We start from the raw sequence: 57,157 nt of genomic DNA, 5'->3' as shown, positions 1-57,157 counted from the left end.
GCGCAGCAGCAGATAACAGCCCAACAGTGTCGACAGCAGACTCAACCAATCTCCGGCCATGTCGGCGACCGAGCCAGGCTGCTCACTGGCAAGAACAGCCGCAACCAATGCCGCCAGCGTGCTGGCGATCGAGAGCAGGCACAGCCAGCCGAGCAGCCGCAACTGCCCCGGGCTCCAGCCCGGCAGCTGCTGGGGCGCCTGGGCGTCGACCAGCGCCACCTGCGGCGCCGCATAGGGATTGTCCTGGTCCATGGCAATTTCCTTATGTAATGGGAACAGTCTTCCTCGCCAGAGAGATCGTTGAGAACTGTACCGACGATTGTCGGGGCCGCTGTACGGCGACGCCCGCGCGGGCTGCGCATAGGCTGCCAGCATCCACGGAGAATCGCCATGACCGCCGAAATGCTGCTCGCCTTCGTCCTCTTCGCCTTCGTCACCTCGGTGACGCCGGGCCCGAACAACATGATGCTGCTGGCCTCGGGGGTGAACTTCGGCGTGCGCCGCAGCCTGCCGCACATGCTCGGCATCAGCCTGGGCTTCATGCTGCTGGTGATGGCCGTGGGCCTCGGCCTCGGTCAGCTGTTCGAGCGATTCCCGCCGCTCTATACGGCACTGCGCTACGCCGGCGCCGCCTACCTGCTGTACCTGGCCTGGAAGATCGCCGGTAGCGGTGCCCCGGATGCGAGCGGCAAGACCGGCGGCAAGCCCTTCACCTTCCTGCAGGCGGCGGCCTTCCAGTGGGTCAATCCCAAGGCCTGGATCATGGCCATCGGCGCCATCACCACCTACACGCCGCAGGAAGGCTTCCTGATCAACGTGCTGCTGATCGCCGCCCTGTTCGCCCTGGTCAACTGCCCCAGCGTCGGCCTGTGGACGGTGGCCGGCAGCCTGCTACGGCGCTGGCTGGACCAGCCGCGCGTGCTGCGCGCCTTCAATATCGGCATGGCCCTGCTGCTGGTGGCCTCGCTCTACCCCATACTGATCGACGTCAAGGGAAGCCTGTGATGACCCTGGAAGCCATGGACACCTCCACGCGCCTGCGCCCGCTGGCCGACACCGCGCCTTCCGCCGTGGTGGCCGGCTTCGTCGCCACCCTCACCGGCTATACCAGCTCGCTGGTGCTGATGTTCCAGGCCGGCCAGGCCGCGGGCCTCAGCGCCGCGCAGATTTCCTCCTGGCTGTGGGCGCTGTCCATCGGCATGGCCATCTGCACCATCGGCCTGTCGCTGCGCTACCGCGCGCCGGTGGTGGTGGCCTGGTCGACGCCCGGCGCCGCCCTGCTGATCACCAGCCTGCCGGGGGTGAGCTATCCGGAGGCGATCGGCGCCTTCGTGGTCTGCGCCCTGCTGCTCAGCCTGCTCGGCCTGTCCGGCGCCTTCGAACGGGTCATGCGCCATCTGCCGGCCTCGCTGGCGGCGGCGCTGCTGGCCGGCATCCTGTTCCGCATCGGCAGCGAGATATTCGTCGCCGCGCAGAGCAGCACAGTGCTGGTGCTGGCGATGTTCTTCAGCTTCCTGCTGTGCAAGCGCCTACTGCCACGCTACGCGGTGCTGCTGGCGCTGCTGATCGGCAGCCTGGTCGCGGCCGCCCAGGGCATGCTCGACTTCAGTCGCTTCGAGCTGCAGGTGGCGGTGCCGGTCTGGACCACGCCGAGCTTCTCGCTGAGCGCCGCCATCAGCATCGGTATCCCGCTGTTCGTGGTGGCCATGGCCTCGCAGAACATCCCCGGCATCGCCGTGCTGCGTGCCGACGGCTACGACGTGCCGCCCTCGCCACTGATCGCCACCACCGGTCTCGCCTCGCTGCTGCTGGCCCCCTTCGGCTCCCACGGCATCAACATGGCCGCCATCAGCGCCGCCATCTGCACCGGCGCCGAGGCCCACGAGGACAAGCGCAAACGCTACACCGCGGCGCTGTGGAACGGTCTGTTCAACCTGCTCGCCGGCATCTTCGCCGCTACCCTGGCCGCGCTGTTCATCGCCCTGCCCAGCGCCCTGGTGCTGTCCATCGCCGCCCTGGCCCTGCTCGGCTCGATCGGCAACGGCCTGGCCCAGGCCATGCAGGCGCCGGCCGAACGCGATGCCGCGCTGATCACCTTCATGATCACCGCCTCGGGCATGACCCTGCTGGGCATCGGCTCGGCCTTCTGGGGCCTGGTCGGCGGCGCCCTGACCCTGCTGATCCTGAACGGGAAGAAGTAGCAGTTGCCCCTCAGCTGGCCGGGCGCAGCACATCCAGCAACGGCTGCAGCGAGTAGCCCAGGCGCGGCGCCAGGGCCTCGGCGCGGGCCCTGGCGCCATCGAGGTCGAGCTGCTGGTCGAGATCGGCCGGCACCAGCAGGATGACGTTGCCCTCCTTCACCGGAATCTCCCAATAGTGGCGATGGAACAGGCCACGCAGCAGCGCCGCGCCCAGCGGCTTGCCGTCGTCGTTGCCCCACTGGTTGATCACCAGCCAGCCGCCGGGGCTGAGGCGCCTCTGGCAGTTCTCCAGGAACTTCCAGGCCAGGTGGCCGGGCGCAGGCCCCGTGTCGGTGTACAGGTCGACGAACAGCAGGTCGCAGCTCTCGGCGCTGTCCAGCAGCTCCAGGGCGTCGCCGATGCGCACATAGAGGCGCGGGTCGTCGGCCAGGCCGAGGTACTGCATGGCCAGGCGCGGCACTTCCGGGCGCAGCTCGATGGCCTCGATATCCTCCAGCGCCAGGAACTTCAGGCAGGCCTGGGTCAGGGTGCCGCCGCCCAGACCGAGGAACAGGGCGTTCTCCGGCGCCTCGTGGCACAGCGCGCCGAGCAGCATGGCGCGGGTGTAGTCGTACTCCAGCCAGGCCGGATCGCGGGTGTAGGTGCAACTCTGCTCGATGGCCTCGCCGAATTCGAGGAAGCGGTAGTCGCCGACTTCCAGCACGCGGATCACGCCCCAGGCGTCGCGCACTTCCTCCAGCAGTATCTCTTCGCGCAGCTCGCTCATCGGCCGAGCCCACGAGTCGACAACAGAGTGGAGCGCTCAGCGCTCCGGCCAGAGTGGAGTGATGCGGTTCTGCTCATGGACTCGAGAGGAAGAAGGGCTGATCGAACTGCATATGCTTGCGGAACATTGGCGCAAAGGCAATCGAGACACCCTCCTGCTGCGGCGATTCAGGCGCTCTATCGCGCTTATCGGCTGACCGCCCGCTGGTCGCGGGGTTAACATGCCGGCAACCGAATTAGCGCAGAGAACGCCCGATGTCCGCCTGGAGCCCCGAAAGCTGGAGAAGCAAACCCATCCAGCAACAGCCCGAGTACCCCGACGCCGCCCACCTGGCCCGAGTGGAGCAGACCCTGGCCGGTTACCCACCGCTGGTGTTCGCCGGCGAGGCCCGCGAGTTGCGCCGCCAGTTCGCCGAAGTGACCCAGGGCCGTGCCTTCCTGCTGCAGGGCGGCGACTGCGCCGAGAGCTTTGCCGAGTTCAGCGCGGCGAAGATCCGCGACACCTTCAAGGTGCTGCTGCAGATGGCCATCGTCATGACGTTCGCCTCCGGCAGCCCGGTGGTGAAAGTCGGGCGCATGGCCGGGCAGTTCGCCAAGCCGCGCTCGGCCGGCAGCGAAACCATCGACGGCGTGACCCTGCCAGCCTATCGCGGCGATATCGTCAACGGCATCGGCTTCGACGCCGCCAGCCGCGTGCCGGACCCCGAGCGCCTGCTGCAGGCCTACCACCAGGCCACCGCCAGCCTCAACCTGCTGCGCGCCTTCGCCCAGGGCGGCTTCGCCGACCTGCACCAGGTGCACCAGTGGAACCTGGACTTTATCGCCAACTCGGCGCTTTCCGAGAAGTACCACCAGCTGGCCAACCGGATTGATGAAACCTTGGCCTTTATGCGCGCGGTCGGCATGGACAAGGCCCCGCAGCTGCGCGAGGCGAGCTTCTTCACCGCCCACGAGGCGTTGCTGCTCAACTACGAGCAGGCCTTCGTGCGCCAGGACAGCCTCACCGGACGCTGGTACGACTGCTCCGCGCATATGCTGTGGATCGGCGACCGTACCCGTCAGCTGGACGGCGCCCATGTCGAGTTCATGCGCGGCATCGAGAACCCCATCGGGGTCAAGGTCGGCCCGAGCATGGACGCGGACGAGCTGATCCGCCTGATCGACATCCTCAACCCGGACAACGATCCGGGCCGCCTCAACCTGATCGTGCGCATGGGCGCGGACAAGGTCGAGGCGCACTTCCCGCGCCTGCTGCGCAAGGTCAAGGAGGAAGGTCGCCAGGTGCTGTGGAGCTCCGACCCCATGCACGGCAACACCATCAAGGCCTCCAGCGGCTACAAGACCCGCGACTTCGCGCAGATCCTCTCCGAGGTGAAGCAGTTCTTCCAGGTGCACCGCGCCGAGGGCACCATCGCCGGCGGCATCCATATCGAGATGACCGGGCAGAACGTCACCGAGTGCATCGGCGGCTCGCGACCGATCACCGAGGACGGCCTGTCCGACCGCTACCACACCCATTGCGACCCGCGGATGAACGCCGACCAGTCGCTGGAGCTGGCCTTCCTCATCGCCGAGACGCTGAAACAGGCGCGCGGCTGAAAGCATTTGCACAGGCAGAACGGGCCCTCTTCACGAGCAGAGAGTTGAGCGGCCCTCGCCCCTACGGGAGAAACCCCGCCACCGCATCCGCCGCCCGCCGCAGATGCTGCTCATGGGTCAGGCCCGAGGCCTTGAGTGGCTTCAAGTCGTGGTCCGCCGCCACCAGCCATTCGAGGCTCACGCTCGGCGCCAGCGCATAGCCTGCCACCGTCTCGCGATTGCCCAAGGCATCGCGCTCGCCCTGGACGATCAGGCTGCGCGTGCGCAACTCGGCCAGATGCGCCACCCGCGGCTTCTCCGGTTTGCCCGCCGCATAGAAGGGGTAGCCCAGGCACACCAGCGCATCGGCGCCCAGCTCGTCGGCCAGCAGGCTGGCCATGCGCCCGCCCATGGACTTGCCGCCGATGGCCAGCGGCCCATCCATGGCTCCGCGCACCTCGCGATAGACCTCGCGCCAGCATTCCAGCAGCTGCCCCTGCGGATTGGGCGGGCGCTTGCCGCCGCCCGTGCGGCGCGCCGCCATATAGGGAAACTCGAAGCGCAACACGTTCACCCCGCGCGCCGCCAGCAGCTCGGCCATGCGCTGCATGAAGTCGCTGTCCATCGGCGCGCCGGCGCCGTGGGCGAGAATCAGGCTGGCCTGCGACATCCCGTCCGCCCCGTTCCACAGCCATCCCCGCGCCCGGCATTGATCCTCGTCAATAACCCTCAGCCTGCCATTACCCATGCTTGCCCTGTTTTCCTTACCCTGGATGGAAGCCCAACAAATGAATACGACCGACACCGTGGCCGACTACTATGCAGCAGCGCTGCGCCCAATGAACCCCTCCGCAAGCTCTGCGACCCGATGTCGCACCCTCCGACCAACAGCATGGTCATTCGCTTGACTTGGACTAAGCTGGCCAGCAGTCGTACCCGGTAACAATTCCAACGCGATCCCGTCTTCTCGCGGCGATCCAGCGACCGAACCCCGACCGCCGAGTCAGCCCGAGGCAGTGGCCAAGAACCCGCTAAAACCTTGATCGCACAGGCATCCGGCGTTGCAATGGGTACCTCGTTTCTCCATACTTGCCGCCGATTTTTTACCCCTAAAAAACTCCATTAACCGTGGAACCCCTAGCATGAGCACAGCAATCAGTCAGACTGCTTATAACTATAAGGTGGTCCGCCAGTTCGCCGTTATGACGGTGATCTGGGGGGTCATCGGGATGGGTCTAGGCGTGTTCATTGCCGCACAGCTGGTGTGGCCGGAACTCAACCTGAACCTGCCGTGGACCAGCTTCGGCCGTCTGCGCCCGCTGCACACCAACGCGGTGATCTTCGCCTTCGGCGGCTGCGCCCTGTTCGCCACGTCCTACTACGTGGTCCAGCGCACCTGCCAGGCCCGCCTGATCTCCGACAGTCTGGCCGCCTTCACCTTCTGGGGTTGGCAAGCCGTGATCGTGCTGGCCATCATCACCCTGCCGCTGGGCTACACCTCCTCCAAGGAGTACGCCGAGCTGGAATGGCCGATCGACATCCTCCTGGGCCTGGTCTGGATCACTTATCTGGTGGTGTTCTTCGGCACCATCGTCAAGCGCAAGACCAAGCACATCTATGTCGGCAACTGGTTCTTCGGCGCCTTCATCGTCGTGACCGCCATGCTGCACATCGTCAACAGCATGGAAATCCCGGTCACCCTGTTCAAGTCCTACTCGGTCTACGCCGGTGCCACCGACGCGATGATCCAGTGGTGGTACGGCCACAACGCCGTGGGCTTCTTCCTGACCACCGGCTTCCTCGGGATGATGTATTACTTCGTGCCCAAGCAGGCCGAGCGCCCGATCTACTCCTACCGCCTGTCCATCGTGCACTTCTGGGCGCTGATCACCCTGTACATCTGGGCCGGCCCGCACCACCTGCACTACACCGCCCTGCCGGACTGGACCCAGTCCCTCGGCATGGCCATGTCGGTGATCCTCCTGGCGCCGAGCTGGGGCGGCATGATCAACGGCATGATGAGCCTCTCCGGCGCCTGGCATAAGCTGCGCACCGACCCGATCCTGCGCTTCCTGGTGGTATCCCTGGCCTTCTACGGCATGTCCACCTTCGAAGGCCCGATGATGGCCATCAAGACCGTCAACGCCCTGTCCCACTACACCGACTGGACCATCGGCCACGTGCACGCCGGCGCCCTCGGCTGGGTGGCGATGATCTCCATCGGCGCGCTCTACCACCTGATCCCGAAGGTCTTCGGCCGCGAGCAGATGCACAGCGTCGGCCTGATCAACGCCCACTTCTGGCTGGCCACCATCGGCACCGTGCTGTACATCGCCTCCATGTGGGTCAACGGCATCACCCAGGGCCTGATGTGGCGCGCGGTCAACGAGGACGGCACCCTCACCTACTCCTTCGTCGAGGCCCTGCAAGCCAGCCACCATGGCTACATGGTGCGTGCCCTCGGCGGTGCCTTCTTCGTCACCGGCATGCTGCTGATGGCTTACAACACCTGGCGTACCGTGCGCGCTGCCGATAAGAGCAAGTACGACGCCGCCGCCCAGATTCCTGCAGAGGTCGCGCACTGATGGCCGGTAGCAAACACGAGATTTTCGAGAAGAACATCGGCCTGTTGGCCATCGGCATGGTCCTGGCGGTGAGCATCGGCGGTCTGACCCAGATCGTTCCGCTGTTCTTCCAGGACGTCACCAACACCCCGGTGGAAGGCATGAAGCCGCGCACCGCGCTGGAGCTGGAAGGCCGCGACATCTACATCCGCGAAGGCTGCGTCGGCTGCCACTCGCAGATGATCCGCCCGTTCCGCGCCGAGACCGAGCGCTACGGCCACTACTCGGTGGCCGGCGAGAGCGTCTGGGACCACCCCTTCCTGTGGGGCTCCAAGCGCACCGGTCCGGACCTGGCCCGCGTCGGCGGCCGCTACTCGGACGACTGGCACCGCGCCCACCTGTACAACCCGCGCAACGTGGTACCGGAATCGAAGATGCCGGCCTACCCCTGGCTGGTTGAGAACACGCTCGACGGCAAGCACACCGCCGCCAAGATGGAAGCTCAGCGCACCCTCGGCGTGCCCTACACCGACGAGGACATCGCCGGCGCACGCGAGGCCGTCAAGGGCAAGACCGAGATGGACGCGCTGGTCGCGTACCTGCAGGGTCTTGGCACCGCCATCAAGAACAAACGGTAACGCACGATGGATATCGGGACGATTCGTGGCATCGGCACAGTAGTGGTGTTCATCGCCTTCATCGGCGTGGTGCTCTGGGCCTACAGCAGCAAGCGCAAGTCGAGCTTCGACGAGGCGGCCAACCTGCCCTTCGCCGACGACGCCCCGGCCAACAAGCGTGACGAGCAAGCTTCTGGGAGCAATAAAGAATGACTCTGTTCTGGAGTATCTACATCAGCGTACTGAGCCTCGGCACCATCGTGGCTCTGACTGCGCTGCTCTTCGGCATTCGCAAGGGCCAGCGCCCCGACACCACCGACGACACCGTCGGCCATGCCTTCGACGGCATCGAGGAGTTCGACAACCCGCTGCCGAAATGGTGGTTCATGCTGTTCATGGCCACCATCATCTTCGCCCTTGGCTACCTGGCCCTGTACCCGGGCCTGGGCAACTGGAAGGGCCTGCTGCCGGGCTACAACGAGGCCGGCGACGGCAAGCCCTTCGCCAACGGCGAGGCTGGCTGGACCGGCGTGCACCAGTGGGAAAAGGAGATGGTGCGCGCCGACAAGGAATACGCGCCGATCTACGCCCAGTACGCCAAGCTGCCGATCGAGGAAGTGGCCAAGGACGAGAAGGCCCTGAAGATGGGCGGCCGCCTGTTCGCCTCCAACTGCTCGGTGTGCCACGGCTCCGACGCCAAGGGCGCCTACGGCTTCCCCAACCTGACCGACAACGAGTGGCGCTGGGGCGGCAAGCCGGAAGACATCAAGCAGACCATCATCGGCGGTCGCCACGGCATGATGCCGGCCCAGGGCCCGACCATCGGCGAGGACGGCGTGCGCAACGTCGCCGCCTACGTGCTCACCGAGCTGGGCGGCCGCAAGCTGCCGGAAGGCGTGGAGGCCGATATCGCCGCCGGCCAGAAGATCTTCGCCGGCACCTGCTTCGCCTGCCACGGCGCGGACGGCAAAGGCACCCCGAGCATGGGCGCGCCGAACCTGACCAACCCCAGCGCCTTCATCTACGGCAGCAGCTACGCCCAGCTGCAGCAGACCATCCGTTACGGCCGCAGCGGCAACATGCCGGCGCAGCTGCCGTACGTGGGTAGCGAAGATAAGGTGCACCTGCTGGCCGCTTACGTGTACAGCCTGTTGCACGGCGACAAAGCCGAGCAGTAATGCGTCACCCGCCCGGACGCGACCGCCGGTCGCATCCGGGCCATGCCCGATCAGGCGTACCATAGTGCCGTGAAATTCTGACTCCTTCGGCAAGTATCGACAGGAGCACTCACCCCAGCCGTGGTACGACCCTGATGAGCGAACAGATTCCCGTCCGAAACATCACCCCTCCCCCGGCCAAGAGTGGCGAAACCTTCGACCTCTACGCCAGCCGCGAAAAGATCTACACCCGCGCCTTCACCGGCCTGTTCCGCAACCTGCGCCTGGGCGGCGGAGCCTTTCTCTTCCTGCTCTACTTCGGCACCGTCTGGCTGAGCTGGAACGACCGCCAGGCCGTGTGGTGGAACCTGCCGGAGCGCAAGTTCTACATCTTCGGCGCCACCTTCTGGCCGCAGGATTTCATCCTGCTCTCGGCGCTGCTGATCATCGCCGCCTTCGGCCTGTTCTTCATCACCGTGTTCGCCGGCCGCGTCTGGTGCGGCTACACCTGCCCGCAGAGCGTGTGGACCTGGATCTTCATGTGGTGCGAGAAGGTCACCGAGGGCGACCGCAACCAGCGCATGAAGCTGGACAAGGCGCCGCTGAACGCCGACAAGCTCCTGCGCAAGACGGCCAAGCACGGCTTGTGGGTGCTGATCGGCCTGGTCACCGGCCTGACCTTCGTCGGCTACTTCGCGCCGATCCGCGAACTGATCCCCGACCTGCTGACCGGCGCTGCCAGCGGCTGGTCCTACTTCTGGGTCGCCTTCTTCACCCTGGCCACCTATGGCAACGCCGGCTGGCTGCGCGAGCAGGTGTGCATCTACATGTGCCCCTACGCGCGCTTCCAGAGCGTGATGTTCGACAAGGACACCCTGATCGTGTCCTACGACCCGCGTCGCGGCGAACACCGCGGCCCGCGCAAGAAGAGCGCCGACTACAAGGCCGAGGGCCTGGGCGACTGCATCGATTGCACCCTGTGCGTGCAGGTCTGCCCCACCGGCATCGACATCCGCGACGGCCTGCAGATCGAATGCATCGGCTGCGCCGCCTGCATCGACGCCTGCGACAGCATCATGGACAAGATGGGCTACCCCCGTGGCCTGATCAGCTACACAACCGAACACAATCTTTCCGGGCAGAAGACCCACCTGCTGCGCCCGCGCCTGATAGGCTACGCCGTCGCCCTGGTGGCGATGCTCGGCCTGTTCGCCTGGGCCATCGCCAGCCGTTCGCTGGTGGAGATCGACGTGCTCAAGGACCGCGTGCTGTTCCGCGAGAACGAACTGGGCCACGTCGAGAACGTCTACACCGTGAAGCTGATGAACAAGGCCCAGCGCGACCTGACCTACCTGATCTCGGTCGAGGGCCTCGACGGCCTGGCCTACGGTGGCAAGAAGGAAGTCCGTGCCGCGGCCGGCGAGGTGCTGTCGCTGCCGGTGGAGCTGTCCATCGCCCCGGAGAAGCTGCCCTCCAGCGCCAATGAAATCCTCTTCAGGGTCCAGGCCCTGGAAGATCCGTCCATCCAGAGCGACGCCGACAGCCGTTTCATCGGCCCCAGCGTGCGCTGAACACAGGTTTCTCCATGTCGTCGCAACACCCCCCGGTCAACCCCTGGTACAAAGAGTTCTGGCCCTGGTTCATCATCGGCATCCTCGGCCTGTCCGTGGTGCTCGGCACCAGCATGCTGGTGATCGCCACCAAGAACCCGCCGGGCCTGCTGTCGGACAATTACTACGACGTCGGCAAGGGCATCAACACCTCGCTGGAACGCGAGGAACTGGCCGAACGCCTGCAGCTCAAGGCCGCCTTCGCCCTGGACAACGAACGCGGCACCGTGACCCTGCAGCTGCAGGGCCATAGCAACCCGCCGCAGCTGGTGCTCAACCTGATCTCGCCGACCCAGCCGGAGCGCGACCGCCGGGTGATACTGCAGCTGCAGGGCGACGGCAGCTACGCCGGCAACCTGCTGGACGCCGTCGAGGGCCGCCGCTTCGTCGAGCTGATCGGCCAGGAGGGCGGCAAGGACTGGCGCCTGTTCGAGGAGGAGCAGCTGGTCGGCGGTCAGCGCTTCCAGCTCGGCGAATAAGCGCTTCATGAGCAGCCCCCTGCCCTGTTATCACTGCGGCCTGCCGGTACCCGCCGGCAGCCGCTTCGAGGCCCGCGTGCTGGAGCAGACGCGGGCCTTCTGCTGCCCGGGCTGCCAGGCCGTGGCCGAGGCCATAGTCGCCGGCGGCCTGGACGGCTACTACCGCCATCGCAGCGACAACGCGGTCAACCCGCAGGCCCTGCCCAAGGCGTTGCCGGATGAGCTTGAGCTGTACGACCGCGATGAGGTGCAGCAGGGCTTCGTCCAACACGAGGGCGAGCTGAGCGAGACCCGCCTGTTGATCGAGGGCATCAGCTGCGCCGCCTGCGGCTGGCTGATCGAGAAGCACCTGCGCAACCTGCCGGGCGTGGCCGAGGCCAACCTCAATCTGTCCAACCAGCGCCTGCAGCTGCGCTGGGCCGACCGCCAGATCCCGCTCAGCCGGCTACTCGCCGAGCTGCGCCGCATCGGCTACGCCGGCCACCCCTGGCAGGAAGACCAGGCCAGCGCCCACCTGGCCGAGGAAAACCGCCGCTCCATGCGCCAGATCGGCGTCGCCGGCCTGCTGTGGCTGCAGGTGATGATGGCGACCATGGCCACCTGGCCGGAGGTCAACGTCGACCTCTCGCCCGAGCTGGACATGATCCTGCGCTGGACCAGCCTGTTCCTCACCACGCCCATCGTCTTCTACTGCTGCGGCCAGTTCTTCCGTGGCGCCCTGCGCGACCTGCGCAGCCGCCACCTGACCATGGACGTGTCGGTGTCGCTGGCCATCGGCGGCGCCTATGTGGCCGGCATCTGGTCCACCGTCACCGGCGTCGGCGAGCTGTACTTCGACGCGGTCGGCATGTTCGCCCTGTTCCTGCTCGCCGGGCGCTACCTGGAGCGCCGCGCCCGCGAGCGCACGGCGGCGGCCACCGCGCAGCTGGTCAGCCTGCTGCCGCCGTCGTGCCTGCGCCTGGATGCCGGCGGCCACAGCCAGCGCGTGCTGCTGCGCGAACTGGCCGTCGGCGACCGCGTGCTGGTGCCGCCCGGCGCCCAGCTGCCGGCGGACGGCCGCATCGTCGCCGGCCAGTCCAGCGTCGACGAGTCGCTGCTGACTGGCGAATACCTGCCCCTGCCGCGCGGCGAGGGCGACGCCGTCACCGCCGGCACCCTCAATGTCGAGGGCCCGCTGACCGTGGAGGTCGAGGCGCTGGGCGAGAACACCCGCCTGTCCGCCATCGTCCGCCTGCTGGAGCGCGCCCAGGCCGACAAGCCGCGCATGGCCGAGCTGGCCGACCGGGTGGCGCAGTGGTTCCTGCTGATCGTCCTGGCCTTTGCCGCCGTGGTCGGCCTCATCTGGTGGCAGCTCGACAGCGAGCGGGCGTTCTGGATAGTCCTGGCCCTGCTGGTCGCCACCTGCCCCTGCGCCCTGTCGCTGGCCACGCCAACCGCGCTGACCACCGCCACCGGCAGCCTGCACAAGCTCGGCCTACTGCTGACCCGTGGCCATGTGCTGGAGGGCCTCAAGCAGATCGACACGGTGATCTTCGACAAGACCGGCACCCTGAGCGAAGGCCGCCTGACCCTGGAGCGCATCGAGACCCTGCGCGAGCTGGACGGCGATGCCTGCCTGGCCCTGGCCGCCGCGCTGGAGCATGGCTCCGAACACCCCATCGCGCGCGCCTTCGGCCATAGCGAGCGCGGCGCCGAGCAGCTGGCCAGCGCTCCGGGCCAGGGCCTGGAGGGCGTGGTCGAGGGCCGCCGCCTGCGCATTGGCCAGCCGGGCTATGTCGCCGCCCTGGCCGGACGCGCGGCACCGACGATTCCCGGCGAACGCGGCCAGTGGCTGCTGCTCGGCGACCAGCGTGGCCCGCTGGCCTGGTTCGTGCTCGACGACCGCCTGCGCGAGGATGCCGCCGAACTGCTCGCCGCCTGCCGCGCCCAGGGCTGGGACATCCTCCTGCTGTCCGGCGACAGCTCGCCCATGGTCGGCGAGGTGGCCCGCCAGCTCGGCATCGAGGATGCCCGTGGCGGCCTGACGCCGGACGCCAAGCTGGCCGTGCTGAAGACGCTGCACGAACAAGGCAAGCGTGTGCTGATGCTGGGCGATGGGGTCAACGACGTGCCGGTGCTGGCCGGCGCCGACATCAGCGTGGCCATGGGCGGCGCCACCGACCTGGCCAAGACCAGCGCCGACGCCGTGCTGCTGTCCAACCGCCTGGGCAGCCTGGTGCAGGCCTTCGCCCTGGCCCGCCGCACACGGCGGATCATCGTCGAGAACCTGAGCTGGGCGAGCCTGTACAATGGCCTGGTGCTGCCGTTCGCCGCGCTCGGCTGGGTCACCCCGCTGTGGGCCGCGCTCGGCATGTCGGTCAGCTCGCTGCTGGTGGTGCTCAACGCCCTGCGCCTGGCCCGGATGCCGCGGCCAGCCTCAAGCCGCAAGCTGCAAGCCGCAAGCGCCACCGCTTAGCGCTTACGGCTTGCGGCTTGCCGCTCAATCGGAGATTGCCATGTCCGCCATCTATATCCTCATTCCCATCGCCGTGCTCCTGGTCGGCGTCGCCATCTGGGTGTTCTTCTGGGCGGTGGACAGCGGCCAGTACGACGACCTCGATGGCCCGGCGCACAGCATCCTGTTCGACGACGAGGACCCGCGGCACAAGGCCGGCATCGCCGAGGCCGACGAGCAGAAGGACCAGCCGCGTGACTGAACTGGCGCCGCAGCTGGTCTCGGCCCTGATCCTCGGCCTGCTCGGCGGCGGCCACTGCCTGGGCATGTGCGGCGGCCTGATGGGCGCGCTGACCCTGGCCATCCCGCCCGAGCAGCGCGCACGGCGCTTTCGCTTGCTGCTGGCCTACAACCTCGGGCGCATCCTCAGCTACGCCGCCGCCGGCCTGCTGATCGGCCTGGCCGGCTGGGCCGTGGCCAGCAGCCCGGCGGCCATGCTGCTGCGGGTGATCGCCGGCCTGCTGCTGATCGCCATGGGCCTGTACCTGGCCGGCTGGTGGAGCGGCCTGACCCGCATCGAGGCGCTCGGCCGCCACCTCTGGCGCCACCTGCAGCCCTTCGCCAGCCGCCTGATGCCGGTCAGCAGCCTGCCGCGCGCCCTGCTGCTCGGCGCCATCTGGGGCTGGCTGCCCTGCGGCCTGGTCTACAGCACATTGCTGTGGGCCTCCAGCCAGGGATCTCCGACCGACAGCGCGCTGCTGATGCTGGCCTTCGGCCTCGGCACCTGGCCGGTGCTGCTGGCTACCGGCATGGCCGCCGAGCGCATCACCGCCCTGCTGCGCCAGCGCGGCGTGCGCATCGCCGGCGGCCTGCTGGTGATGCTGTTCGGCCTCTGGACCCTGCCGGGGCCGCATCAGCACTGGCTGATGGGCCACTGAAGGCAGCGGCAAGCTGCGAGCCACAAGCGGCAAGCGCCTCTCCCTGTGGCTTGCCGCTTGCAGCCTGTGATTGATTCAGGTCAAGGCCTCTCGCCGCCCGCCTCCCTAGACTGGCCCCACTCGCCACTCCAGGGATACCACCATGCTCGACGCCATCCACTGGGACGCCGACCTGATCCGCCGCCACGACCGGCCGGGGCCGCGCTATACCTCCTACCCCACCGCCGTGCAGTTCCACGGCGAGGTCGGTGCCTTCGACCTGTTGCATGCCCTGCGCGACAGCCGCAAGGCCCTGCGCCCGCTGTCGCTCTACGTGCACCTGCCGTTCTGCGCCAACATCTGCTACTACTGCGCCTGCAACAAGGTGATCACCAAGGATCGCGGCCGCGCCCTGCCCTATCTGGAGCGCCTGGAGCGGGAGGTCGAGCTGATCGCCCGCCATCTGGATCGCAACCAGGTGGTCGAGCAGCTGCACCTGGGCGGCGGCACCCCGACTTTTCTCAGCCACGACGAGCTGCGCCGGCTGCTGCAGCAGCTGCGCCAGCACTTCAACCTGCTGGACGACGACAGCGGCGACTACGGCATCGAGATCGACCCGCGCGAGGCGGACTGGTCGAGCATGGGCCTGCTGCGCGAGCTGGGCTTCAATCGCGTCAGCCTCGGCGTGCAGGACCTCGATCCGGAGGTGCAGCGCGCCATCAACCGCCTGCAGAGCCCGGAGCAGACCCGCGCCATAGTCGAGGCGGCGCATACCCTGCAGTTCCGCTCGGTGAACATCGACCTGATCTACGGCCTGCCGAAGCAGAATCCCGAGCGCTTCGCCCGCACCCTGGCCGAGGTGATCTCCCTGCAGCCCGATCGCCTGTCGCTGTTCAACTACGCGCACCTGCCCGAGCGCTTCATGCCGCAGAGAAGAATCGAGGAAAGCGAGCTGCCCGGCCCGGCGCAGAAGCTGGAGATGCTGCAGCGCAGCATCGAGCAGCTCACGGCCGCCGGCTACCGCTATATCGGCATGGATCACTTCGCCCTGCCCGACGACGAGCTGGCCATGGCCCAGGAGGACGGCAGCCTGCAGCGCAACTTCCAGGGCTACACCACCCATGGCCACTGCGACCTGATCGGCCTCGGCGTGTCCGCCATCAGTCAGGTCGGCGACCTCTACTGCCAGAACAGCAGCGATCTTGGAAGCTACCAGCAGAGCCTGGACAACGCCCGGCTGGCCACCCGGCGCGGCCTGCACTGCAACGCCGACGACCGCATCCGCCGCGCCGTGATCCAGGCGTTGATCTGCCAGTTTCGGCTGGACTTGCGCGATATCGAGCGGCGCTTCGCCATCGACTTTCGCGCCTATTTCTCGGCCATCTGGCCGCAGCTGCAGCAACTGGCCCGCGACGGCCTGATCGAACTCGGCGAGCACGGCATCGAAGTGCGCCCGGCCGGGCGCCTGCTGGTGCGCTCGCTGTGCATGCTGTTCGACCGCTATCTGGCGCAGCAGAACCGGCAACGTTTCTCGCGGGTGATCTGAATGCCCACCCAGGTACCCTACGGTGTACTGCCCTGCGGGCGAGTACAGCCTACCCGGTTGCTCGACCGCTACCCGGCGCAGCAGAGCCGGCAACGCTTCTCGCGGGTGATCTGAATGCCCACCCTGGCACCCTGCGGTGTACTGCCCTGCGGGCGAGTACAGCCTACCCGGTTGTTCGACCGCTACCCGGCGCAGCAGCACCGGCAGCGCTTCTCGCGGGTGATCTGAAGTTCACCCGGGCGCCACGTGCTGTACTGCCCTGCGGGTGAGCACAGCCTACCCGGCTGAATTCACCGAGCCGCCCAGACCGTGCGTTCGCCGCGCCTGTGCAGTCCCACCATGGTCGCCCTGGCCGGGGTGCCGAGCCATGGGTTAACCTTTGACTTTGTGTGTGATTATTCAGCCAGGGATTTCCGATGCCAGACACCCTCAAGGCGCACAGCCTCCATCAGGCCCACTGCAGGGATTGCAGCCTGGCACCACTGTGCCTGCCGCTGTCGCTGGAGATGGAGGACCTGGACGCGCTGGACCGCATCGTCAAGCGCGGTCGCCCGCTGAAGAAGGGCGAGTTCCTGTTCCGCCAGGGCGATGCCTTCGCCTCGGTGTTCGCCGTGCGCGCCGGCGCGCTGAAGACCTTCACCCTGAGCGACTCGGGCGATGAGCAGATCACCGGCTTCCACCTGCCCAGCGAGCTGGTCGGCCTGTCCGGCGTCGACACCGACTCCCATCCGGTATCCGCGCAGGCGCTGGAGACCACCTCGGTGTGCGAGATTCCCTTCGAGCGCCTGGACGAGCTCGCCGTGCAGCTGCCGCAGCTGCGCCGCCAGCTGATGCGGGTGATGAGCCGCGAGATCCGCGACGACCAGCAGATGATGCTGCTGCTCTCCAAGAAGAGCGCCGACGAGCGCATCGCCACCTTCCTGGTCAACCTCTCCGCGCGCTTGCGTGCCCGCGGCTTCTCCGCCCAGCAGTTCCGCCTGGCCATGTCGCGCAACGAGCTGGGCAACTACCTGGGCCTGGCCGTGGAGACGGTGTCGCGGGTGTTCACCCGTTTCCAGCACAATGGCCTGATCGAGGCCGAAGGCAAGGAAGTGCGGATTCTCGACCCCATCGAGCTGTGCGCCCTGGCCGGCGGCAATATGCCAGACTGAAGATCTGTCGCGCCGACGGCAGGGTGCGGCCCGCGAGCCGTTGCGCAGGCGCTAATGAGGAGAGTGCGATGATCTTCGACGAATTCGACATCAAGACGCTGATCCGCCCGGTGCAGGACTTCCCCAAGCCCGGCGTGGTGTTCCGCGACATCACCCCGCTGTTCCAGTCGCCACGCGCCCTGCGCATGGTCGCCGACAGCTTCGTGCAGCGTTATGTGGAGAGCGACTTCAGCCACGTGGCGGCGATGGACGCGCGCGGCTTCCTGATCGGCTCGATCATCGCCTACGAGCTGAACCGCCCGCTGATCCTGTTTCGCAAGCAGGGCAAGCTGCCGGCGGCGGTGCTCGCCGAGAGCTACCAGACCGAGTACGGCGAGGCGCTGCTTGAGGTGCACGCCGACAGCCTGTGCGAGGGCGACCGGGTGCTGATCTTCGATGACCTGATCGCCACCGGCGGCACCCTGCTGGCCGCCGCCCGCCTGGTCCGCCGCCTCGGCGCCCAGGTGCACGAGGCCGCGGCCATCATCGACCTGCCCGAACTGGGCGGCTCGCAGAAACTGCAGGACATGGGCATCGCCACCTTCTGCCTGACCGCCTTCGAGCTCAGCGAGCGCTGATTCCTAGGGTCTGGCGCTCAGCGCACATTGACGCGCAACGCCACCCCGCCCACCACCTTGCCCTGCTCCCGCTGCAGCAGATCGATGAGGAAGCTGGCACCGCGCTTGGCGCCGGGCGGTACCGTGATGCGCAGGCCGACGCGCTGCGCCTGCTGCGGCGCCAGGCGCACCGGCAGCGCGGCCGTCGAGCCCGGGGCGAAGGCAAGCTCCAGCGCGGCGGGGAAGCTCTCGGCCAGGCGCGCCGGCTGCGCGCTGGTCAGCGGCCCGACCTGGTCGCGCGCGGGCTCGGCATGGCTGGCGCAGTCCAGATGCAGGGCATTCGCCAGCAGAGGCGCCGGCGTAGGCAGCACGATGGCGGCGGCGCGCAGCTTGGGCGGCACGGCGCCCTTGCCCAGCAGCAGGCTGGCCTTGAGGTCGTCCATGCCCTTGGGCCGGCGCAGCTCGAACTGCACCGTGCGCGCCAGGCGCGGACGCAGGCTGAAGGCCAGCAGCGGCAACACGATCCAGGCGTTGGGCTGCAGGTCGACCACGCTGAGGTTCTTCTGCGCCAGGTTGTTCTGCTGCCACACATGGCGGCCCGCCTGCGGCTGATCGAAGCGGCTGTGAATGGCCGCCAGCAGGCAGGGGTGGCTGCCCGGTGGCGGCACCGCGCTGCGCGGCAGGCGCGCCTTGAGGATGCGCGTCTCGCCCGGGCCCAGCTCGAAATCCACCGCCGCCGTGACGGCCGGCAGGAAGTCCGCCGGGTAGACGAACTGGCTGCCGGCGTACTGCTTGACGTTGAAGCTCACCGCCAGATGGCGCGCCCTGCCGTTGGCGCTGCGGTTGCGCACGCGGGCGTGAATCCAGTTGTCCTGGCCGTACTCCAGGTTCTGGTGCTCCAGGCCGTCGTCGTCGCGGCTGCGAATCCACAGATCGGGCGAGTCCCAGAAACGCCCCGCCCAGTCGTTCGCGCCGGGGTCGCCGACCTCATCGCGCAGCCATAGATCGGGCAGCGGCGAAGGATCGCCCAGGCCATAGACGAAGCGCTGGAAGGCCTCCACGCAGGCGGGGCTGGCGCCGCGGGCGAGGAGGAAGCATTCCAGCTCCTCGGTGCGAATCGGGCGCGGGTAGCGCGCCAGGTAGAAGTCCTTCATCAACGCGTTCAGCGGCGCCACGCCGAGCAAGGCGGCCATGCCTCTCCAGAAGCGCTCGCCGGAACCGTAGGACGAGCCGTGGGTGACCCGCACCCAGGGGTTGCGCGAGCACAGGGCCAGCGCCGCCTCGGCGAAGTCGAACGGCAGCACACCGGCCGCGCCGTTGTCGTGGTAGGTGGTCCAGGCCTCGTCGAACCAGGCGTCCGGCTGGCTGGCCGGCTTCAGCCCGCGTGCCCACCAGCTGTGGAAAGTCTCATGGCGCAGCGGCCCGGTGCCAGTGGTGGTGCCGCCCTCGTACTCCATGCCGCCCTGGTGGATGAAGGCGGTGAAGCGCTCGCCGTGGATATAGCGCCCCGAGCTGTTCTCGTTGGCGGCGAGGAAACCGGCGATGGCGGCGGTCTGGGTCGCCAGGTTGGCGGCGTTGCTGGTGAGTTTCCAGGCGGTGATGGCGACATTGCTGCCGGATACCGGCAACACGGTGTTTTGCGTGCTGCTCTGCAGGCTGTCGGCGGCGCGCAGCTCCAGCAGCGGCGACAGCGCGCTGAAGCGCGCCGGGAAGTCGATGCGCCAGTGGTTGCTGCCGAGGTTGCTGATGCTGCCGTTGCTGATCGGCGTGTGGGCCACGGCGGTTCCCGTCAGGCGCAGCTCCAGGCTCAGCTCGAACTGGTCGAAGATCAGGTTGGCCGGCACGAAGGCCTCCAGGTAACGGCCGGCGCCCAGGTCGGTGAAGCCGAAGTTGAAGGCCAGGCGCGGCCCGGCGCTCCAGACGATCTGCGGCAGGTAGGAGCCGGCCATGGAGGCCTGCGGCACGCCCACCGAGTAGGTCAGGCGTAGGCTGTGCGTGCTGCCCGCCTCCAGGCTGCGCGCCAGCACCCGCAGGTTGGCGTTGGCGCCGCCGCCGAAGTCGTGGTGCGCCACTTCGGCCACGGGCAGCGCCGCGCCATCCAGCCAGACGCCGCCGACCGTCTGCCGCAGGTCGAAGATCGGGCAGCCGGCGTGGCGGCCCAGGCGGAACTGCAGGATGGCGTCGCCGGCGATCTGCTGGCTGGCGGCATCGAACACCAGGCTGGCATCGATGCGCTGGATGTCGATGGGCACGGCCCACAGGCCGTCCACCCGCTTCGGTGGCGGCGCCAGGTCCAGGTTGCTGCCAGCGAGGTCGGCCAGCGCCGGCAGCTGTGCCAGCAGCCCGGCCAGGCCCACCGCGCACTCGCCGTCGCCGCCCAGACAGGCGCCGCCGTTGCGCTTGAGGATGCCGCGCCAGCCGTAGCCACGCGCGGCCTGCACATGGGCCAGTTCCTCGCTGACGAAGATCGCCCGCGTGCTGGCCGCGGCATGCCCGGCCTTGCCCAGGGCCAGGTCGAAGATGGCTTGCGCGGGCTTGCCGAGATTGCCCGGCACCTCGCTGGAAATAGTCACCAGCGCCGCCTCGATGTAGCGGCCCAGGTGCAGGTCGTCGAGTATCGCCTGCACGCTGGCCAGCGAAGTACCGGCCGCCTGGTTGGACAGCAGGCCCAGGCGATAGCCGCGCGCCTTGAGCACCTGCAGGCAGTCCAGAGCGTCGGCGTAGCGCAGGCGCACGCCGCCCGGGCCGGTGTAGGTCAGGGTATCGCCCAGGTCGAAGAAGACCGTGGCGGGACTGGCTCCGGACATGTTCGTCCTCCTGACGGAGGCCGGGTTGGCCTGTCGCTACGAATCGCACCGGCCCCGCCGGCGGGACGGCACGCTAGGCGCCGCGCTTGTAGCTGAAGCGGCAACCCGACGGGTCCGTGAAAGTCAGTGTGCCGTCGATGAGGCTGTAGGCGTAGGTCACCACTTCGTCGTTGGCGGTGGACAGCGCCATCCGCCCGGGCGCCGAAACCTGCCAGCGGCCCTGGTCCCACCAGGTGAAGCCGCCGGGCGGTTCGGTACTGCCGAAGTACAGGCCGCTGTCTTCCAGACGCAGGTGCACGGCGTAAGCGGCCGCACAGGGCGCCTGATCGATCATGTACCAGGCCCCCGGCAATCTCGGGTCGAGTTCTGCCATCAGTCTCTCCTTGTCAGGGGAGGACGGGGCACAAGGCCCCGCCCTCCTACCATCTCACTTGGCCGTGGCCAGGCGAGTCGCCTTGGGTTTGCTCCGACCGAGCCTCGGCAGGTTACCGCCGGCATCGCTGAACAGTCGCTCCAGCTTGTTCTGCTCGGCGCCGCTCAGCACGGCTCCGTCGTCCAGCAGCGCCGTGGCGGCCTTGACGTCCGGCTTGCGCTTCATGAAGCTGCAGACCAGGCGCTTGCTCTCGATGGCGGCGAAGTGCGGCTTGAGCACCGGCGAAGCCAATGCGGTCTGCACCGCCTCGATGCCCTCGCCCAGGTGATCGCCGCCGAGCACCAGCACCAGGTGCGCGTCCGGCGTGGACAGCACCTTGTGCGCGGCCGCGGCATGCTGGGCATCGACCGCGGCGGTCACCATCACCGTGGCGGCGCCGGCGATATGCGCGATCATGCCCTCGATCTCCCAGTGCACCTCGACCCGCACCTCGTGGATGCCGGATACGCCGAACAGTGCGCCCTCGGCGCCGCGCATCAGGGTCATCGAGTCCTCGATGCGCTCGCCCGGCTTGAGCTCGCGGAACGGCGAGTCGTCGATGCAGTGGATGAGAGTGCGGAAGGTGCGCGCGCTGCCCGTGGGGTCGGTCACGCTGCCACTGACGAACTCGCTCTTCAGGCTCAGGTTGGCCGGCACCAGGATGGGCTGCTCGCCGCGGTTGACCAGGGCGATGCCGACGCGCACCGGCGCGCCCAGCGGCACCTCGCCGAGCAGCGGCGTGACTTCCAGTGCCAGGCCCAGCACCTCGGCTTCCAGGTCGGTCGGGGTGATGGCCGGCGTGCTGGTGGAGGCACCGCCGAAGGCCACCGAGCCGGGACGGATGAAGGGGTCCGGATAGTGGCGCAGCTGCTTGAGGTTGTCCGGGTGGAAGGACCACTGGATATTGCCCGGGAAGGGGTTGGCCGGCGTGGCGCCGGCGGCGATCACGTCGCTGGTGCACATGAAGCCGAAGTCCGCCGAGTTGTGGTACAGCCCCAGCGCATGCCCCAGCTCATGCACGGCGGTGCGGAAGTACGGCGCCGCGGCGGTGCCGAAGCGCTGGCCGCTGACCGTGCCCCAGCCGGGATCGATGATCCAGTGCGAGGCGATGCCCACGCCCTCGCGCGGCACATTGTTGGAATCGGTCCCGCCGCTGTCGTACATGATGCCGCGCGGCGTGGCGTCGATGTTCTTCACCGCCAGCACGTGATAGCGCCACTCGGTATCCAGGTTGACCACCGCGCGCCGCGCCAGCATGGCCGCGTGCATCTCGGCATTCGACCAGGAGTTGCCGGAAGGCTCGACCACGTTGGTATCGCTCAGGTGCACCGTGGTCTGGTAGCCCACCGCGTCCATCACGGTGGCCCAGGTGTGGCCGACGCCACTGGTGGTCGGCCGCTCCGAGCCGTTGACCGTGTCGATCTCGATGGTGCAGCGGCGCAAGTAGGTGGACAGCCAGCCCATGGTCAGGCGCCCGACCACGGCGCCGACGCCATTCTTCACATCGCCCTCGGCATAGTCCGACGGCGAGGGATAACCGGCCGGCGCGGTCATGCGCACCATCTGCGCGGTCAGGGTGCTCTCCAGTGCCCAGCTGTTCGGCGCCGTGTAGCGATACAGCTGGAAGCCCAGGCTGAAGCTGCTGCCCAGGTAGAAGTACTCCGGCAGCGAGGTGACCCGCAGGTAATAGCGGTAGTTGTTGCGCGGCAGGATAGGGATGCCCGAGGCCGGGTTGGGGCCGGCCAGCAGCACCGGCTTGAGCGACAGGTTGGGGGCGACGGGCTTGCGCTGCAGGGTCGGGAAGGGCAGCGGGATGGGCACCGGCAGGAAGATCACCGGGCGCTGATAGAGATCGCCACTGGCGGTGCGACCATCGCTGTGCGACTCGACCCGCAGCGTGCCGTCATAGGACACCAGCGAGGCGCCGCTGGGCCTGTAGTTGAGCAACCAGCAGCCGGCACGCACGCTGCGAAACTGCGGGAAGATGATCCCGCCCGGCCCGGGCAGCGTGGCGATGTTGGGATTGATGGCAGGGTTGATCGCGAGGCTGGCGGCACTGGCGGCCGGGGCGTCTTCCGGGCCGGGCGGCAGCAGATCGGGCATGGGGGGAAATTGCGGGTTTTCAGGCAGGCGGGACATTGCTGAACACTCCTATTCAACAAGGGGCGCACCCTGCCCGTAGAACCGTCACTGCACTGGTATGGCACGTCGCCCTTGGAGATATCCATGAGGGGTTGACTCGTGCGCACAGCGCAGCGCACGACGCAAGGAGTATGGAACCGTTATTGCGCACGGACAGTGCCGCCCATCCGCCTGCGGCCCCGGCAAGACGAACGGAACAAACTGGCACAGGGCCATTGGCGGCATCCGCTCACAGGCCTGCGAGATGGCCACGGCGGCACCAGCAAGACGGCAGCGCCGCACAGGGGCACAGCCTGATCGATAGGTCAGAATTCACCGGCACCGGGGCGTACGCCATAACCGTGCCGAGCTGTAGGCGATTCGCCATGCCCCTCCCGAGCGAGCCGAGAGGCTCGCGGAGTCCGCGCCAGAGGCTCGGCGAGCGCCTGGTTCACTCGTCGTAGAAGTGCGCACAGATGCGATTGCGCCCCTCATGCTTGGCGCGATACAGCTGCTCGTCGGCGTAGCTCAGATGCTGATCGGCGCTGCCCAGGGGAGTAGGCCGCATGGTGGCCAAGCCGATCGACAGGGTCAGCCGGTCGCTCACGTCCGATGCTGCGTGCTCCAACTCCAGCTCGGCGATGGCCGCCTGCATGCGCTGGGCGAGCTGCAGCGCGCCGCTCTCGTCGGTATCCGGCAGCAGCCCGGCGAACTCCTCGCCGCCGAACCTGGCCAGCAGGTCGTAGGGGCGATGCAGCACGCTGGCCAGGGCCTGGGCCACCTGCTGCAGGCACTGGTCGCCCTGCAGGTGCCCGTAGTGGTCGTTGTACTTCTTGAAGTGGTCGACGTCGATCATCAGCAAGGACAGCGGCCGGCCGTCCCGACAGGCCTGCGCCCAGGCCACCGCCAGGTGTTCGTCGAACGCCCTGCGGTTGGGAATGCCGGTGAGGCCGTCGAGCATGGCCAGTGCATGCAGGTAGTCGTTCTGCAGCTTGAGCGTGAGGTGGGTCCTGACCCGGGCACGCACCACCACGGGATTGAACGGTTTGCTGATGTAGTCCACCGCCCCCAGCTCGAACCCCTTGGCCTCGTCGTCTTCGTCGCTTTTCCCGGTGACGAAGATCACCGGGATGTCGCGAGTCGCGGGGATCTCCTTGAGACGCTGGCAGACCTGGTAGCCATCCAGGCCTTCCATCATCACGTCGAGCAGTATCAGGTCCGGCAGCAGCTCCTGGCATACGTTCAGCGCCTGCTCGCCGCTGGTCGCCATGTGCACGTCGCATTCGTCGCGGAACAGCTGATGCAGCACACGGATATTCAGTGACTGGTCGTCGACCACCAGCAGCTTGGGGCGTCCATGCCGATACGGAGCGAATCTCTCCACGTCAATCTCCCTCGAGATCGTTCAAGATGTCTTGCAGCAGTATCCCGGCGCGCTCGAAATCGAGCAACTCCACGGCCTGGCGCAAGTCCTCGAACACACCGCTCAACCGCGCAGGCACAGCCTCGGCCAGGGCCTGTGCGATATCCAGGGCGGCGAGGTTGCCGCTTTCGAGCAGCGGCTGGAGCTTTTCCAGCTCTGCCGCCCAGGTCGCCGCATCGCCCTCCCTTGCCTCCGTGGAGGGCTCCTCCGTATCGGCGAACATGGCCTGCAGCTCGGCGCAGCCACGTTCGAGCCGACGCCTCAGCTCGGCCAGCCAGGCGTCGTCGGCCAGGGCCTCATCCGGCACCTGCCTGAACCGCTGCTCGAGCTCGGCGGCGAGCCGGGACAGCCCCTGCGCGCCCATGGTGCCGGCGCTGCCCTTGAGGGTATGCAGGTCGCGCAGGACACCGGCCAGATCGCCGGCCGCGCGGTGCGCCTGCAGCTGGGCGAGCTGCTTGTCCATCTCCCGCGGGAAGCTCGCCAGCACCGTGCGCAGCAGGGTCAGATTGCCGCCAAAGCGCCTGAGCACGGCATCGCCCTGCTCCGCGTTGCTCTCCGGCTCTGGCGGCGAATCGCCGGTGGGCGCACCGCCCGTCCAGCGCCGCAACACCGTCACCAGCTTGTCGATATCGACGGGTTTGCCCACATGGTCATCCATGCCGGCGGCCAGGCAGTCGTCGCGGTCCGCCTGGGTGGCATTGGCGGTCATCGCGATGATCGGCAGATCGCCATGCCCCAGCTGCTGGCGGATGCGCCGGGTCGCCTCGTGGCCGTCCATGTCCGGCATCTGGATATCCATGAGTACGGCATCGAATGCCGGGCGCGCGTTCAGGGCCAGCTCCACCCCCTGCAGCCCGCCTTCCGCCAGGCTGACTTCGGCCCCCTCGCCGACCAGCAGCTCGCGGGCGACCTGGCGATTGAGCGGGTTGTCCTCCACCACCAGCAGGCGCAACCCCATCAGGCGCCGCTGGGGACGATAGTCGGGTTGCGCGGGCGGCGCGGCGGCGCCATGTCGCACATGCTGGATGCAGGCGACCAGTTGCTGTGGCGTCACCGGTTTGGTGAGGAAGGCCTCGAAGGGTTCGCCAGCGCCACCGAGACGCTCCGCCAGCACCTCGCGCCCATGCGCCGTGATCATGATCACCATGGGCGACGGCGAGCCGCTCGCCTGCTCGCGGATCAGCAGCGCGGCCTCGATGCCGTCCATATCGGGCATGCGCCAGTCCATCAGCACCAGGTCGTAGGGCTCGCGTCTGCCGCGAATCAGCTCCAGCGCCTGCCTGCCGCCGGCCACGGCGTCGGCCTGCCAGCCCAGTTCGAGCGCCGTCTGCTGCAACAGCTGCCTGGCCACCGGGTTGTCGTCCACGACCAGCAGGCGTAGCCCGGCCAGTTCCTCCGGGGAGGCCGCGGCCGGGCTCGTCTCGTCGACCAGGCCGATCTCCAGGTCGAACCAGAAGCGGCTGCCCTCGCCCAGGCGGCTCTCCACCCGCAACTCGCCGCCCATCAGCTCCACCAGGCGTTTGCAGATGACCAGACCGAGGCCGCTGCCGCCGTAGCGCCGGGAAGTCGAGGTCTCGGCCTGGGTGAAGCCATCGAAGATGCGCTGCAGCTGCTCCTCGCTGATGCCGATGCCGGTATCGCTCACCGCCAGGCGCAGGCGCACCCTGTCCGTGCTGCGCCCAAGCTGGCGCAGGCTGACCACCACCTGCCCCTCGCTGGTGAACTTGAGGGCATTACCGGCCAGGTTGATCAGCACCTGCTGCAGGCGCAGGCTGTCGCCACGCAGCCTGCTCGGCAGCTGCGTATCGACATCGAACATGACCTCGATGTCCTTGCCGCCCTGGTTGCCGGACAGCACCACCGCCAGATCGCGCATCAGCGGCTCCAGCTCGAACTCGTGCGGGTCGAGCTGCAGCTTGCCCGCCTCGATCTTCGAGTAGTCGAGAATGTCGTTGAGCAGCCCGAGCAGCGACTGCGCGGCGCCATGGGCCTTCTGCACGTAGTCGAGCTGGCGCGGGCTGAGGCCGGTTCCCTGCACCAGCTGCAGCATGCCGAGCACCGCATTCATCGGCGTGCGAATCTCGTGGCTCATATTGGCCAGGAAGGCGCTCTTGGCGGCGCTGGCCGCATCGGCCTGCTCCTTGGCATGACGCAGGCGCGACTCCAGCTGCAGCTGCACGGTGATATCGCGGTTGATGCCGGTCACCTTCAGCGGCTTGCCATCGTCGTCGCGCTCGACATGAGCTCTGGCCTGGATATGCAGTACCCGCCCGTCACGCCACACCACGCGGAACACCGGGTCGAAGGGCGCCCTGCCGGCGAGCGCATCCTGCAGGCGCGCCTCGGCCATCGCCACATCCTCGGGGTGCACGCGGCCGCGCCAGTGCTCGTAGACCAGCCCCTCCTCACGCAGCGCCAGCGGCTGATCGTACAGCTCGAACATGCGCTCGTTCCACTGCAGGCGGTTGTCCTCCAGGGTCCAGGTCCAGATGCCCAGGTCCGCCACTTCTGCCGCCAGTTGCAAGCGGTCGCGCGCGGCGAGCGCCTCACGCCTGAGCTGCACCTGCTGGGTGAGGTCGGTGAGCACGCACACCAGCATCTGCTCGCCGCTGGTGTGCATGGCGCCGATCGACAGCTGGCAGGGGAACTCCCTGCCATCGCGACAGCGCCCCCAGAGTTCGATGGCCTTGTCGGCGCGCGCATCGGACTGCTCGATATGCTGTTCGATCAGCGCCCGCATCCGCTCCTGCGACTCCTCGGCGATCAGCTGCAGTACCGAATGCCCGCTCATTTCCTCGGCGCCGTAGCCGAAGACGCGTTGCGCGGCCGGATTGAAGCCGCGCACATAGCCGCGGGCATCGCAGGTGACGACCGGGGTCACCGCCGTTTCGAGCACGGCCCGGGTGGTCTCCAGGCTGTCCGCCAGCTGCCGCTCGGTGGCCTTGCGCTGGGTGATGTCCAGGGCGATGCCCAGATAGCCGGTCAGCTGCCCCTGGGCATCGCGCATGGCGGTCACCACCAGGGTGACGGGGAACCTGCCGCCGTCCTTGCGCACATAGGTCCACTCGCGGGTCTCCGAGCCTTCCAGTTCGGGCTTGTGCACGAAGGTGCGGAAGCCCTCGATCGGCTGCCCGTACTCCCGGCTCAGCTGCTCGGCGCGCGCCTGTACCTCCTCGGGCAGGTGGAAGATGGCCGGGGTCTGCAGGCCCACCATTTCCGCGGCCGAATAGCCCAGCAGGCGCTCGGCGCCGCGATTGAACATCTGGATCACACCCTCCGTATCGGTGGCGATGATCGTCACCTCGGAGGCCGACTGCATGACGTTGCTCAGCAGCACATTGAGCTCGCGCAGCTCGCGGGTGCGCTCGCCGACCTGCTCCTCGAGGCTGGCGTTGAGTTCGAGGACGCGCTGTTCGGCCGCCTTCTGCGCGCTGATATCGCGCACCGTCTTGGAGACGCCGACAACGGCGCCGTTATCGTCCAATATCGGCGAGACCGAGGCCGAAACGTCCACCAGCCGCCCGTCCTTGCAGCGCCTGCGCGTATCGAAGTTGCCGACCCGCTCGCCGAGCGCGATCAGGCGCAGGAGGTTGTGCTCCTCGTCGGCCAGCTCCTCCGGCACTATCAGCTCGAGCAGGGTGTGGCCGATGGCCTCCTCCGCGCTATAGCCGAAGATGGTCTCGGCGCCCCGGTTCCAGTTGGTCACTATGCCGTCGAGCGTCTGGCCCATGATGCCGTCGCTCGAGCTCTCGACTATAGCGGCGGAGCGTGCCTGTTCGGCCAGCACCTGGCGCTGGCGACTCCGGCTGATGGCCAGCAGCTGCACCAGCGCCGCCAGCAGCAGGCTGAGCAGCGCGCCGCCGAAGGCCACCAGTGTGGGCGAGGTCTGATGCAACTGGGCGACGAAGGCCGGCTGCGCGCTCAATTCGATCCGCCAGCGCCGCCCGTAGAGTTCTCGCTCGACCGCGTGCAGCAAGCCCGTCTGCGGCTCCTGCCCTTCGGCCTGGCTGTCATAGAAGTCGACTTTCCTGCCCGGCTCGGTGATATCGCTCAGGTGCAGGTGCACGGCGTCATATTCCAGGTGCAGGCCGCGCAGCACCTCCTCGGTGAGCAGCGGCGCGTAGCTCCAGCCGAAGCCCTGGGCCATGCGTTCCTCGATGCTGTCCGGGGTGACCGCATCGCGATAGATGGGCAGCAGGATGAGAAAGGACTGCAGCGGCTTGCCGATGGCCTGCACCAGGGTGATGGGCGCGGTGATGCGCACCTCGCCGCGCCGCAGCGCCGCCAGCGCGGCGGCGCGGCGATTGCCCTCGGAGGCGATATCGAGCCCGACCGCGGGGCCGTTGCGCCACTGCGGCTCTATGTACTGGATGATGAAGCGCTCGCCAGAGTGCGGGCTCAATTGCTGCACCTGGAAATCGGGCATGCCATCGGCCCGGGCGCGAGCCAGGAAGCGCTCCTCCTCCTCGGCCGGTACACGGCGGATAAAGCCGAAGCCACGCGCCCCGGGAAACTCGCTATCGATTTCGCGCGTCTGGCTGTAGTGGTGGAAACGCTCGCGGCTGATGCCCCGCTCGCCACTCGCCAGCACCACACCCCGGGCGGCGCGCAGGCCGTACTGGTAGAGCTCGATCCGCTTGACCACCGCATCGGCCATCCGCTCCGTGCTTTTGACCAGCGCCTCATGCGCCTGCTGCTCGTTGGTCCTTTGCACCAGCTCCGTCGCCAGAGCGGTGACCAGCGCCCCCACGGCCAAGGTCAGCAGAACAGTCAGTCTCACATTAAGCTCTTCAGTCAGGTCATTCGGATAGGCATTCAATTGCCCTCGCCGTTGTGCTGGAGCGGCACTGATCCGGAGTCGATGCCATCCAGCAGTTGTGCAAACGGCATCGGCCGGCAATACAGATACCCTTGCATCAGCTCACAGCCCATGGCGAGCAGACTCTGGACCTGTTCGCTCAGCTCGACCCCCTCGGCAACCAGCTCGAGCCCCAGCGCCTGCCCCATGCGCACGATGGCCTCGATAATGGCCGCATCGCTGCGATCCGTCAGCATGTCGCGCACGAAACTCTGGTCGATCTTCAAGACATCGATGGGCAGGCGCTTGAGGTAGGTCAGGCTGGAGTAACCGGTACCGAAATCGTCGATGGCGATCCGCACCCCCACACGCTTGAGCTCATCGAGCAGCGCCCTCGCCGCCTCGATGTCGTGCGCCAGCACCCCCTCGGTGATTTCGAGTTCGAGCAACTCGGGCGGCAGACCGCTGTCCCTGAGGATATCCATCACCATGTCGAGAAAGGACTCCTCGCGAAACTGGACAGCGGAGATATTGACCCCCACACAGAGCCTGAGCCCCCTGTCGAGCAGGGCCTTGGCATCGCAGCACGCCTGGTGCAGCACCTGCCTGCCGATCGGTACTATCAGCCCGGTTTCCTCGGCCAGCGGGATGAACTCGGCCGGCGACACCAGGTCACCCTCCCTCCTCCGCCAGCGGATCAGCGCCTCCATGCCGCAGGGCTGTCGGCTTCGGGCATTGAACTTGAGCTGGTAGAACACCTCGAACACGCCATGCTCCAGCGCGCGGCGCATGTGCTGTTCGAGCAGATGGCGCGCCCGGGCGTTGCTCTCGATGCTCTGGGAGAAGAAGCGGTAGCGATTGCGCCCCTGCTGCTTGGCCTGATACATCGCCGCATCGGCATGACTGTAGAGCGACTCCAGGTCATCACCGTCATCGGGAAACACGCTGATGCCGATGCAGGCGGACAGGTCATGGCGCGTGCCGGAGATGCTGACCGGGCAGGAGATGACTTCCAGCAACCTCTCCACGCAGTCGCCCACCACCTCCGAGTGCTGCACCTCGGGCATCAGGATGACGAACTCGTCACCGCCCTGGCGGCTGACCGTATCCACCGAACGCGACGAGTCGCTCAGGCGCTTGCCAATCTCCTTGAGCACCAGATCGCCCATGGAGTGGCCGAAGGAGTCGTTGATGCCCTTGAAGTTGTCCAGGTCCAGCAATAGAAATGCCACGCACCCGCCGCTGCGGCGCGCCTTCTGCAGCATCTGCTCGGCCCGGTCACGCAGCAGCATGCGGTTCGGCAGGCCCGTCAGGGCATCGAAATAGGCCAGGCGCTTGGCCTCGGCTCGCAGAGTCAGGTGAGCCCGTACATGCGCCCGCACCACCGGAATGCTCAGCGGCTTCTGGATGAAGTCGACTCCGCCATAGTCCAGCGCCTGCACCTCATTCTCCGGCTGGACATGGGCCGTGACGAACAGGATCGCGGCATCGCACAGCTTGGGATCGGCCTTCATCAGGCGGCAAATCTCGAAGCCGCTCAGGCCAGGCATGTGGATATCCAGCAGGACCAGATCGGGGCGACAGAAGCGGGCCACCTCCAGGGCCATGATGCCATCGCTGGCAACATGCACTCGCGCCAGGTCCCCCACGGACTCCTGCAGGACCCTGATGTCACCCGGCTGGTCGTCGACGATGAGAATGACGGGCATGGGGTCGAAAGCGTTATCCAGCATGCAAGGCTCCGGAACTCCTCTTTCCTGTCAGTCAGACTAGACCAGACTGGCGCCGCTGCCGGATATCTCAGTCGACCCCCGCGAGACGCTTCAGGCGCTCTATGGTGGCGGCCGGCTCGTTGCCGCACAGGGCGGCGGCCAGGCGCATCAATGCCTGCTCGCGGTGCACCTGGACCTGCGGCAGGGCATAGGCCGCGCCGATCAGTTCGCGCAGCGCCATCGGTAGCCCCCAGTGGGCCTTGAGGGCGATGGCGAAGGTTCTGGCGTAACGGTCGACGGCCTGGACGACCGCATTGTCGTCCAGGGGATTGCCCCGCTCCACCCACACCTGGGCCTGCAGCAGCACACACAGCTCGCCCATGCGATGCAGCAGCGCCGCCACCTGCAGGGCGCCGTGCTCCACGCCGCACTGGCGGGCCAGTTGCACCACCTTCTCGGCCATGCGTTCGGAAGCCTCCAGATGTTCCTGCAGGAAGATGGCGAGCAGCGGCTCCTCCTGCCGGCAGGCCTGGCGCAGGGCCAGGCCGATGGCCAGATTGAGGCTGGTATGCCCACCCAGACGTTTTAGCGCATCCGCCAGGCTGGTACAGCTCTGTCCGACTCCGCCATACAGGGCGCTGTTGGCCGCGGAGATCAGGTAGGCGCAGAGCGCCGGATCATGCTGCCAGTCCTCGGTCAATTCGCGGAAGTCCAGCGGGACTCCGTCGCGAATCAGCATCAGCCGCTCCTTCACCCGGGCCAGCATCGGCAGGTCCAGCTCTGCGGTAGAACGGTTGGCCAGGAAGCTGTCCAGGTCCTCGTGGCCGTGCTCCTCGGGCTTCGGTGTGGAGTCCTGGGGCAGCAGGCGCTCCAGACACTCCAGTACCTTGGGTACCTCGAAGGGCTTGGTGATGTAGGCGCTGATGGCCAGCGGCCGCGCCGCCAGGACGCTGTCGCGATCCGAACGACCGGTGATCATCACCAGGGGAGTCTCCTTGTCCTGCTTGCGGATGAGCTGCAGCAGGCTCAGGCCGGAATCGCCCGGCAGGTTCCAGTCGGCCAGCACCAGCCGGTACTTGCTGCTCTGCCAGCCGGCATAGGCGCTCTGCACATCGCCGTAGCAATCCACCTCGGCCGCCGGCCGCTTGCTCAGCACCAGCTGCTTGAGCAGGTCCGCCAGCCAGGGGTCGTCGTCCACCACCATCACGCGCATGGCAGCCTCGCATTCGCACACTCGCACGCAGCAAAGATAGGCGCAGATGCGGCCGGGCACATGGCCGCCGGCGTGAAAAGGCTACAACCCCAGCTGCTTGGCGATGATCTCGTTCATGATCTCGCGCGAGCCGCCGCCGATGGAGAGGATGCGGTTGTCGCGGTACAGGCGCTCCACCAGGCTCTCGCGCCATAGCGACCCAGATGCCACAGTGCTAGAGCCCCAGCTGCTTGGCGATGATCTCGTTCATGATCTCGCGCGAGCCGCCGCCGATGGAGAGGATGCGGTTGTCACGGTACAGGCGCTCCACCAGGCTCTCGCGCATGTAGCCCAGGCCGCCGAGAATCTGCACCGCATCGTAGGTGATGCGATCGGCCACGTCGGTGGCGAAGTTCTTGGCCATGGAGATTTCCTTGATCACGCTCTTGCCGGCGGCCATCTTGGCGGCCTGACGGTAGGTGAACTCGCGGGACACTTCCAGCTGGGTGGCCATCTCGGCCAGGCGGTGCTTGAGCACCTGGAACTTGCCGATCGGCTTGCCGAAGGCCTCGCGTTCGCGGGCCCAGGCCATGGCCTCCTGCAGCGCCAGCTGGGCGGTCATGTTGGCCATCAGCGCCAGGCTCAGGCGCTCGCTCTGGAAGTTGGCCATGATGCAGGCGAAGCCCATGTTCTCGGCGCCGATCAGGTTCTCCACCGGCACCCGGCAGTCATCGAAGAACAGCTCGGCGGTGTCCGAGGCGCGCCAGCCCATCTTCTTCAGCGCGCGGCCGACGCCGAAGCCGGGCGTACCCTTCTCGATCAGCAGCAGGCTGACCCCGCCGAAACCCTCGCCGCCGGTGCGCACGGCCACCGTGTAGTAATCGGCGCGCACTCCGCTGGTGATAAAGGTCTTGCTGCCGCTGACTCGGTAGCAGTCGCCGTCGCGCACGGCGCGGGTCTGGATATTGGCCACGTCGGAGCCGCCCGAGGGCTCGGTCACCGCCAGGGCGGCGATCTTCTCGCCGGCCAGCACCTGCGGCACCACGCGCTCGCGCACTTCCGGGCGTGCCCATTTGAGCACCGGCGGCAGGCCGATATCCAGCGAGCCGAGGCCGGCCACCAGGCCGCCGGAGCCCGAGCGCATCAGCTCCTCGCTGGCCGCCACCTTGGCGAAGATGTCGCCCTCGTGACTGCCGCCGTACTGCTCCGGGTAGCCGATGCCGAGGATGCCGGCGACGCCGGCCTTGCGGTACAGCTCGCGGGGAAACTCCTCGGCCTCCTCCCAGTCCGCCACGTGCGGCAGCACCTCGCGCTCGACGAAGCGCCGCACCGAGTCGCGGACCAGTTGGTGGGATTCGTCGAAGTATTCCTGGAAGGCGGACATGCGGGTGGCTCCCGTTATTGTTTTCGCCACCCTAACCGAGCGCTTGCTTGGTTTTCAAGCAGTGTCGCGCTATTGAGCCCGCAGCGCCCGCGCGACCTGGATCTGCCTGTCGTAGGCCGGCCTCTCCAGCGCGTCGAAGTCGCGGGTGTAGCGCCGGGCGAAGCCGGCCGAGCCCCACAGCCGGTATTGCTCGACGTGCAGCAGCTCATGGGCCCAGAGGGCGGCATCCCGTTCGGCATCCTCGCGATTGCGGAATACCACCACGTCGACCAGGGTCACCGCGCGAATATCCGGGTTCTGCAGCATGGCGCTGGCCATATCCAGCTCGTCGAGGGCGCCGACGCGAAAGCGAACCGCATCGAGCAACGCGCTGTCGTAATAGGGTGCCAGCCGCGCGCGGATGGCCGGCGGCAGCGGCTGCGTGCCTGCCGTCAGGGCCTTGGCGCGAGACTGCAGCAGCCAGCGCTCGAGCGTCTGCGCGGCGCTATCGAGCAGGTCCTCGCGCACCCGTTCGAAGTCGGGCACGCAGAAGCAGCTGCCGGCGAGACAGTTTTCCGCCTGCCCCGTCGGGCAGGCGGCGGTGACGCCCAGCGGTATGCCCAGAACGAGGAGCAGCGCGGCGCGGCGAACGAGAACAGGAGTCACGGTGTGTCCAGGAAGCAGTCAGGGGGAGCGCGGGGGCGCCATCATGGCAGCGGATGGCGGCCGACGCTATGACCGCCACGGCGGCCGGAAAATCCCCAACACGCTGCCGGGGAGAAGGAAAATGCGCGCCATCCTTATCGCCTTGGCCGCCCTGCTGCTGGCAGGCTGCACGGCGCTGGACTACCAACCCCGGGCCATCGGCGAACGCGAGGCCTATGCGGTGATCACCGCGGTGGCCATGCAGCAGCCCTCCACGCCGACATCCATCTATCTGGACCGCAACTACCTCGGCTTTCGCGGCCTCGACGGGCCGCTCAGCGGCAGACCGCAGGACATCCGCGAGCGCATCTACTTCAACTCGCTCGATGGCATCGAGCTGCACCGCAGCGGCGAAGGCTATCGCGTACGCCTGAGCGGTTCGGGCGGCAACACGCTGCGCGAGTTCCATATCGCCGACCGCCAGCAGGCCGAGCGCTTCGTCGACGCCCTCGCCTACTACCGCGCCAACGCCCCCGCCTTCACCGGGCTGAAGTGAGCGGCGCCGCGAATGGCGATAACGCTCACGCCAGCGTCTCTGGCGGTTGCTTGCCCTGCCTGCCGAAGCGCTCGCGGTAGGCGCTCGGCGGCAGCCCCAGGCTGTTGCGGAAGGCGATGCGGAAGCTCTCCACGGTGCGGTAACCGCACTGCTCGGCGATGCGCTCGACGCTCTGCGTGCCGCCCTCGAGCAGCTCGCGGGCGCGGCTCAGGCGCTCGTGCCGCAGCCAGGCCTTGGGCGTCATGCCGGTGGCGGCACCGAAACGGCGCAGGAAGGTGCGTTCGCTCATCGCCATGCGCCGCGCCAGTTGGCTCACCTCCAGCGGCTGATCGAGACGCTGGCGCACCCATTCCAGCAGGCCGGCCAGGTCGTGCCGCGCCGAATGCGCCACCGGCGCGGGGATGAACTGCGCCTGGCCGCCGGCACGCTGCGGCGCCATCACCAGGCGCTGGGCCACGCGGTTGGCCACCTGGTTGCCGAAATCGCGCGCCACCAGGTGCAGGCAGGCGTCGATGCCGGCGGCGCTGCCCGCCGAGCTGATCAACTGGCCGGCATCCACATAGAGCACCTGCGGGTCCACCTCGATGGCCGGATAACGCCGCGCCAGCTCCTCGGCATAGCGCCAGTGGGTGGTGGCGCGCTGGCCGTCGAGCAGGCCGCTGGCGGCCAGGACGAACACTCCGGAGCAGATCGACAGCAGCCGCGCGCCGCGCCCGTGAGCCTCGCGCAGGGCCTGCAGCAGCGCCGGCGGCGGCAGCTCGGCGCGATCACGCCAGCCGGGAATGATGATGGTGCGGGCCTCGGCCAGCGTCTCCAGGCCGGCGTCGGCCAGCACCCGGATGCCGCCCATGGCACGCATGGGGCCATCATCCAGGCCGACGATGCTATGGCGGTACCAGGGGAAGTCGAACTCCGGCCGCGACAGGCCGAATATCTCCACGGCGATGCCGAACTCGAAGGTGCAGAGGCCGTCGTAGGCCAGTATGGCCACCAGGCCGGGATCGTCGTGCATTGGCGGAAAACTTCCGATACCTGTCTTGTCCGCCACTGTAGCCGAATGGCGGCGGCTCTTACAGTGGCGCCATCCCAACCACGAGGAGTTCCACCATGAGCCTGGTCAGCCACTTTCCCGCCGCCTCTGCCGCCGTCGCGCTGATGCATTTCAGCCAGCGCCTGGCCTTCGAGACCGACTGCTCGGACGTCCACCACAGCCAGCAGGAGGGTCAGGTCGACTACGTGCTGGTCGATGTGCGCGGCGAGGCCGCCTACGCCGCCGGCCATGTGCCTGGGGCCATCAATATCCCGCACCGGCTGATGAGCGCCGAACGCATGGCCGAGTTCCCGCGCGACACCCTGTTCGTCGTCTACTGCGCCGGCCCGCACTGCAACGGCGTGCATCGCGCGGCCGTGCGCCTGGCCAGCCTCGGCTACGCGGTGAAGGAGATGCTCGGTGGCGTCACCGGCTGGCTCGACGAGGGCCTGAGCCTGGTCGGCGCCGAAGGCGCCCTGCCGAATCCGCCAGCTGGGATCGCCTGCGCATGCTGATCCGCCAGGCGCGGGAAGCCGACGTGCCGCAGCTGCTGGCGCTGATGCGCGAGCTGGCGGCCTTCGAGGACTACCTGGCGGACTTCGCCGTGGACGAGGACGCGCTGCTGCGGCGCGCCTTCGGTCCGCAGGCGCAGTGCCGAGTGTTCGTCGCCGCACGCGGTGGCGAGCTGCTCGGCTACGCCGTGGCGCTGCTCACGCCCTTCACCCATGACCTGCGTCCGACCGTGCGCCTCAAGGAGCTCTATGTCGGGCCGCAGTGGCGCTCGCAGAATCTGGGGCAACAACTGCTGGCTGCACTGGCGCAATGGGCGCTGGAGCGAGGCGGCGGACGCCTGCACTGGGATGTGCTGGTCGGCAATAGCCGCGCGGAAGCCTTCTACCGGCGCCTGGGTGGCCGACCGGTGCGCAAGTGGATCGCCTACGAGATGGATGACGCCGCGCTGCGGGCGCTGGCGCAGGGCTGACTCAGCCGGAGATAGGCCGGCGCCCGGCCAGGGCGTGGGCCAGGGTGCCGCCGTCGACCAGTTCCAGCTCGCCGCCCAGCGGCACGCCGTGGGCGATACGCGACAGCAGGATGTTCTTGCCCGCCAGCATCTGCGCGATGTAGTGGGCGGTGGCCTCGCCCTCCACCGTCGGGTTGGTGGCCAGTATCACTTCGCCGAACTGGCTGGCGCCGATATGTGCCAGCAGCTCGGGAATGCCGATGGCCTCCGGGCCCAGGCCGTCCAGCGGCGAGAGATGGCCCTTGAGCACGAAGTAGCGGCCGCGATAGCCGGTCTGCTCCACCGCGAACACGTCCAGCGGCCCCTCCACCACGCACAGCAGCGAGTCGTCGCGGCGCGGATCGCTGCACTGCGGGCACAGCTCGTCCTCGCTCAGGGTGCGGCAGCGCTTGCAGTGCCCCACCCCCTCCATCGCCGCCGCCAGCGCCTGCGACAGGCGCATGCCGCCACTGCGGTCGCGCTCCAGCAGCTGCAGGGCCATGCGCTGCGCGGTCTTCTGCCCCACGCCGGGGAGGATGCGCAGCGAATCGATCAGGTGGCGAATCAGCGGGCTGAAGCTCATGGGGACTACCGAATGCTGGCTTTTCCGAAGCCACTGCGGTGGAAGTGCCGTTCAGACGCTGTGCAGAGCAAGGCGCAAGACGGCACGGGCACCGGAGTTTACTGGCCGTAAATGAGGATGCCCGGGCCGGCTTGCAACACAGCTATGCGCAGTGGCTGGGCGGCACGTTTATCAGAAGGGCATTTTGAAGCCGGGGGGAAGCTGCATGCCCGCGGTCATGCCGGCCATCTTTTCCTGGCTGTTCTGCTCGACCTTGCGCACGGCATCGTTGACCGCCGCGGCGATCAGGTCTTCCAGCACTTCCTTGTCTTCCTGCATCAGGCTGTCGTCCAGGGTGATGCGCTTGACGTCGTGGCGACCGGTCATCACCACGCTCACCAGGCCGGCACCGGACTGGCCGGTGACTTCGGCGTTGGCCAGCTCTTCCTGCATCTTCTGCATCTTTTCCTGCATCTGCTGGGCCTGCTTCATCAGGCCCGCCATGCCGCCTTTCATCATGGTGGTGTTCCTCAGCTATGTGACTCAGGGAGTCAGGGGTTCGATGGAGTCGGCGCGGACTGTGGCGCCGAACTGTTGAATCATCTGCTGCACCAGCGGGTCGTCGTGGATCGACCGTTCGGCCTGGCGCTGGCGCTCGGCGCGCTTGCGCGAAGCGGCCTGGGCCGGGGTTTCCTGCTGCGGCCGCTGCAACTCGATGCGCAGTTTCAGATTACGCCCCAGGTGCTGGTTGAGCGCCTCGTTGAGGCGGCGCTGCTGGGTGGCATTGAACAGCGCACTGTGTGCCGGGTCCAGATGCAGCAGCCAGTCGTCGCCGTCGGCCTCGATCAGAGTGCAGTTGGCGCCGATGCTGCCGGTCATGCCGGACAGCCCCAGGCGTGGGAACAGGTCCAGCCACTCGGCGGCCAGGCCGGTGGCCGGCCGCGCCGCCGGCAGCGGTTCCGGCTGTTGCCCCTGCGCCTCGGCCGGGGCGTCGAAATCGTAGTCGAGGCCGTCGGCATCGGCCTCGTAGTAGTCATAGTCGCCGGGCGGCGGCTCGTCGTCATCGCCCTCCTCGGCCGGAGTCGCAGGCTGTGCGGCCGGGGCCGGCTCCATAGCAGCGGGCTCGGGGGCCGGCTCCACCACGGATTGCTCGGCGGGTTCGGCCACCTGCACCGGCTGCTCGGGTGCGGGCTCTTCCCAGGGCAGATCGACCCTGGCGACAGGCTCGGCAGCCTCGACCACGGCAGCGGCTGGCGGCATGGCGGCAGTTACGGACTCGGCGACGGCCGCCTCAGGCTCGCTGGGCGCGGCGACCGCCGGAGCCGGAGCCGGAGCCGGAGCCGGAGCCGGAGCCGGAGCCGCGACAGGTTCGGGGGCTGGCGCAGGCGGCGCAATGGCCGGAGCAACCGGAGCAACCGGAGCAACCGGAGCAACCGGAGCAACCGGAGCAACGATAGCGGCCGGCGCGGCAACGGGGGCCACACCGGCCACCGGGGTCTTGGCGGGATCAGCGGTGGCCTGGCTGATCCCCAGATCCTTTAAAGGTGACCTCGGCGTGGCGCCTTCGGCATCGGCCGGGCGGAACGCCAGCATGCGCAGCAGCACCATCTCGAAGCCGCCGCGCGGGTCCGGCGCCAGCGGCAGGTCGCGGCGGCCGATCAGGCCCATCTGGTAGTAGAACTGCACGTCCTCGGCCGGCAACGCCTGGGCCAGGGCCAGCACCTTGTCGCGGTCGCCCTGGCCGTTGTCCACCGCCTCCGGCAGGGCCTGGGCGATGGCCACCCGGTGCAGCACGTTGAGCATCTCGGCCAGCACGCCGTTCCAGTCCGGGCCCTGCTCGGCCAGCCGGCGCACGGCTTCCAGCAGCTCGCGGGCATCGCCCTCCAGCAGGGCGTGCAATACGCCGTAGACCTGGCCATGGTCGAGGGTGCCGAGCATGGCGCGCACGTCGGCGGCCAGCACCTTGCCCTCGCCGAAGGCGATGGCCTGGTCGGTCAGGCTCATGGCGTCGCGCATCGAGCCGTCGGCGGCGCGGCCTAGCAGCCACAGGGCGTCTTCCTCGAAAGGCACGCTCTCGGCCGTGAGCACATGGGTCAGATGCTCGACCACCCGCTCCGGCGGCATGTTCTTCAGCGAAAACTGCAGGCAGCGCGAGAGGATGGTGACCGGCAGCTTCTGCGGGTCGGTGGTGGCGAGCAGGAACTTGACGTGGGGCGGCGGCTCTTCGAGGGTCTTGAGCAGGGCATTGAACGAGTGCGTGGAGAGCATATGCACTTCGTCGATCAGGTAGACCTTGTAGCGCCCGCGGGTCGGCGCGTACTGCACGTTCTCCAGCAGCTCGCGGGTATCCTCGACCTTGGTGCGGCTCGCCGCGTCCACCTCGATCAGGTCGACGAAGCGGCCCTCGTCGATCTCCCGGCACACCGAGCACTGCCCGCAGGGGCTGGCGCTGATGCCGGTCTCGCAGTTCAGGCACTTGGCGATGATCCGCGCGATCGTGGTCTTGCCCACGCCACGGGTGCCGGTGAACAGGTAGGCGTGGTGCAGGCGCTGGCTGTCCAGCGCATTGATCAGGGCCTTGAGCACATGGGTCTGGCCGACCATCTCGCGGAAGCTGCGCGGGCGCCATTTGCGTGCAAGAACCTGATAACTCATGAAAAACCGTCGCGTCTGAGGAGGCGTAAGGGGCTAATCCTAGCGGAGCACAGGGCAAAATGCATCCGCGCCGAGCCGCGCGGGCCGTCACGGGTATCGTCTGCGCAGGGCCTGGCGCGCCGGCCTGCAGGGCAAATCGGTCATGCTCGCGGCCTTTGCCTGCTACTCGTCGTCAGGCAGTCGTCGCCGGCTATTTGACTGGGTAATCTAGCCAAAGGCCTTTTGCCAGCATTCAAGTCCGCATCCACCCCGCCGAAACATTCGGCAACCGCCCCCGAACGGAGCCCATCCCATGCAAACAGGGCTGTTAGCTAGCTTCATGCCGCAAACCGAGCAGAGCCCCGACGACCAGCTGCTCTGCCGCATGCTGTCCTTCTTCGGCCTGTGCGGCATCGCCATAGGCCTGTACAGCGGCATCAAATGGGGGCGCCTGGGCAACGACGCCCTGGTGCATGGCTCGTTCCTGCTGATCGGCGGCATGCCCCTGGCCCTGCTGGCCCTGCGCCAGGCCTGGCTGCCGGTGCGCGGCGTGGCCAACCTGGCCATGGCGCTGATCAGCAGCTACGCGATGATCCTCAACTACCAGTTGGGCGGCCTGCACTCGGCGCACATCTTCTGGCCCCTGGTGGTGATCGGCTTCGCCTATCTGCTGGTGGGCGGGCGCAGCGCCGCCTTCTGGGCCCTGCTGCAGCTGCTGTTCGTGTTCTGGCTGATCCGCCTGGAGCGCTCCGGCGCCGCCCTGCCCCAGTTCGAGCTGAGCCCGCGCGACGCCATGCTCAACGAGTATTCGGGTTACCTGCTGCCGGTGCTCACCATGTGGCTGGCCCAGTGGTACAGCTCGCGCGTACGCCAGCAGGCCCTGAGCGATGCCCAGCAGCACCTGGAGGAAGCCCGCCGGGTCGGTAAGGCCGCCACGGCCGGCAGCCAGCAGTTGGCCGGCCTGCTGGACGAGGTGCGCCAGGGCGCCGGCGACCTGCACCAACTGTCGCAGCAGCTGTACCACACCCTCGACAGCATGCGCCTGCGCTGCCAGAGCATCGACGGCGACCTGCAGCAGCAGGCCGACGCCATGCAGCGGCTCGACCTGGCCGTGCATGAGGTACTGCAGGCGCTGGCCAGCAGCACCGCGCACATGCAGCAGCTGAGCCGTGACACCCAGCACAGCAGCGGCCAGGTCAACGCCTGCGCCAGCCGCATGCAGGAAGCCCAGGACAGCATGCAGGCGATCCAGGCGAGCAATCAGCGCATCGCCGAATCCATGCAGATGATCAGCGCCATCGCCCAGCAGACCAACCTGCTGGCGCTCAACGCCGCCATCGAGGCGGCGCGGGCCGGCGAGCATGGCCGTGGCTTCGCGGTGGTGGCCGACGAGGTGCGCTCGCTGTCGCAGCGCAGCAACCAGACCGCCGACACGGTGCAGAAGGTGCTAGGCCAGTCCGAACGCATCGTCGACACCGGCGCCGAGCAGGTCTGCGGCGTGGGCGAGGCCCTGACCGAGAACGCCGCGCTGACCGCCCACCTCTCCGACGCGATTCTGCAGCACAGCCAGGCGCTGGATCAGGCCCACCACCTGCTGAGCCAGGTGCGCGACCACAGCAAGGCGCAGCATCAGGCCAGCGAGCGGCAGCGCCAGGCCAGCGCCGAGCTGCTCAGCGCCCAGGAATCGCTGGTCGATCTGGGCGAGCGTCTGGAACTGCTGTCGCAGCAACTGCATCAACGGGTCGCCGAATAACGCTCGCGGCGGGCTCCGCCACTCAGGGCCGCCCCGCGCGCAGGTAGCGCCCCGCCAGCTCCTCCGCCAACCGCTCGCGCTGCTCGGCGATGGCCTGCCAGAAGCGCTCGGCGAGCTCCGGGTTGGCGGCGTAGAACTGGTGCGACAGCGGCAGGTACCAGTCGGTGCGCATGAGTGGCAGAGGCAAAGGCACCAGCCGCCCCCGCAGCCCCATCTCGTCGATCAGGGCCAGGCCAATCTCACGCTCCAGCACATAGCCGTCCAGGCGTCCCGCCAGCACCAACCTGAGCGCCGTCGCCTGCGCCAGCGACTCCTGGGCCAGCACGCCCAGCTCGCGCAGGCGCTGGCTGGTGGCGTAGCCGAGCGGCGCGCCGACGCCATGGACGACGCCACCGAAGCGCTGGCCATCCCACTGCAGCCTGCTGTCGGGCGGCACCATGATCAGGTACTCGACTTGCCACAGGCGCTGACCGACATCGACCGGGGCCTCGCTCAGCGGAATGCGCCCGGGGTAACGCCCCCAGACATCGCGATCCGCCTGCCAGACGGCGACGAAGGTACCGTCGCTGCTGCCCTGACGCACTTCGAGGACGCAGCGGTTCCACGGCTGCTGATGCAGGTCCAGGCGCAGTCTGGCCTGGTTGGCGGCCTGCTGGATCAGCTCGATGACCAGCCCGGGCTGCTCCGCCGGCCAACCCGGCGGCGAACTGGTATAGGGCGGCAGGCCACCGACCTCGTAGCAGAGCCTGAGCCGCGGCCACTCCCCCTCGGCGGTGGCGACGGATGCCCACGCACCACTCAGCAGCAGTATCCACACGCGCAGGTTCGCCATGGCCGCTTCACTCGGGGAGACCTAGAGCAAGCATGGCGGGGCCTGCCGCCGGCGTCCAGAAATGCGCGAGCCGGCGCTGGCCGGCCCTCTGCCTGGCGCGCGGAACTCAGTCGTTGCCCGACTTGCCCGCCGCCTGCAGCACGTACTGCGGCAGGGCAAAGGCGCCGAGGTGGACCTGCGGATTGTAATAACGGGTGACTATGCCGCTGCCGACGAAGCGCTGCAGCAGGAGCTCCGGCGACAGCCGGCGATACTCGGGGTCGGTGGCACCCCAGGCGAAGGCCATGTCGCCGCCTAGGTAAGTGGGCACCGCCGCCATATAGAAGTGCCAGTCGGCGAACAGGCCATCCAGGCGGTTGGCCGCATCCTGCACCTGCGCGAGCTGCATGAAGGGCGTGCCGCACTGCGCGACCAGCACGCCCCTGTCGTCCAGGCAGCGGCGGCAGGCCCGATAGAAATCCTCGGAGAACAGCACCCGACTCGGCCCCTGTGGATCGCTGGAGTCGACGATGATCACGTCGAACCTCTCCGTGGTGCCGGCCACGAAGTCCATGCCGTCGCCTATCACCAGGCTCAGGCGCGGATCCTCGAAGGCGCCACAGCTGTGTTTGGGCAGATGTTCCTTGCACAGTTCGAGCAGGACCTCGTCGATCTCCACCAGGGTGATGCCCTCCACGTCGCGGTGCTTGCACACCTCACGCAGCGTAGCGCCGTCGCCGCCACCGACGATCAGCACGCGCCTGGTCGCGCCGTGGGCGAGGATGGGCACATGGGTGAGCATCTCATGGTAGATGAACTCATCGGCCTCGGTGGTCTGGATCACACCGTCCAGCGCCAGCACCCGCCCCATCAAGGCATTCTCGAAGATCACCAGATGCCCGTGCTCGGTGTAAACCTCGCGCAGCAACCCATCCATGCGCAGGCGCTGGCCGTAACCGTCGTAGAGGGTTTCCAGATAATCGCTCATGCCTGAGCCCCTCCGTCGCTGGCGCACTCAGATGCGCAGGTTGCCCCGCGGCCCCGCCAGGGCCCAGACGATCAGCCCCAGCACCGGCAGGAGGACGATCAGCAGCACCCAGAGCACCTTGATCCCGGTTTCCGCGCCGCTCTTGATCACGTTGACTATCGCCCAGATGTCCAGAGCCAGAACGACCAGGCCGAACAGACCGCCGAGGGTAGATCCCATGAGAACACTCCTGTGTAGGTGAACCTCTCACATTTAGGATATGCCACAGGCCGAGGTGTTCCCGAAGCCCCGTGCTGCTGGGCATAACCCCCTTAAAATCGGCAACATGCGACATATTTCTATGTTTTTACGACAGCACGTGACTCCAAGGTCAGGTTCAGCCATCAACTGTTCACAGGCCACGGCAACAGATGCTTTCGCTGGCCGCTCGCAGATTGGGCATCCTTGGAGAACAGACCCATGAACACCTCGCTCCGCGTCAACGAAGCTCTGCTCATCGCCGGCCGCGCCTTCCAGCCGTTCCAGTGCGTCGCCTGGCAGCCGCAGGACGGCACCGGCGTGATTACCCTGGCGGTGGTCGACCGCACCAACCGCCGGCTCGGCCAGGCCCAACTGGACAGCCGCACCTACGCCGACCCGGTGCAGCTGGCCGCCACCCTCACCCAATCGCGCGAGCAGATCAGCAGCCAGGGCTACGCTCTCGACCCCTGGAGCATGCCCGAGTAAGGCATCCGCAAGATCCCGGTCTGCTGCCCCGCAAGCCCCCACTGCCGCAAGGCGTGGGGGTTTTGCTTTTTCAGCCCCCAGATGTCCATATCTGTGGGTTTATTGTCCTTGTTGCCAAAGAGTGACGAGAGCAGACTCTCTCCAACTTCTGGAGAGAAACCATGCGCACCATCGCCTGCCTGATCTACCCGGACGTGATGAGCCTGGACGTCACCGGCCCGTTGCAGGTGTTCGCCTCGGCCAACGTCGAGCTGCGCCGCCAGGGCCGGGCCGAGGCTTATCGCCTGCTGGTGCTGGCCGAACGGGCCGGCCCGCTGGCCACTTCCGCCGGCTTCCAGCTGGTGGCCGAGCGGGCCTGGCGCGACTGTGAGCCCGCCGAGCTGGATACCCTGCTGATCCCCGGCGGTCTGGGTGAAACGGCGCAGTGCGCCAACCAGCCACTGCTGGCCTGGCTGCGTGGCGCCGAGCCGCGAGTGCGCCGCCTCGGTTCGGTGTGCTCCGGCGCCCTGATCCTGGCCGCCGCCGGCCTGCTCGACGGCCGTCGCGCCACCACCCACTGGGCGGACGTCGCGGCTCTGCGCCGCCACGCGGCCATCGAGGTGGACGGCGACCGCCTGCACACCTACGACCCGCAGGGCCGCGACGGCGACGCCCATGTGTTCACCTCGGCCGGGGTCACCGCCGGCATCGACCTGGCCCTGGCGCTGGTCGAGGCCGATCTCGGCCGGCCACTGGCCCTGGCCGTGGCCCGACGCCTGGTGATGTTCCTCCGTCGCCCCGGCGGCCAGGCGCAGTTCAGCGCCCTGCTCGCCCCGGACCCGGCGCGCACGCCGCGTCTGCTCGGTCTGCTGGAATGGATCGCGCAGAACCTGGCCGCCGACCTGTCGCTGGAAGCCCTGGCCGAACGCGCCCACCTCTCCACACGCAGCCTGTCGCGGCTGTTCGTCCAGGAGCTGGGCATGGGCCCGGGGCGCTACGTCGAGCAACTGCGCCTGGACGCCGCGCGTGGCCTGCTGCAGGACAGCGGCGCCTCGATCGGCACCGTGGCGCGGCTGACCGGCTTCCGCCACCCGGAGAATCTGCGCCGCACCTTCCACAAGCACCTGTCGGTGAGCCCCCAGGACTACGCCGAGCGCTTCGCCTGAAACCAGCCCCAACCAGGAGAACCACCATGCTGCAACTGCGCCCCGGCTGCGAATGCTGCGACCGCGACCTGCCCCCGGAGTCACGGGACGCGATGATCTGCTCCTTCGAGTGCACCTTCTGCCACGACTGCGCACAGGAGCGCCTGCACGGCCGCTGCCCCAACTGCGGCGGCGAGCTGGTGCGCCGACCGACTCGTCCGACGGACAAGCTGAGCCGCTTCCCCGCCATCACCGAGCGCACCTTCAAACCCGCCGGCTGCCCACGAGACTGATGCCATGCTGCTTCTACGCAATCCCACCCTGCTGCGCCTGTTCCTCGCCCAGGCCCTGTTCTGGAGCTGCGCCCTGATCGGCGTGACCCTGACCTCGCTAGTCGGCCTGCAACTGGCGCCCAGCAACAGCCTGGCCACGCTGCCACTGGCCCTGCTGGTGCTAGGCTACCTGCTGGCGGCCCAGCCGCTGTCGGCCTTCATGCAGCGCCACGGGCGCCGCGCGGGGCTGGTGCTGGGCGCCACTGCCGGCGTGCTCGGCGGCCTGATCGGCGCGGCCGGAGTCTGGCTGGCGGACTTCTGGCTGTTCTGCCTGGGCTCGCTGACCATCGGCATCTACCAGGCCTCGGCCATGTACTACCGCTTCGCCGCGCTGGAGGCGGTGGACAGCGCCCATCAGGGCCGTGCCACGGCCTGGGTGATAGGCGGCGGCCTGTGCGCCGCGCTGCTGGCGCCGGAACTGACCCTGTGGGCACGCGACGCCCTGGCCACACCCTTCGTCGGCGCCTACCTGGCGGTCGCTGCCCTGGCCGCGCTGGCCCTGCCGCTGCTCGCCAGCCTGCGCCAGGGCGCCCTGCCGCCGAGCGCCGGCGGCGGCCTGCAGGCCATGCGCGAGCTGCTCGGCCGCCCTCTGGTGCGTGCGGCCATGGCCACCACCGCCATCGGCCATGGCCTGATGATCCTGGTGATGAACGCCACGCCGCTGGCCATGAGCTTCTGCGGCCTGCCGCTGGAGGCCGGCGCCGAGGTGATCCGCTGGCACATGGTCGGCATGTTCCTGCCGGCCTTCGTCGCCGGCCCGCTGGTCGACCGTCTCGGCGCCCGACGCGTGGCCCTGCTCGGCATCGGCCTGCTGACCGGCAGCGCCGCCATCGCCCTGAGCGGCCAGTTGCAGGCGCACTTCCTGCTGTCGTCGCTGCTGCTGGGCATGGGCTGGAACCTGATGCTGGTGGCCGGTACCACCCTACTCGGCCAGGGCCACAGCACGCAGGAGCGCGGCCAGGCCCAGGGCCTGATGGAACTGGGCAACGGTAGCGTGGCGGCCTGCGCCTCCTTCGCCTCGGGCGCGCTGATCAGCGGCCTAGGCTGGAACCCGGTGAACCTCGCCATGCTGCCGCTGCTGGCGCTGGCACTGCTGGCCCTGGCCGGCGGAGCGCGACAGGCCCAGGCGGCATAAAGGAGACCTGCCGGCGACGAGGTCGATCTCAGTCGCCGTGCACCGTGACGCGGTTGCGCCCGCCGTGCTTGGACTGGTACAGGGCGCGGTCGGCCCAGTCGATCAGCTCTTGGTGGTCCTGGCTGCTCTGCGCCAGGTCGGCCACGCCCAGGCTGATGGTGAAGCGGATCTCCTGGCCCTCATGGTCCACCACCAGGCCCTCCACCAGCTGGCGCAAGCGCTCGGCGAACAGGCGGGCGCCGGCCTTGTCGACGTCCGGCAGCAGCACCACGAACTCCTCGCCGCCGTAGCGCCCGGCGATGTCGCTCTCGCGAATCGCCTCGCGCACCACGTCGGCGACCAGCTGGATCACCTTGTCGCCGGCCGGGTGGCCGAAGGTATCGTTGACCCGCTTGAAGTGGTCGATGTCGAAGATCACCAGTGAGGCCATGCTGCCGTAGCGACGATGGCGTGAGTACTCGCGGTGCAGCTCCTCCTCCCAGTGGCCGCGGTTGTTCAGCCCGGTGAGGCGGTCGGTGCGCGACAGGTGCTTGAGCTGCTGGTTGGCCGACAGCAGCTGGCGCTTGTTCACCGCCACGTTGGTGACGTCGTAGATGATCAGACAGACGTGCTCGATGCGGCTGTTGGTGGCCTGCAGCGGCAGTAGGGTGGTGTTCTGGTACATGAAGTCTTCCTGCCCGGTGATCGGCTGGTAGTTCTTGAACCGCACCAGGTAGGGCCGCTGCTCCCAGATGGTGAACGCCGGCGTGCCGAGGGTGACGACGCTGTCCACCTTATGGCGGAACCACTCCTCCTCCACCTCGGGGAACAACTCGAGGAAGGACTTCTGCAGCACCTCTTCCGGGGGCAGCCCGGAGCGGTTCTCCATGAAGCTGTTCCACACCCCGATGCGGAGCTGGCGATCCAGCACCACCACGCCGACGTCGATGCTCTGCACTATCGTCAGCAGCCAGTGGAATTCGTTGAGGTCGACGGTCTCGGCCATGGATCAACCCATCATGTAGGCGAGTTTCTTGGTCAGCCGCGGCACCGAGTCCTCGGTGAACAGCAGCAGCAGGTCGAAGTGGATGTCGTGCCCCTCGATGCTGTAGCTGAACTCCACCGCCAGGGTCTTGCGCCAGCGCTGCTGGTTGAGACTGATCAGCTCGTCGATCGGCGCGTGCTGGCCGAGTATCTGTGGGTGCCCCTGGGAGAACTTGATGCTGATCTGCTCGGCGATGCCGCTGAGGCAAGCGCCGATCACCACGCTGGACATGTCCAGCAGCATCTCCATCGCCGAGCTCTCGCCGGCGCTGCGATGCAGCAGCTTGGCCATGTCGGCCATTTCCGAGTCATGGAAGATCAGCAGCGCCTCGCCAGCGATGCCGCCGCCGATGTAGCCCTGGCACACGGCGGTGAGGCGGTCGTCGCTCTGCGCATCGGCCAGCGCCATGTGCAGCTCGCTGACCTCGAGGATGTTGACGTTGGGCAGCGGCAGCTGCACGAACACTCCCAGTACCCGCGCCAGCAGGGCGGCGGCACGGCCCATGGCGACGTTGATCACCTCGCGGAAGGCGTCGCGGAAATTCACCTTGGGCTCGACCAGCAGCACCGGCGGCGCGTCACCCTCGCCGGCGAGCAGGCCCAGGCGCTCCAGGGTCTCGCACATCAGCTGCGGGTCGGCCGGTTTCTTCAGGAAGGCCAGCGCGCCCAATTCGCTGACGCGCCGCACGGCCTCGTCCTGCACATCGCCGGACACCACTATCACCCGGCACTCCAGGCCCTCGTCGCGCAACCCGGCGAGCACGCCGTAGCCGTCCAGCACCGGCATGGTCAGGTCGAGCAGGAGCAGGTCGATGCCACCCTCGCGGATGCGCTGCAACGCCTCGGCGCCGTTGGTGGCCTGGCTGATCTCGACCGGCCATTCCGACGGCAGCGCGCGCAACAGTTGCTTGCGCGCCATCGCGGAGTCGTCGCAGACCAGCAGGGAAGTGGTTGCCATCGGCAAGAGCCTCACGGGGCCGTGTGGATAGTCCGGCTTTCTTCTTGTTAGCACTCCTGCCGCGCCGAGTCACGCAGAGGCGGCAGCGCAAGGGGCAATAAGGAAACACTTTCCCCCGGCAATTGCCATAGCAATGTGCCATCACCCTCATCATTTGCGAAGGGCCGCACGAATCTCCCAGACACGAAAAAGGCGCCCGCAGGCGCCTTCTCGTGCAACGTGGGAACTCAGTAATAGGCGTTCTCGCGGTTGCTGTGGTCGGTCACGTCGCGCACGCCCTTGAGCTCGGGGATGCGCTCCAGCAGGGTCTTCTCGATGCCCTCCTTGAGCGTGTAGTCGGCCTGGCCGCAGCCCTGGCAACCGCCGCCGAAACGCAGCACGGCGATGCCTTCCTCGACCACGTCGACCAGGGTCACCTGGCCGCCATGGCTGGCCAGGCCCGGGTTGATCTCGGTCTGCAGGTAGTAGTTGATGCGCTCGTTGAGCGGGCTGTCCTCGTTGACCATCGGCACCTTGGCGTTCGGCGCCTTGATGGTCAGCTGGCCGCCCATGCGGTCGGTGGCGTAGTCGACCACGGCGTCTTCCAGGAAGGGCTCGCTGACCGCGTCGATCCAGGCGGTGAACTCCTTCAGCGCCAGGGCGGTGTCTTCCGGCTTCTGCTCGCCCGGCTTGCAGTAGGCGATGCAGGTTTCCGCGTAGGGCGTGCCGGGCTGGGTGATGAAGACGCGGATGCCGATGCCGGTGGTGTTCTGCTTCTTCAGCAGATCGGACAGGTAATCGTGGGCGGCGTCGGTAATGGTGATGGCGCTCATGGCAACTCCTCGCAAACGTGCCGCCAGTGTACGCCAATAGACCCCGCCGGATAAAGTCCTAGCATTTTAGTAGGAATAATTCCCGCCTCGACTCCGCTAGACTAGCCACTCACACAGTCGGGACTCGCGAGACCATGAATCACTGGACCCATAGCCTGCCCAAGGCCGAGCTGCACCTGCACCTGGAGGGCTCGCTGGAGCCCGAGCTGCTGTTCGCCCTGGCCGAGCGCAACAAGATCGCCCTGCCCTGGGCCGACGTCGACAGCCTGCGCGGCGCCTACGCCTTCAACAACCTGCAGGAATTCCTCGACCTCTACTACCAGGGCGCCAACGTCCTGCGCAGCGAGCAGGACTTCTACGACCTGACCTGGGCCTACCTGCTCAAGTGCAAGGAACAGGGCGTGGTGCACACCGAGCCCTTCTTCGACCCGCAGACCCACACCGACCGCGGCATCCCCTTCGAAGTGGTGCTGCGCGGCATCCAGCAGGCCCTGCTCGATGGGCAGAAGCAGCTCGGCATCACTCACGGCCTGATCTTGAGCTTCCTCCGCCACCTGCCCGAGGAAGAGGCCTTCAAGACCCTGGAGCAGGCCATGCCGTTCCGCGACGCCTTCGTCGCCGTCGGCCTGGACAGCTCGGAGAAGGGCTTTCCGCCGCGCCTGTTCGAGCGGGTGTTCGCCAAGGCGCGCAGCGAAGGGCTGCTCACCGTCGCCCACGCCGGCGAGGAAGGCCCGCCCGAATACATCTGGGAAGCCCTCGACCTGCTCAAGATCGAACGCATCGACCACGGCGTGCGCGCCATTGAGGACGAGCGCCTGATGCAGCGCATCATCGACGAGCAGATCGCGCTGACCGTCTGCCCGCTCTCCAACATCAAGCTCTGCGTGTTCGAGCATATGGCCCAGCACAACATCCTGCGGATGCTCGAACGCGGGGTGAAGGTGACGGTGAACTCGGACGACCCGGCCTACTTCGGCGGCTACGTCGGCGAGAATTTCGCCGCCCTGGAGCGCGACCTGGGCATGACCCGCGAGCAGGCCGAGCGCCTGGCGCGCAACAGCCTGGAGGCGCGCCTGGTCAAGTAGGCGAGCGGCCTCGCATCCCCTCTGCTCGCCAAGCAGAGGGGAAATCCAGCGCCCCCACTCATAGATTCTGGTAGCGGTTCATATCCAGCACGCCCGCCTCCACCGGCTCGGTTTCGCGCAGGTAGGCGGACAGGTCGTTGAAGTAGCGCCAGAACTCGGGATGGCTGCGGCGAATGCCCCAGCGCCGCACCACCTTCTCGAACGCCGCCTCATCGCGGGCCTGCTCCAGAGCCGCGACGAACTCGGGTACCTCGCCCGCGCTCAGGCTGAACATGAAGTTCGGGTAGCTGCTCAGCACGCCCGGGTACACCGTGAGGGTATCCAGCTCCGGCTGGTAACGCAGCGACTCGCCCATCATGAACGCCACGTTGCTGTGCGCGCGGTTGCGCAGCAGGCTGTAGACCTCGCGCCGGCCGTCGGCCAGCTGCACGCGCAGCAGGGTCGCCTCGGGCAACTGTGCAATCGCCTTGAGGCCACCGGCCGGGCGCCCGGTCAGGCGGCTCAGCGCCTGCTCGGCGTCCTCCAGCTCTGCCGGCAGCCCCGGCCTGTGGCATTCGCCAGTCCGGCACCGGTTGAGCGGGTCGGGCCGCGCGTTGAGGGTGCCGTAACGCTGCAGTAGGGTTTCGACAAAGGCTCCCTTGGCCCCTTGTGACGGCAGGATGAAGGCAGTGGGCGAGTCCAGGTCGACGTCGGCGTAGTCCAGCCACATCTTCAGCTTGCCGCTGTCCTGGTACCAGTCGTCCAGATAGTCCTGACGCGACTGCGGCGGCAGCAGTCGGAGGAAGTTCAGTTCGGCGCCATTGCGAATCAGGTCGAAGTACAGGCGGGTCTGCGCCTGGTGCGAGACATTGCCGAACACGTCGAAGTTGACCACCAGCTGGTAGTAGGCCCGCTCGAACAACGGGTAGTCGAGCAGCCACAGGGTCTGCGGCACGGCGCCAATCAGACCCTTGCGCACCGAGGCACTGTCATGCTGGCGGAAGATCGACAGCAGCGCGTTGTCGTTGCCGGCCCACAGGTGCGACCAGCTGGGCGCCGGGGCCCGGGCGTAGGCATCGTGGCGCAGCGTCTCATACTGGTTGCGCTTGTCACGGTAGCGCCGCCAGAGCGGCAGCAGGTCGCCGATGTCGTCGAACTGACCGGGCATGGCCAGCAGCGGCGTGGCCAGGGCACGGTAATCGGCATCGATCAGATAGAGGTCGTGGCTGGGGTCCTGGAACAGCGTCCAGAAGTGGTCGCGGATCACGTCGGTGGCGATCTGCCCGCGACAGACCGGCCCGCGAATGAAAGTGCGCACGAAGTATTCGGCGTTATCCAGCATGAACTGGTAGCGCGCCTCGGCGGGAATCGCCTGGAAGGTCTCGAAGGGGTTGGCGCGGCGCTGCGCGCCGTAGCCCGGCAGCGCCTCCACCGTCCAGTCGCTGGCGTAGAACAGCTCGCGCACCCGCTCCAGCTTCTTCGCGCTGAGCGGATAGGTGATGTGGGTCTTGTGCACTATCGCGCCCTGGACCGGCCATAGGCGGTAATGGAAATCGCCGCCCGGAGCCTCGTTGGGGCGGCGCGTGGCGATGGGGTCGATCGGCTGGCCGCTGGGCGTGCGCGAGCGCACCAGCTGGAAGAAATGCCCCGGCTCGCCGCCCTCGAAGTACAGGTGAGCGAGGAACAGGTGCTCGAACAGCCAGCGATTGACCAGGCTCTCCCGCGCGCCGGGCGCATTGAGGAAGCGCTCCCATTCGGCGATCTGCTTGCGCTCCAGCGCAGAGGGTAGCAGCGTCTGCGGCTCCAGCGGCGCCCCCTGCCTGACCCAGTCCTGCAGGGTGGCGTACTCGGCATCGGTCAGGCCGGTCACGGCGAAGGGCATGCCGGCATGGGGGAAGCGCTTCGCATAGGCGGCGAACTCATCGGGAGTGGGGCACTGGTTATCGCGGGCGATGGACAGATCGAGATCGTCCGGCAGTTTGGCGTTGACCTGCAGCGGTTGGGCGCGCCCCAGCTCCAGCATGCGCGCGATCAGCGACGCCTGGCCGGCCCGCGCATCCAGCACCGAGTGAAAGCCCAGGTCGCGCCAGGCCGCCTCGCTCCGGGCATCGAAGTACAGCCGGGTGGTGGCCTGCGCCCGGGTCCGCACGCCGTCGTACACCGGCAGCTTGCTGGCCCCGCGCAGCAGGCCCTCGGCGCTGCCCAGGTTGAGCTGGCAGGGCGCGTCGTAGCAGGCGTGGCAGGCCACGCACTTGGCGGTCAGGATCGGCTGGATATCGCGGTTGTACAGCAGCGGCTCGGCAGCCAGCAGCGGCGCGCACAGCAGTGCCAGCGGGGCGAGAATGCGACGGGGCATGGCAAGATCCTTGCGCGACGAAAGTACATTGTACGGCGGCGTCAGGTACAAGGGCTCAACATGAGCCATTTTCATGCTGATCCCATGAACGCCTGAGGCTCATGCAGCTTTGCTATCATCCACGGCCTTTCTACACGCTCACCCCAGGTAGTTCCCATGTCCGACCGCAGCGCCCGCCTCCAGGCCCTTCAGCACGCCCTGAAAGAACGCATCCTGATTCTCGACGGCGGCATGGGCACCATGATCCAGAGCTACAAGCTGGAGGAGCAGCACTACCGTGGCGAGCGCTTCGCCGACTGGCCGAGCGACGTCAAGGGCAACAACGACCTGCTGCTGCTGACCCAGCCGCAGATCATCGCCGAGATCGAACGTGCCTACCTGGATGCCGGCGCCGATATCCTCGAGACCAACACCTTCAACGCCACCCGCGTGTCGCAGGCCGACTACGGCATGGAAGAGCTGGCCTACGAGCTGAACGTGGCCGGCGCCCGCGTCGCCCGTGAGGTGTGCGATGCCAAGACCGCCGAGACCCCGGATCGCCCGCGTTTCGTCGCCGGCGTGCTGGGCCCGACCAGCCGCACCTGCTCGATCTCCCCGGACGTCAACGACCCGGGCTTTCGCAACGTCACATTCGACGAGCTGGTGGACAACTACACCGAGGCCACTCGCGGCCTGATCGAGGGCGGCGCGGACCTGATCCTGATCGAGACCATCTTCGACACCTTGAATGCCAAGGCGGCGATCTTCGCCGTGCAGCAGGTGTTCGAGGAGGACGGCGTCGAGCTGCCGATCATGATCTCCGGCACCATCACCGACGCCTCCGGGCGCACCCTGTCCGGGCAGACCACCGAGGCCTTCTGGAATTCGGTGCGCCACGCCCAGCCGCTCTCCGTGGGCCTGAACTGCGCCCTCGGCGCCCAGGAGCTGCGCCCGTACCTGGCGGAGCTCTCGGCCAAGGCCGACACCCATGTCTCGGCCCACCCCAACGCCGGCCTGCCCAACGCCTTCGGTGAATACGACGAGACCCCGGCGCAGATGGCCGAAGTGGTCGAGGAATTCGCCGCCAGCGGCCTGCTCAACATCATCGGCGGCTGCTGCGGCACCACCCCGGCGCATATCCAGGCGATCGCCGAGGCCGTGGCCAAGCACAAACCGCGCGTGATTCCGGAGATTGCCAAGGCCTGCCGCCTGTCGGGCCTGGAGCCCTTTACCATCGACCGTAACAGCCTCTTTGTTAACGTCGGCGAGCGCACCAACATCACCGGCAGCGCCAAGTTCGCCCGGCTGATCCGCGAGGAGAACTACACCGAGGCCCTGGAAGTCGCCCTGCAGCAGGTGGAAGCCGGCGCCCAGGTGATCGACATCAACATGGACGAGGGCATGCTCGACTCGCAGGCCGCCATGGTGAAGTTCCTCAACCTGATCGCCTCCGAGCCGGATATCTCGCGCGTGCCCATCATGATCGACTCCTCCAAGTGGGAGGTGATCGAGGCCGGCCTCAAGTGCATCCAGGGCAAGGGCATCGTCAACTCGATCTCGATGAAGGAAGGCGTCGAGCAGTTCAAGCACCACGCCAAACTGTGCAAGCGCTACGGCGCCGCCGTGGTGGTGATGGCCTTCGACGAGGTCGGCCAGGCCGACACCGCCGCGCGCAAGAAGGAAATCTGCCAGCGCTCCTACGACATCCTGGTCAATGAAGTGGGCTTCCCGCCGGAAGACATCATCTTCGACCCGAATATCTTCGCCGTGGCCACCGGCATCGAGGAACACAACAACTACGCGGTGGACTTTATCGAGGCCTGCGCCTACATCCGTGACGAGCTGCCCTATGCGCTCAGCTCCGGCGGCGTGTCCAACGTGTCCTTCTCGTTCCGTGGCAACAACCCGGTGCGCGAGGCGATCCACTCGGTGTTCCTCTACCACGCCATCCAGAATGGCCTGACCATGGGCATCGTCAACGCCGGCCAGCTGGAGATCTACGACGAAATTCCGGCCGAGCTGCGCGACAAGGTCGAGGACGTGGTGCTCAACCGCACCCCGGGCGGCACCGACGCCCTGCTGGCCATCGCCGACAACTACCGTGGCGGCGGCGCGGTGAAGGAAGCCGAGGACGAGGAGTGGCGCGCCCTGCCGGTGGCCAAGCGCCTGGAACACGCGCTGGTCAAGGGCATCACCACCTACATAGTCGAGGACACCGAGGAGTGCCGCCAACAGTGCGCGCGCCCCATCGAGGTGATCGAGGGCCCGCTGATGAGCGGCATGAACGTGGTCGGCGACCTGTTCGGCGCCGGCAAGATGTTCCTGCCCCAGGTGGTCAAGTCCGCCCGCGTGATGAAGCAGGCGGTGGCTCACCTGATCCCCTTCATCGAAGCGGAGAAAGGCGACAAGCCGGAGGCCAAGGGCAAGATCCTGATGGCCACGGTCAAGGGCGACGTGCACGACATCGGCAAGAACATCGTCGGCGTGGTGCTCGGCTGCAATGGCTACGATGTGGTCGACCTGGGCGTGATGGTGCCGGCGGAGAAGATCCTCAAGACCGCCATCGAGGAGAAGTGCGACATCATCGGTCTGTCCGGCCTGATCACCCCCTCGCTCGACGAGATGGTGCACGTGGCCAGGGAGATGCAGCGCCAGGGCTTCAACCTGCCGCTGATGATCGGCGGCGCCACCACCTCCAAGGCCCACACGGCGGTGAAGATCGACCCGCAGTACCAGAATGATGCGGTGGTCTACGTCACCGACGCCTCGCGCGCCGTTGGCGTGGCCACCAGCCTGCTGTCCAAGGAGCTGAAGGCCGAGTTCGTGCGCAAGACCCGCGAGGACTACGCCGTGGTGCGCGAGCGTACCGCCGCCCGCGCCTCGCGCACCGAGCGCCTGAGCTACGCCGAGGCCATCGCCAACAAGCCGGACTTCGACTGGACCGGCTACATCGCGCCCAAGCCGAGCTTCACCGGCGTGCGGGTGCTGGAAGATATCGATCTGCGCGAACTGGCCCAGTACATCGACTGGACGCCCTTCTTCATCTCCTGGGACCTGGCCGGCAAGTACCCGCGCATCCTCACCGACGAGGTGGTCGGCGAGGCCGCCACCAGCCTGTTCAACGATGCCCAGGCGATGCTGGAGAAGCTGATCGACGAGAAGCTGATCAAGGCCCGCGCGGTCTTCGGTTTCTGGCCGGCCAACCAGGTGCGCCACGACGACATCGAAGTCTACGGCGACGACGGCAAGCCACTGGCCACCCTGCACCACCTGCGCCAGCAGGGCATCAAGGCGGACAGCAAGCCCAACCTGTCGCTGGCCGACTTCGTCGCGCCCAAGGAAAGCGGCAAGACCGACTACATGGGCGGTTTTATCACCACCGCCGGCATCGGCGCCGAGGAAGTGGCCAAGGCCTACGAGGCCAAGGGCGACGACTACAGCTCGATCATGGTCAAGGCCCTGGCCGACCGCCTGGCCGAGGCCTGCGCCGAGTGGCTGCATGAGCGCGTGCGCAAGGACTACTGGGGCTACGCCAAGGACGAGACCCTGGACAACGAGGCGCTGATCCGCGAGCAGTACGTCGGCATCCGCCCCGCCCCCGGCTACCCGGCCTGCCCGGACCACACGGAAAAAGCCACCCTGTTCCAGCTGCTCGACCCCGAGGCGGACTACAACCAGGCCGGCACGAGCGGCGTGTTCCTCACCGAGCACTACGCCATGTTCCCGGCGGCGGCGGTGTCCGGCTGGTACTTCGCCCACCCCGAGGCGCAGTACTTCGCGGTCGGCAAGGTCGACCGCGACCAGGTCGAGTGCTACAGCAAGCGCAAGGGCCAGGAACTGGCCGTGACCGAACGCTGGCTGGCGCCGAATTTGGGTTATGAAAACTGAATATTAAAAAAAGAACCAAATAAATCCCGCATTAGCGGGATTTATTATTTAAATACATCTGGAAAAGCCATAACACGAAAACTAGCCTTCCCGAACGCCCATCCTACAGCAGGGCGCAAAGGAGATGAAAATGGCATTCGCACTCAAGCTCGGAATGAGAAACTCTCAGGACGTGAGAAAACTACAAGACATATTGATTGATAAGAAATACCTAGGGAAGGTCTGAAGTAGAGCGGTTTTTCTGGCTGACTTCGGCCTTCGCCAATTTTGAAAGCGGCCAGTGGGTCAAAATCGACCAGATGGCTCGCTCATTTCGGTGTTTCTGGCCGCCGCAAGCA

At 67.5% G+C, this 57,157-nt stretch carries 49 protein-coding genes (1 of these 49 cut by a window edge); 25 read left to right on the top strand and 24 right to left on the bottom strand.

What is annotated here, in order from left to right; translation table 11 throughout:
- A protein-coding gene (locus AAFN46_RS14645) for a hypothetical protein (protein ID WP_347809425.1) crosses the window boundary here: on the bottom strand, positions 1-252 show its 5' end (the start). The gene continues 390 nt to the left of window position 1, outside the view; only the first 252 of its 642 coding nucleotides appear in the window; its start codon is at positions 250-252; its stop codon lies beyond the left edge, outside the window.
- Between the two features lie 138 nt (positions 253-390).
- Here AAFN46_RS14645 and AAFN46_RS14640 point away from each other — a divergent pair, with 138 nt between their 5' ends.
- Positions 391-1,005, top strand: a complete 615-nt coding sequence (locus AAFN46_RS14640) for a LysE family translocator (protein WP_347809424.1) — start codon at positions 391-393, stop codon at positions 1,003-1,005.
- Positions 1,006-1,019: 14 nt separating this feature from the next.
- On the top strand, positions 1,020-2,201 hold the full coding sequence (locus tag AAFN46_RS14635) for a benzoate/H(+) symporter BenE family transporter (RefSeq protein ID WP_347809537.1): 1,182 nt from the start codon (positions 1,020-1,022) through the stop codon (positions 2,199-2,201).
- 10 nt (positions 2,202-2,211) lie between these two features.
- Here AAFN46_RS14635 and AAFN46_RS14630 read toward each other — a convergent pair whose 3' ends face one another.
- Positions 2,212-2,967, bottom strand: a complete 756-nt coding sequence (locus tag AAFN46_RS14630) for a spermidine synthase (RefSeq protein ID WP_347809423.1) — start codon at positions 2,965-2,967, stop codon at positions 2,212-2,214.
- 254 nt (positions 2,968-3,221) lie between these two features.
- On the opposite strand from AAFN46_RS14630, the gene AAFN46_RS14625 reads away from it, so the two are divergent.
- Complete coding sequence (locus AAFN46_RS14625) at positions 3,222-4,565, top strand: 3-deoxy-7-phosphoheptulonate synthase class II (protein ID WP_347809422.1); 1,344 nt, start codon at positions 3,222-3,224, stop codon at positions 4,563-4,565.
- Positions 4,566-4,626: 61 nt separating this feature from the next.
- Here the strand turns inward: AAFN46_RS14625 and AAFN46_RS14620 are convergent, their stop codons facing one another.
- Complete coding sequence (locus AAFN46_RS14620) at positions 4,627-5,292, bottom strand: alpha/beta fold hydrolase (protein WP_347809421.1); 666 nt, start codon at positions 5,290-5,292, stop codon at positions 4,627-4,629.
- 394 nt (positions 5,293-5,686) lie between these two features.
- Between AAFN46_RS14620 and ccoN the strand changes: the two genes are divergently transcribed.
- From ccoN to AAFN46_RS14560, 12 genes are all read left to right on the top strand, one after another.
- Positions 5,687-7,129, top strand: a complete 1,443-nt coding sequence (gene ccoN / locus AAFN46_RS14615) for a cytochrome-c oxidase, cbb3-type subunit I (protein WP_347809420.1) — start codon at positions 5,687-5,689, stop codon at positions 7,127-7,129.
- Complete coding sequence (ccoO, locus tag AAFN46_RS14610) at positions 7,129-7,746, top strand: cytochrome-c oxidase, cbb3-type subunit II (protein ID WP_347809419.1); 618 nt, start codon at positions 7,129-7,131, stop codon at positions 7,744-7,746. Before ccoN ends, ccoO begins: the two co-directional genes overlap by 1 nt.
- A 6-nt stretch (positions 7,747-7,752) precedes the next feature.
- Positions 7,753-7,938 (top strand): cbb3-type cytochrome c oxidase subunit 3, encoded by a 186-nt coding sequence (locus AAFN46_RS14605; protein WP_347809418.1) that lies wholly within the window; start codon positions 7,753-7,755, stop codon positions 7,936-7,938.
- Positions 7,935-8,903 carry a cytochrome-c oxidase, cbb3-type subunit III gene (ccoP, locus tag AAFN46_RS14600; RefSeq protein ID WP_347809417.1) on the top strand — a complete coding sequence of 323 codons (969 nt, stop codon included), beginning with the start codon at positions 7,935-7,937 and terminating at the stop codon, positions 8,901-8,903. Before AAFN46_RS14605 ends, ccoP begins: the two co-directional genes overlap by 4 nt.
- 134 nt (positions 8,904-9,037) lie before the next feature.
- Complete coding sequence (gene ccoG / locus AAFN46_RS14595; protein ID WP_347809416.1) at positions 9,038-10,453, top strand: cytochrome c oxidase accessory protein CcoG; 1,416 nt, start codon at positions 9,038-9,040, stop codon at positions 10,451-10,453.
- A gap of 14 nt (positions 10,454-10,467) precedes the next feature.
- Entirely contained in the window at positions 10,468-10,971 is a 504-nt protein-coding gene (locus AAFN46_RS14590) for a FixH family protein (protein WP_347809415.1), read from the top strand.
- Between the two features lie 7 nt (positions 10,972-10,978).
- On the top strand, positions 10,979-13,426 hold the full coding sequence (locus AAFN46_RS14585) for a heavy metal translocating P-type ATPase (RefSeq protein WP_347809414.1): 2,448 nt from the start codon (positions 10,979-10,981) through the stop codon (positions 13,424-13,426).
- Between the two features lie 40 nt (positions 13,427-13,466).
- The gene (ccoS, locus tag AAFN46_RS14580) at positions 13,467-13,667 is read left to right on the top strand and encodes a cbb3-type cytochrome oxidase assembly protein CcoS (protein WP_347809413.1); all 201 of its coding nucleotides are present in this window, start codon (positions 13,467-13,469) and stop codon (positions 13,665-13,667) included.
- Positions 13,660-14,343 carry a sulfite exporter TauE/SafE family protein gene (locus AAFN46_RS14575; protein WP_347809412.1) on the top strand — a complete coding sequence of 228 codons (684 nt, stop codon included), beginning with the start codon at positions 13,660-13,662 and terminating at the stop codon, positions 14,341-14,343. Before ccoS ends, AAFN46_RS14575 begins: the two co-directional genes overlap by 8 nt.
- A gap of 142 nt (positions 14,344-14,485) precedes the next feature.
- Positions 14,486-15,868: an oxygen-independent coproporphyrinogen III oxidase gene (gene hemN, locus AAFN46_RS14570; RefSeq protein ID WP_347809411.1), complete on the top strand. Its 1,383-nt coding sequence runs from the start codon at positions 14,486-14,488 to the stop codon at positions 15,866-15,868.
- A gap of 416 nt (positions 15,869-16,284) precedes the next feature.
- A complete protein-coding gene (gene fnr / locus AAFN46_RS14565; protein ID WP_347809410.1) occupies positions 16,285-17,019 on the top strand; it encodes a fumarate/nitrate reduction transcriptional regulator Fnr in 735 nt (244 codons plus the stop codon).
- A gap of 68 nt (positions 17,020-17,087) precedes the next feature.
- On the top strand, positions 17,088-17,636 hold the full coding sequence (locus tag AAFN46_RS14560; protein WP_347809409.1) for an adenine phosphoribosyltransferase: 549 nt from the start codon (positions 17,088-17,090) through the stop codon (positions 17,634-17,636).
- A gap of 17 nt (positions 17,637-17,653) precedes the next feature.
- On the opposite strand, the gene AAFN46_RS14555 is transcribed toward AAFN46_RS14560, so the two are convergent.
- The 10 genes from AAFN46_RS14555 to AAFN46_RS14510 all read right to left on the bottom strand — a co-directional run bounded on the left by AAFN46_RS14555 (position 17,654) and on the right by AAFN46_RS14510 (position 34,109).
- Positions 17,654-20,422 (bottom strand): HAD family hydrolase, encoded by a 2,769-nt coding sequence (locus AAFN46_RS14555; protein WP_347809408.1) that lies wholly within the window; start codon positions 20,420-20,422, stop codon positions 17,654-17,656.
- A gap of 73 nt (positions 20,423-20,495) precedes the next feature.
- Positions 20,496-20,795, bottom strand: coding sequence for a hypothetical protein (locus AAFN46_RS14550; RefSeq protein ID WP_347809407.1), 300 nt, complete (start codon positions 20,793-20,795; stop codon positions 20,496-20,498).
- Between the two features lie 54 nt (positions 20,796-20,849).
- Positions 20,850-22,973, bottom strand: a complete 2,124-nt coding sequence (locus AAFN46_RS14545) for a hypothetical protein (protein WP_347809406.1) — start codon at positions 22,971-22,973, stop codon at positions 20,850-20,852.
- Between the two features lie 433 nt (positions 22,974-23,406).
- Positions 23,407-24,339, bottom strand: a complete 933-nt coding sequence (locus tag AAFN46_RS14540; RefSeq protein WP_347809405.1) for a PleD family two-component system response regulator — start codon at positions 24,337-24,339, stop codon at positions 23,407-23,409.
- A gap of 1 nt (position 24,340) precedes the next feature.
- Positions 24,341-29,158, bottom strand: coding sequence for a PAS domain S-box protein (locus AAFN46_RS14535; RefSeq protein ID WP_347809404.1), 4,818 nt, complete (start codon positions 29,156-29,158; stop codon positions 24,341-24,343).
- Between the two features lie 35 nt (positions 29,159-29,193).
- Entirely contained in the window at positions 29,194-30,909 is a 1,716-nt protein-coding gene (locus tag AAFN46_RS14530; RefSeq protein WP_347809403.1) for an EAL domain-containing protein, read from the bottom strand.
- Between the two features lie 67 nt (positions 30,910-30,976).
- Positions 30,977-32,101 (bottom strand): HDOD domain-containing protein, encoded by a 1,125-nt coding sequence (locus AAFN46_RS14525; RefSeq protein ID WP_347809402.1) that lies wholly within the window; start codon positions 32,099-32,101, stop codon positions 30,977-30,979.
- A gap of 81 nt (positions 32,102-32,182) precedes the next feature.
- The gene (locus AAFN46_RS14520) at positions 32,183-32,311 is read right to left on the bottom strand and encodes an acyl-CoA dehydrogenase family protein (RefSeq protein WP_347809401.1); all 129 of its coding nucleotides are present in this window, start codon (positions 32,309-32,311) and stop codon (positions 32,183-32,185) included.
- Positions 32,312-32,315: 4 nt separating this feature from the next.
- On the bottom strand, positions 32,316-33,464 hold the full coding sequence (locus tag AAFN46_RS14515) for an acyl-CoA dehydrogenase family protein (protein ID WP_347809400.1): 1,149 nt from the start codon (positions 33,462-33,464) through the stop codon (positions 32,316-32,318).
- A gap of 69 nt (positions 33,465-33,533) precedes the next feature.
- Positions 33,534-34,109, bottom strand: a complete 576-nt coding sequence (locus AAFN46_RS14510; RefSeq protein WP_347809399.1) for a DUF4157 domain-containing protein — start codon at positions 34,107-34,109, stop codon at positions 33,534-33,536.
- Positions 34,110-34,230: 121 nt separating this feature from the next.
- On the opposite strand from AAFN46_RS14510, the gene AAFN46_RS14505 reads away from it, so the two are divergent.
- Positions 34,231-34,644: a hypothetical protein gene (locus AAFN46_RS14505; RefSeq protein WP_347809398.1), complete on the top strand. Its 414-nt coding sequence runs from the start codon at positions 34,231-34,233 to the stop codon at positions 34,642-34,644.
- A gap of 25 nt (positions 34,645-34,669) precedes the next feature.
- On the opposite strand, the gene ftrA is transcribed toward AAFN46_RS14505, so the two are convergent.
- Entirely contained in the window at positions 34,670-35,656 is a 987-nt protein-coding gene (gene ftrA, locus AAFN46_RS14500) for a transcriptional regulator FtrA (RefSeq protein ID WP_347809397.1), read from the bottom strand.
- A 95-nt stretch (positions 35,657-35,751) separates the two neighbouring features.
- Here ftrA and AAFN46_RS14495 point away from each other — a divergent pair, with 95 nt between their 5' ends.
- Together AAFN46_RS14495 and AAFN46_RS14490 are read left to right on the top strand one after the other, a co-directional pair.
- Complete coding sequence (locus tag AAFN46_RS14495; RefSeq protein WP_347809396.1) at positions 35,752-36,189, top strand: rhodanese-like domain-containing protein; 438 nt, start codon at positions 35,752-35,754, stop codon at positions 36,187-36,189.
- Positions 36,183-36,656 (top strand): GNAT family N-acetyltransferase, encoded by a 474-nt coding sequence (locus AAFN46_RS14490; RefSeq protein ID WP_347809395.1) that lies wholly within the window; start codon positions 36,183-36,185, stop codon positions 36,654-36,656. Before AAFN46_RS14495 ends, AAFN46_RS14490 begins: the two co-directional genes overlap by 7 nt.
- Position 36,657: 1 nt before the next feature.
- Here AAFN46_RS14490 and recR read toward each other — a convergent pair whose 3' ends face one another.
- The 3 genes from recR to dnaX form a co-directional block, all read right to left on the bottom strand.
- Positions 36,658-37,257: a recombination mediator RecR gene (gene recR, locus AAFN46_RS14485; protein WP_347809394.1), complete on the bottom strand. Its 600-nt coding sequence runs from the start codon at positions 37,255-37,257 to the stop codon at positions 36,658-36,660.
- 171 nt (positions 37,258-37,428) lie between these two features.
- Positions 37,429-37,755, bottom strand: a complete 327-nt coding sequence (locus AAFN46_RS14480; protein ID WP_003240957.1) for a YbaB/EbfC family nucleoid-associated protein — start codon at positions 37,753-37,755, stop codon at positions 37,429-37,431.
- 24 nt (positions 37,756-37,779) lie between these two features.
- Positions 37,780-39,891, bottom strand: coding sequence for a DNA polymerase III subunit gamma/tau (gene dnaX / locus AAFN46_RS14475; protein WP_347809393.1), 2,112 nt, complete (start codon positions 39,889-39,891; stop codon positions 37,780-37,782).
- A 292-nt stretch (positions 39,892-40,183) separates the two neighbouring features.
- On the opposite strand from dnaX, the gene AAFN46_RS14470 reads away from it, so the two are divergent.
- Complete coding sequence (locus AAFN46_RS14470; RefSeq protein WP_347809392.1) at positions 40,184-41,623, top strand: methyl-accepting chemotaxis protein; 1,440 nt, start codon at positions 40,184-40,186, stop codon at positions 41,621-41,623.
- Between the two features lie 22 nt (positions 41,624-41,645).
- On the opposite strand, the gene AAFN46_RS14465 is transcribed toward AAFN46_RS14470, so the two are convergent.
- The 3 genes from AAFN46_RS14465 to AAFN46_RS14455 all read right to left on the bottom strand — a co-directional run bounded on the left by AAFN46_RS14465 (position 41,646) and on the right by AAFN46_RS14455 (position 43,641).
- Positions 41,646-42,455 (bottom strand): hypothetical protein, encoded by an 810-nt coding sequence (locus tag AAFN46_RS14465; protein ID WP_347809391.1) that lies wholly within the window; start codon positions 42,453-42,455, stop codon positions 41,646-41,648.
- A 106-nt stretch (positions 42,456-42,561) separates the two neighbouring features.
- Positions 42,562-43,422, bottom strand: coding sequence for a polyamine aminopropyltransferase (gene speE, locus AAFN46_RS14460; protein WP_347809390.1), 861 nt, complete (start codon positions 43,420-43,422; stop codon positions 42,562-42,564).
- A gap of 27 nt (positions 43,423-43,449) precedes the next feature.
- Positions 43,450-43,641 carry a PLDc N-terminal domain-containing protein gene (locus AAFN46_RS14455; protein WP_347809389.1) on the bottom strand — a complete coding sequence of 64 codons (192 nt, stop codon included), beginning with the start codon at positions 43,639-43,641 and terminating at the stop codon, positions 43,450-43,452.
- 240 nt (positions 43,642-43,881) lie between these two features.
- Between AAFN46_RS14455 and AAFN46_RS14450 the strand changes: the two genes are divergently transcribed.
- The 4 genes from AAFN46_RS14450 (at position 43,882) to AAFN46_RS14435 (ending at position 46,739) form a co-directional block, all read left to right on the top strand.
- A complete protein-coding gene (locus AAFN46_RS14450; RefSeq protein ID WP_347809388.1) occupies positions 43,882-44,148 on the top strand; it encodes a hypothetical protein in 267 nt (88 codons plus the stop codon).
- A 161-nt stretch (positions 44,149-44,309) separates the two neighbouring features.
- Complete coding sequence (locus tag AAFN46_RS14445) at positions 44,310-45,293, top strand: DJ-1/PfpI family protein (protein ID WP_347809387.1); 984 nt, start codon at positions 44,310-44,312, stop codon at positions 45,291-45,293.
- 26 nt (positions 45,294-45,319) lie between these two features.
- A complete protein-coding gene (locus AAFN46_RS14440) occupies positions 45,320-45,565 on the top strand; it encodes a DUF1272 domain-containing protein (RefSeq protein WP_347809386.1) in 246 nt (81 codons plus the stop codon).
- A 7-nt stretch (positions 45,566-45,572) separates the two neighbouring features.
- Positions 45,573-46,739, top strand: a complete 1,167-nt coding sequence (locus AAFN46_RS14435; protein WP_347809536.1) for an MFS transporter — start codon at positions 45,573-45,575, stop codon at positions 46,737-46,739.
- 28 nt (positions 46,740-46,767) lie between these two features.
- Here the strand turns inward: AAFN46_RS14435 and AAFN46_RS14430 are convergent, their stop codons facing one another.
- The 3 genes from AAFN46_RS14430 to nfuA all read right to left on the bottom strand — a co-directional run bounded on the left by AAFN46_RS14430 (position 46,768) and on the right by nfuA (position 49,532).
- Complete coding sequence (locus tag AAFN46_RS14430) at positions 46,768-47,724, bottom strand: diguanylate cyclase (RefSeq protein ID WP_347809385.1); 957 nt, start codon at positions 47,722-47,724, stop codon at positions 46,768-46,770.
- 3 nt (positions 47,725-47,727) lie between these two features.
- The gene (locus AAFN46_RS14425; protein WP_347809384.1) at positions 47,728-48,720 is read right to left on the bottom strand and encodes a response regulator; all 993 of its coding nucleotides are present in this window, start codon (positions 48,718-48,720) and stop codon (positions 47,728-47,730) included.
- A gap of 227 nt (positions 48,721-48,947) precedes the next feature.
- A complete protein-coding gene (gene nfuA, locus AAFN46_RS14420; RefSeq protein ID WP_347809383.1) occupies positions 48,948-49,532 on the bottom strand; it encodes a Fe-S biogenesis protein NfuA in 585 nt (194 codons plus the stop codon).
- Between the two features lie 134 nt (positions 49,533-49,666).
- On the opposite strand from nfuA, the gene AAFN46_RS14415 reads away from it, so the two are divergent.
- A complete protein-coding gene (locus AAFN46_RS14415; protein WP_347809382.1) occupies positions 49,667-50,617 on the top strand; it encodes an adenosine deaminase in 951 nt (316 codons plus the stop codon).
- Between the two features lie 58 nt (positions 50,618-50,675).
- On the opposite strand, the gene AAFN46_RS14410 is transcribed toward AAFN46_RS14415, so the two are convergent.
- Positions 50,676-52,952, bottom strand: coding sequence for a fatty acid cis/trans isomerase (locus tag AAFN46_RS14410; RefSeq protein WP_347809381.1), 2,277 nt, complete (start codon positions 52,950-52,952; stop codon positions 50,676-50,678).
- A 156-nt stretch (positions 52,953-53,108) separates the two neighbouring features.
- Here AAFN46_RS14410 and metH point away from each other — a divergent pair, with 156 nt between their 5' ends.
- Positions 53,109-56,819, top strand: coding sequence for a methionine synthase (gene metH, locus AAFN46_RS14405; protein WP_347809380.1), 3,711 nt, complete (start codon positions 53,109-53,111; stop codon positions 56,817-56,819).
- Positions 56,820-57,157: the final 338 nt, after the last annotated feature.

It is taken from the genome of Pseudomonas sp. CAU 1711 (assembly GCF_039888625.1).
In the GTDB taxonomy this organism is placed as follows: domain Bacteria; phylum Pseudomonadota; class Gammaproteobacteria; order Pseudomonadales; family Pseudomonadaceae; genus Aquipseudomonas.
Note: the sequence above shows the minus strand (reverse complement) of the source record. Positions and strands in the feature narration are given on the sequence as shown.

Bases quoted from the DNA above. Each gene is read 5' to 3' on its own strand.
- ccoS (WP_347809413.1), top strand. From the start codon at position 13,467: ATGTCCGCCATCTATATCCTCATTCCCATCGCCGTGCTCCTGGTCGGC.
- AAFN46_RS14465 (WP_347809391.1), bottom strand. From the start codon at position 42,455: ATGGCGAACCTGCGCGTGTGGATACTGCTGCTGAGTGGTGCGTGGGCA.
- AAFN46_RS14415 (WP_347809382.1), top strand. From the start codon at position 49,667: ATGAATCACTGGACCCATAGCCTGCCCAAGGCCGAGCTGCACCTGCAC.
- ccoG (WP_347809416.1), top strand. From the start codon at position 9,038: ATGAGCGAACAGATTCCCGTCCGAAACATCACCCCTCCCCCGGCCAAG.
- dnaX (WP_347809393.1), bottom strand. From the start codon at position 39,891: ATGAGTTATCAGGTTCTTGCACGCAAATGGCGCCCGCGCAGCTTCCGC.
- AAFN46_RS14630 (WP_347809423.1), bottom strand. From the start codon at position 2,967: ATGAGCGAGCTGCGCGAAGAGATACTGCTGGAGGAAGTGCGCGACGCC.
- AAFN46_RS14450 (WP_347809388.1), top strand. From the start codon at position 43,882: ATGAACACCTCGCTCCGCGTCAACGAAGCTCTGCTCATCGCCGGCCGC.
- AAFN46_RS14445 (WP_347809387.1), top strand. From the start codon at position 44,310: ATGCGCACCATCGCCTGCCTGATCTACCCGGACGTGATGAGCCTGGAC.
- AAFN46_RS14625 (WP_347809422.1), top strand. From the start codon at position 3,222: ATGTCCGCCTGGAGCCCCGAAAGCTGGAGAAGCAAACCCATCCAGCAA.
- fnr (WP_347809410.1), top strand. From the start codon at position 16,285: ATGCCAGACACCCTCAAGGCGCACAGCCTCCATCAGGCCCACTGCAGG.
- AAFN46_RS14430 (WP_347809385.1), bottom strand. From the start codon at position 47,724: ATGGCCGAGACCGTCGACCTCAACGAATTCCACTGGCTGCTGACGATA.
- AAFN46_RS14635 (WP_347809537.1), top strand. From the start codon at position 1,020: ATGGACACCTCCACGCGCCTGCGCCCGCTGGCCGACACCGCGCCTTCC.
- AAFN46_RS14585 (WP_347809414.1), top strand. From the start codon at position 10,979: ATGAGCAGCCCCCTGCCCTGTTATCACTGCGGCCTGCCGGTACCCGCC.
- recR (WP_347809394.1), bottom strand. From the start codon at position 37,257: ATGAGCTTCAGCCCGCTGATTCGCCACCTGATCGATTCGCTGCGCATC.
- AAFN46_RS14425 (WP_347809384.1), bottom strand. From the start codon at position 48,720: ATGGCAACCACTTCCCTGCTGGTCTGCGACGACTCCGCGATGGCGCGC.
- AAFN46_RS14505 (WP_347809398.1), top strand. From the start codon at position 34,231: ATGCGCGCCATCCTTATCGCCTTGGCCGCCCTGCTGCTGGCAGGCTGC.
- AAFN46_RS14550 (WP_347809407.1), bottom strand. From the start codon at position 20,795: ATGGCAGAACTCGACCCGAGATTGCCGGGGGCCTGGTACATGATCGAT.
- AAFN46_RS14470 (WP_347809392.1), top strand. From the start codon at position 40,184: ATGCAAACAGGGCTGTTAGCTAGCTTCATGCCGCAAACCGAGCAGAGC.
- AAFN46_RS14530 (WP_347809403.1), bottom strand. From the start codon at position 30,909: ATGCTGGATAACGCTTTCGACCCCATGCCCGTCATTCTCATCGTCGAC.
- ftrA (WP_347809397.1), bottom strand. From the start codon at position 35,656: ATGCACGACGATCCCGGCCTGGTGGCCATACTGGCCTACGACGGCCTC.
- AAFN46_RS14410 (WP_347809381.1), bottom strand. From the start codon at position 52,952: ATGCCCCGTCGCATTCTCGCCCCGCTGGCACTGCTGTGCGCGCCGCTG.
- speE (WP_347809390.1), bottom strand. From the start codon at position 43,422: ATGAGCGATTATCTGGAAACCCTCTACGACGGTTACGGCCAGCGCCTG.
- nfuA (WP_347809383.1), bottom strand. From the start codon at position 49,532: ATGAGCGCCATCACCATTACCGACGCCGCCCACGATTACCTGTCCGAT.
- AAFN46_RS14590 (WP_347809415.1), top strand. From the start codon at position 10,468: ATGTCGTCGCAACACCCCCCGGTCAACCCCTGGTACAAAGAGTTCTGG.
- ccoP (WP_347809417.1), top strand. From the start codon at position 7,935: ATGACTCTGTTCTGGAGTATCTACATCAGCGTACTGAGCCTCGGCACC.
- hemN (WP_347809411.1), top strand. From the start codon at position 14,486: ATGCTCGACGCCATCCACTGGGACGCCGACCTGATCCGCCGCCACGAC.
- AAFN46_RS14525 (WP_347809402.1), bottom strand. From the start codon at position 32,101: ATGCGCGTGATGGTGGTGGACGACGACCCCTGGCTGGCGGACCTGCTC.
- AAFN46_RS14555 (WP_347809408.1), bottom strand. From the start codon at position 20,422: ATGTCCGGAGCCAGTCCCGCCACGGTCTTCTTCGACCTGGGCGATACC.
- AAFN46_RS14560 (WP_347809409.1), top strand. From the start codon at position 17,088: ATGATCTTCGACGAATTCGACATCAAGACGCTGATCCGCCCGGTGCAG.
- AAFN46_RS14620 (WP_347809421.1), bottom strand. From the start codon at position 5,292: ATGGGTAATGGCAGGCTGAGGGTTATTGACGAGGATCAATGCCGGGCG.
- AAFN46_RS14605 (WP_347809418.1), top strand. From the start codon at position 7,753: ATGGATATCGGGACGATTCGTGGCATCGGCACAGTAGTGGTGTTCATC.
- ccoO (WP_347809419.1), top strand. From the start codon at position 7,129: ATGGCCGGTAGCAAACACGAGATTTTCGAGAAGAACATCGGCCTGTTG.
- metH (WP_347809380.1), top strand. From the start codon at position 53,109: ATGTCCGACCGCAGCGCCCGCCTCCAGGCCCTTCAGCACGCCCTGAAA.
- AAFN46_RS14640 (WP_347809424.1), top strand. From the start codon at position 391: ATGACCGCCGAAATGCTGCTCGCCTTCGTCCTCTTCGCCTTCGTCACC.
- AAFN46_RS14440 (WP_347809386.1), top strand. From the start codon at position 45,320: ATGCTGCAACTGCGCCCCGGCTGCGAATGCTGCGACCGCGACCTGCCC.
- AAFN46_RS14480 (WP_003240957.1), bottom strand. From the start codon at position 37,755: ATGATGAAAGGCGGCATGGCGGGCCTGATGAAGCAGGCCCAGCAGATG.
- AAFN46_RS14545 (WP_347809406.1), bottom strand. From the start codon at position 22,973: ATGTCCCGCCTGCCTGAAAACCCGCAATTTCCCCCCATGCCCGATCTG.
- ccoN (WP_347809420.1), top strand. From the start codon at position 5,687: ATGAGCACAGCAATCAGTCAGACTGCTTATAACTATAAGGTGGTCCGC.
- AAFN46_RS14495 (WP_347809396.1), top strand. From the start codon at position 35,752: ATGAGCCTGGTCAGCCACTTTCCCGCCGCCTCTGCCGCCGTCGCGCTG.
- AAFN46_RS14490 (WP_347809395.1), top strand. From the start codon at position 36,183: ATGCTGATCCGCCAGGCGCGGGAAGCCGACGTGCCGCAGCTGCTGGCG.
- AAFN46_RS14515 (WP_347809400.1), bottom strand. From the start codon at position 33,464: ATGTCCGCCTTCCAGGAATACTTCGACGAATCCCACCAACTGGTCCGC.
- AAFN46_RS14455 (WP_347809389.1), bottom strand. From the start codon at position 43,641: ATGGGATCTACCCTCGGCGGTCTGTTCGGCCTGGTCGTTCTGGCTCTG.